The organism is Rhodococcus sp. FW305-130 (genome assembly GCF_058788335.1).
This window is the reverse complement of record NZ_JBYTAP010000004.1, coordinates 230,256-287,926: the sequence shown is the minus strand read 5'-3', so window position 1 is coordinate 287,926 and position 57,671 is coordinate 230,256. Positions and strand designations below refer to the sequence as shown.

General features: G+C 62.9%; 54 protein-coding genes (1 of these 54 only partly in view). 29 read left to right on the top strand and 25 right to left on the bottom strand.

Annotated features, from left to right (window positions below):
• The first annotated feature begins 98 nt into the window (after nt 1–98).
• Nucleotides 99–722 carry a superoxide dismutase gene (locus AC3WQS_RS14445; RefSeq protein ID WP_003944189.1) on the top strand — a complete coding sequence of 208 codons (624 nt, stop codon included), beginning with the start codon at nt 99–101 and terminating at the stop codon, nt 720–722.
• On the opposite strand, the gene AC3WQS_RS14440 is transcribed toward AC3WQS_RS14445, so the two are convergent.
• From AC3WQS_RS14440 to AC3WQS_RS14425, 4 genes are all read right to left on the bottom strand, one after another.
• Nucleotides 723–2,069: a YhgE/Pip domain-containing protein gene (locus AC3WQS_RS14440; protein WP_021342413.1), complete on the bottom strand. Its 1,347-nt coding sequence runs from the start codon at nt 2,067–2,069 to the stop codon at nt 723–725. It abuts the gene before it with no gap.
• A 44-nt stretch (nt 2,070–2,113) separates the two neighbouring features.
• On the bottom strand, nt 2,114–3,262 hold the full coding sequence (locus tag AC3WQS_RS14435) for an AI-2E family transporter (RefSeq protein ID WP_020905730.1): 1,149 nt from the start codon (nt 3,260–3,262) through the stop codon (nt 2,114–2,116).
• A complete protein-coding gene (locus AC3WQS_RS14430) occupies nt 3,252–3,824 on the bottom strand; it encodes an HdeD family acid-resistance protein (protein WP_019746361.1) in 573 nt (190 codons plus the stop codon). The genes AC3WQS_RS14435 and AC3WQS_RS14430 overlap by 11 nt, the downstream gene beginning before the upstream one ends.
• 156 nt (nt 3,825–3,980) lie before the next feature.
• Nucleotides 3,981–5,330, bottom strand: a complete 1,350-nt coding sequence (locus AC3WQS_RS14425) for a DUF1254 domain-containing protein (RefSeq protein WP_021332695.1) — start codon at nt 5,328–5,330, stop codon at nt 3,981–3,983.
• Nucleotides 5,331–5,495: 165 nt separating this feature from the next.
• Between AC3WQS_RS14425 and AC3WQS_RS14420 the strand changes: the two genes are divergently transcribed.
• Nucleotides 5,496–6,023, top strand: coding sequence for a hypothetical protein (locus AC3WQS_RS14420; RefSeq protein ID WP_019746359.1), 528 nt, complete (start codon nt 5,496–5,498; stop codon nt 6,021–6,023).
• 292 nt (nt 6,024–6,315) lie between these two features.
• A complete protein-coding gene (locus tag AC3WQS_RS14415; RefSeq protein ID WP_019746358.1) occupies nt 6,316–7,029 on the top strand; it encodes a TMEM165/GDT1 family protein in 714 nt (237 codons plus the stop codon).
• A gap of 3 nt (nt 7,030–7,032) precedes the next feature.
• On the opposite strand, the gene AC3WQS_RS14410 is transcribed toward AC3WQS_RS14415, so the two are convergent.
• Entirely contained in the window at nt 7,033–8,052 is a 1,020-nt protein-coding gene (locus AC3WQS_RS14410; RefSeq protein ID WP_019746357.1) for an Lrp/AsnC family transcriptional regulator, read from the bottom strand.
• A gap of 99 nt (nt 8,053–8,151) precedes the next feature.
• Here AC3WQS_RS14410 and AC3WQS_RS14405 point away from each other — a divergent pair, with 99 nt between their 5' ends.
• The 3 genes from AC3WQS_RS14405 to AC3WQS_RS14395 are packed head-to-tail and all read left to right on the top strand — an operon-like array spanning nt 8,152 to nt 12,135.
• The gene (locus AC3WQS_RS14405; protein ID WP_020968083.1) at nt 8,152–9,360 is read left to right on the top strand and encodes an MFS transporter; all 1,209 of its coding nucleotides are present in this window, start codon (nt 8,152–8,154) and stop codon (nt 9,358–9,360) included.
• A gap of 27 nt (nt 9,361–9,387) precedes the next feature.
• The gene (locus AC3WQS_RS14400) at nt 9,388–10,650 is read left to right on the top strand and encodes an amidohydrolase (RefSeq protein ID WP_020905726.1); all 1,263 of its coding nucleotides are present in this window, start codon (nt 9,388–9,390) and stop codon (nt 10,648–10,650) included.
• 33 nt (nt 10,651–10,683) lie between these two features.
• Nucleotides 10,684–12,135, top strand: coding sequence for an amidase (locus AC3WQS_RS14395; RefSeq protein ID WP_492712070.1), 1,452 nt, complete (start codon nt 10,684–10,686; stop codon nt 12,133–12,135).
• Between the two features lie 12 nt (nt 12,136–12,147).
• Here the strand turns inward: AC3WQS_RS14395 and AC3WQS_RS14390 are convergent, their stop codons facing one another.
• Together AC3WQS_RS14390 and AC3WQS_RS14385 are read right to left on the bottom strand one after the other, a co-directional pair.
• Nucleotides 12,148–13,161 carry an ABC transporter substrate-binding protein gene (locus tag AC3WQS_RS14390; protein WP_019746353.1) on the bottom strand — a complete coding sequence of 338 codons (1,014 nt, stop codon included), beginning with the start codon at nt 13,159–13,161 and terminating at the stop codon, nt 12,148–12,150.
• On the bottom strand, nt 13,158–14,180 hold the full coding sequence (locus AC3WQS_RS14385; RefSeq protein WP_492712069.1) for an ABC transporter substrate-binding protein: 1,023 nt from the start codon (nt 14,178–14,180) through the stop codon (nt 13,158–13,160). The genes AC3WQS_RS14390 and AC3WQS_RS14385 overlap by 4 nt, the downstream gene beginning before the upstream one ends.
• Before the next feature lie 152 nt (nt 14,181–14,332).
• Between AC3WQS_RS14385 and AC3WQS_RS14380 the strand changes: the two genes are divergently transcribed.
• The 6 genes from AC3WQS_RS14380 (at nt 14,333) to AC3WQS_RS14355 (ending at nt 19,478) form a co-directional block, all read left to right on the top strand.
• Nucleotides 14,333–15,223, top strand: coding sequence for a helix-turn-helix domain-containing protein (locus tag AC3WQS_RS14380; protein ID WP_198538398.1), 891 nt, complete (start codon nt 14,333–14,335; stop codon nt 15,221–15,223).
• 53 nt (nt 15,224–15,276) lie between these two features.
• The gene (locus tag AC3WQS_RS14375) at nt 15,277–16,248 is read left to right on the top strand and encodes an ABC transporter substrate-binding protein (protein ID WP_069146689.1); all 972 of its coding nucleotides are present in this window, start codon (nt 15,277–15,279) and stop codon (nt 16,246–16,248) included.
• Nucleotides 16,249–16,302: 54 nt separating this feature from the next.
• On the top strand, nt 16,303–17,025 hold the full coding sequence (locus AC3WQS_RS14370; protein WP_084325536.1) for a FadR/GntR family transcriptional regulator: 723 nt from the start codon (nt 16,303–16,305) through the stop codon (nt 17,023–17,025).
• The gene (locus AC3WQS_RS14365; protein ID WP_019746348.1) at nt 17,022–17,672 is read left to right on the top strand and encodes a sterol desaturase family protein; all 651 of its coding nucleotides are present in this window, start codon (nt 17,022–17,024) and stop codon (nt 17,670–17,672) included. The genes AC3WQS_RS14370 and AC3WQS_RS14365 overlap by 4 nt, the downstream gene beginning before the upstream one ends.
• A gap of 144 nt (nt 17,673–17,816) precedes the next feature.
• Nucleotides 17,817–17,975 carry a hypothetical protein gene (locus AC3WQS_RS14360; RefSeq protein WP_020905720.1) on the top strand — a complete coding sequence of 53 codons (159 nt, stop codon included), beginning with the start codon at nt 17,817–17,819 and terminating at the stop codon, nt 17,973–17,975.
• A 90-nt stretch (nt 17,976–18,065) separates the two neighbouring features.
• Nucleotides 18,066–19,478, top strand: coding sequence for an amidase (locus AC3WQS_RS14355; protein WP_070796743.1), 1,413 nt, complete (start codon nt 18,066–18,068; stop codon nt 19,476–19,478).
• 19 nt (nt 19,479–19,497) lie between these two features.
• On the opposite strand, the gene AC3WQS_RS14350 is transcribed toward AC3WQS_RS14355, so the two are convergent.
• From AC3WQS_RS14350 to AC3WQS_RS14330, 5 genes are read right to left on the bottom strand one after another with little or no spacing between them, the layout of a single operon-like run.
• A complete protein-coding gene (locus AC3WQS_RS14350; RefSeq protein ID WP_084325539.1) occupies nt 19,498–21,696 on the bottom strand; it encodes an acyl-CoA dehydrogenase family protein in 2,199 nt (732 codons plus the stop codon).
• Between the two features lie 4 nt (nt 21,697–21,700).
• The gene (locus AC3WQS_RS14345) at nt 21,701–22,567 is read right to left on the bottom strand and encodes an SDR family oxidoreductase (RefSeq protein ID WP_007735961.1); all 867 of its coding nucleotides are present in this window, start codon (nt 22,565–22,567) and stop codon (nt 21,701–21,703) included.
• A gap of 41 nt (nt 22,568–22,608) precedes the next feature.
• On the bottom strand, nt 22,609–23,484 hold the full coding sequence (locus AC3WQS_RS14340; RefSeq protein WP_019746344.1) for a MaoC/PaaZ C-terminal domain-containing protein: 876 nt from the start codon (nt 23,482–23,484) through the stop codon (nt 22,609–22,611).
• Between the two features lie 7 nt (nt 23,485–23,491).
• Complete coding sequence (locus AC3WQS_RS14335) at nt 23,492–23,923, bottom strand: type II toxin-antitoxin system Rv0910 family toxin (protein ID WP_019746343.1); 432 nt, start codon at nt 23,921–23,923, stop codon at nt 23,492–23,494.
• A gap of 42 nt (nt 23,924–23,965) precedes the next feature.
• Entirely contained in the window at nt 23,966–25,156 is a 1,191-nt protein-coding gene (locus AC3WQS_RS14330; protein WP_064073614.1) for a lipid-transfer protein, read from the bottom strand.
• Between the two features lie 102 nt (nt 25,157–25,258).
• Here AC3WQS_RS14330 and AC3WQS_RS14325 point away from each other — a divergent pair, with 102 nt between their 5' ends.
• Both AC3WQS_RS14325 and AC3WQS_RS14320 read left to right on the top strand, forming a co-directional pair.
• The gene (locus AC3WQS_RS14325) at nt 25,259–25,942 is read left to right on the top strand and encodes a TetR/AcrR family transcriptional regulator (protein WP_020905717.1); all 684 of its coding nucleotides are present in this window, start codon (nt 25,259–25,261) and stop codon (nt 25,940–25,942) included.
• On the top strand, nt 25,939–26,490 hold the full coding sequence (locus AC3WQS_RS14320; RefSeq protein WP_492712064.1) for a GNAT family N-acetyltransferase: 552 nt from the start codon (nt 25,939–25,941) through the stop codon (nt 26,488–26,490). Before AC3WQS_RS14325 ends, AC3WQS_RS14320 begins: the two co-directional genes overlap by 4 nt.
• Here AC3WQS_RS14320 and AC3WQS_RS14315 read toward each other — a convergent pair.
• The 3 genes from AC3WQS_RS14315 to AC3WQS_RS14305 are packed head-to-tail and all read right to left on the bottom strand — an operon-like array spanning nt 26,468 to nt 29,194.
• A complete protein-coding gene (locus AC3WQS_RS14315) occupies nt 26,468–27,925 on the bottom strand; it encodes an HNH endonuclease signature motif containing protein (RefSeq protein ID WP_492712062.1) in 1,458 nt (485 codons plus the stop codon). The genes AC3WQS_RS14320 and AC3WQS_RS14315 overlap by 23 nt on opposite strands.
• Before the next feature lie 35 nt (nt 27,926–27,960).
• Nucleotides 27,961–28,611: a DUF6308 family protein gene (locus tag AC3WQS_RS14310; RefSeq protein ID WP_084325541.1), complete on the bottom strand. Its 651-nt coding sequence runs from the start codon at nt 28,609–28,611 to the stop codon at nt 27,961–27,963.
• The gene (locus tag AC3WQS_RS14305; protein ID WP_020968068.1) at nt 28,604–29,194 is read right to left on the bottom strand and encodes a hypothetical protein; all 591 of its coding nucleotides are present in this window, start codon (nt 29,192–29,194) and stop codon (nt 28,604–28,606) included. The genes AC3WQS_RS14310 and AC3WQS_RS14305 overlap by 8 nt, the downstream gene beginning before the upstream one ends.
• Before the next feature lie 158 nt (nt 29,195–29,352).
• On the opposite strand from AC3WQS_RS14305, the gene AC3WQS_RS14300 reads away from it, so the two are divergent.
• A complete protein-coding gene (locus tag AC3WQS_RS14300; protein WP_020905712.1) occupies nt 29,353–30,120 on the top strand; it encodes an SDR family NAD(P)-dependent oxidoreductase in 768 nt (255 codons plus the stop codon).
• A gap of 55 nt (nt 30,121–30,175) precedes the next feature.
• Here AC3WQS_RS14300 and AC3WQS_RS14295 read toward each other — a convergent pair whose 3' ends face one another.
• On the bottom strand, nt 30,176–32,503 hold the full coding sequence (locus tag AC3WQS_RS14295; RefSeq protein ID WP_492712061.1) for a putative bifunctional diguanylate cyclase/phosphodiesterase: 2,328 nt from the start codon (nt 32,501–32,503) through the stop codon (nt 30,176–30,178).
• Between the two features lie 138 nt (nt 32,504–32,641).
• Entirely contained in the window at nt 32,642–34,198 is a 1,557-nt protein-coding gene (locus AC3WQS_RS14290; RefSeq protein WP_031330991.1) for a TM0106 family RecB-like putative nuclease, read from the bottom strand.
• 124 nt (nt 34,199–34,322) lie between these two features.
• On the opposite strand from AC3WQS_RS14290, the gene AC3WQS_RS14285 reads away from it, so the two are divergent.
• From AC3WQS_RS14285 to cysC, 8 genes are all read left to right on the top strand, one after another.
• Nucleotides 34,323–34,976: a DUF6474 family protein gene (locus AC3WQS_RS14285; protein ID WP_003944178.1), complete on the top strand. Its 654-nt coding sequence runs from the start codon at nt 34,323–34,325 to the stop codon at nt 34,974–34,976.
• A gap of 14 nt (nt 34,977–34,990) precedes the next feature.
• The gene (locus AC3WQS_RS14280) at nt 34,991–35,506 is read left to right on the top strand and encodes a hypothetical protein (RefSeq protein ID WP_019746333.1); all 516 of its coding nucleotides are present in this window, start codon (nt 34,991–34,993) and stop codon (nt 35,504–35,506) included.
• Between the two features lie 52 nt (nt 35,507–35,558).
• Nucleotides 35,559–36,227, top strand: coding sequence for a YcnI family copper-binding membrane protein (locus AC3WQS_RS14275; RefSeq protein ID WP_020905708.1), 669 nt, complete (start codon nt 35,559–35,561; stop codon nt 36,225–36,227).
• A complete protein-coding gene (locus AC3WQS_RS14270) occupies nt 36,227–36,745 on the top strand; it encodes a copper resistance CopC family protein (RefSeq protein ID WP_020905707.1) in 519 nt (172 codons plus the stop codon). Before AC3WQS_RS14275 ends, AC3WQS_RS14270 begins: the two co-directional genes overlap by 1 nt.
• A 4-nt stretch (nt 36,746–36,749) precedes the next feature.
• Entirely contained in the window at nt 36,750–37,691 is a 942-nt protein-coding gene (locus tag AC3WQS_RS14265; RefSeq protein ID WP_019746330.1) for a copper resistance D family protein, read from the top strand.
• Nucleotides 37,692–37,813: 122 nt separating this feature from the next.
• Entirely contained in the window at nt 37,814–38,623 is an 810-nt protein-coding gene (gene stf0 / locus AC3WQS_RS14260) for a trehalose 2-sulfotransferase (protein ID WP_019746329.1), read from the top strand.
• Entirely contained in the window at nt 38,620–39,534 is a 915-nt protein-coding gene (gene cysD / locus AC3WQS_RS14255; RefSeq protein ID WP_019746328.1) for a sulfate adenylyltransferase subunit CysD, read from the top strand. Before stf0 ends, cysD begins: the two co-directional genes overlap by 4 nt.
• The gene (gene cysC / locus AC3WQS_RS14250) at nt 39,534–41,414 is read left to right on the top strand and encodes an adenylyl-sulfate kinase (protein ID WP_021342384.1); all 1,881 of its coding nucleotides are present in this window, start codon (nt 39,534–39,536) and stop codon (nt 41,412–41,414) included. Before cysD ends, cysC begins: the two co-directional genes overlap by 1 nt.
• Here cysC and AC3WQS_RS14245 read toward each other — a convergent pair.
• The 4 genes from AC3WQS_RS14245 to AC3WQS_RS14230 are packed head-to-tail and all read right to left on the bottom strand — an operon-like array spanning nt 41,411 to nt 48,390.
• Nucleotides 41,411–42,781, bottom strand: coding sequence for a sulfatase family protein (locus AC3WQS_RS14245; RefSeq protein WP_492712057.1), 1,371 nt, complete (start codon nt 42,779–42,781; stop codon nt 41,411–41,413). The genes cysC and AC3WQS_RS14245 overlap by 4 nt on opposite strands.
• Before the next feature lie 56 nt (nt 42,782–42,837).
• The gene (locus tag AC3WQS_RS14240; RefSeq protein WP_492712056.1) at nt 42,838–46,035 is read right to left on the bottom strand and encodes a carboxyl transferase domain-containing protein; all 3,198 of its coding nucleotides are present in this window, start codon (nt 46,033–46,035) and stop codon (nt 42,838–42,840) included.
• The gene (locus tag AC3WQS_RS14235) at nt 46,032–47,729 is read right to left on the bottom strand and encodes an AMP-binding protein (protein WP_492712055.1); all 1,698 of its coding nucleotides are present in this window, start codon (nt 47,727–47,729) and stop codon (nt 46,032–46,034) included. The genes AC3WQS_RS14240 and AC3WQS_RS14235 overlap by 4 nt, the downstream gene beginning before the upstream one ends.
• Before the next feature lie 25 nt (nt 47,730–47,754).
• Nucleotides 47,755–48,390, bottom strand: coding sequence for a TetR/AcrR family transcriptional regulator (locus AC3WQS_RS14230; protein WP_019746323.1), 636 nt, complete (start codon nt 48,388–48,390; stop codon nt 47,755–47,757).
• 149 nt (nt 48,391–48,539) lie between these two features.
• Here AC3WQS_RS14230 and AC3WQS_RS14225 point away from each other — a divergent pair, with 149 nt between their 5' ends.
• Together AC3WQS_RS14225 and AC3WQS_RS14220 are read left to right on the top strand one after the other, a co-directional pair.
• Nucleotides 48,540–49,916: a M20/M25/M40 family metallo-hydrolase gene (locus AC3WQS_RS14225; protein WP_492712054.1), complete on the top strand. Its 1,377-nt coding sequence runs from the start codon at nt 48,540–48,542 to the stop codon at nt 49,914–49,916.
• Nucleotides 49,913–51,475: a YfcC family protein gene (locus AC3WQS_RS14220; RefSeq protein ID WP_492712053.1), complete on the top strand. Its 1,563-nt coding sequence runs from the start codon at nt 49,913–49,915 to the stop codon at nt 51,473–51,475. The genes AC3WQS_RS14225 and AC3WQS_RS14220 overlap by 4 nt, the downstream gene beginning before the upstream one ends.
• Nucleotide 51,476: 1 nt before the next feature.
• Here the strand turns inward: AC3WQS_RS14220 and AC3WQS_RS14215 are convergent, their stop codons facing one another.
• The gene (locus AC3WQS_RS14215) at nt 51,477–52,064 is read right to left on the bottom strand and encodes a DinB family protein (RefSeq protein ID WP_019746321.1); all 588 of its coding nucleotides are present in this window, start codon (nt 52,062–52,064) and stop codon (nt 51,477–51,479) included.
• Between the two features lie 18 nt (nt 52,065–52,082).
• Here AC3WQS_RS14215 and AC3WQS_RS14210 point away from each other — a divergent pair, with 18 nt between their 5' ends.
• The 4 genes from AC3WQS_RS14210 (at nt 52,083) to AC3WQS_RS14195 (ending at nt 55,791) form a co-directional block, all read left to right on the top strand.
• Nucleotides 52,083–53,330 (top strand): hypothetical protein, encoded by a 1,248-nt coding sequence (locus AC3WQS_RS14210; RefSeq protein WP_047889354.1) that lies wholly within the window; start codon nt 52,083–52,085, stop codon nt 53,328–53,330.
• Nucleotides 53,331–53,398: 68 nt separating this feature from the next.
• Nucleotides 53,399–55,045: an MFS transporter gene (locus AC3WQS_RS14205; protein ID WP_053062044.1), complete on the top strand. Its 1,647-nt coding sequence runs from the start codon at nt 53,399–53,401 to the stop codon at nt 55,043–55,045.
• Between the two features lie 3 nt (nt 55,046–55,048).
• Nucleotides 55,049–55,501, top strand: a complete 453-nt coding sequence (locus AC3WQS_RS14200) for a DUF6325 family protein (protein WP_047889353.1) — start codon at nt 55,049–55,051, stop codon at nt 55,499–55,501.
• Nucleotides 55,498–55,791: an SHOCT domain-containing protein gene (locus AC3WQS_RS14195; RefSeq protein ID WP_019746316.1), complete on the top strand. Its 294-nt coding sequence runs from the start codon at nt 55,498–55,500 to the stop codon at nt 55,789–55,791. The genes AC3WQS_RS14200 and AC3WQS_RS14195 overlap by 4 nt, the downstream gene beginning before the upstream one ends.
• Before the next feature lies 1 nt (nt 55,792).
• Here AC3WQS_RS14195 and AC3WQS_RS14190 read toward each other — a convergent pair whose 3' ends face one another.
• The 3 genes in view from AC3WQS_RS14190 to AC3WQS_RS14180 are tightly spaced (at most 4 nt apart) and all read right to left on the bottom strand, a layout consistent with a single transcriptional unit that may run on beyond the window.
• Nucleotides 55,793–56,479 carry a SagB family peptide dehydrogenase gene (locus tag AC3WQS_RS14190; RefSeq protein ID WP_492712052.1) on the bottom strand — a complete coding sequence of 229 codons (687 nt, stop codon included), beginning with the start codon at nt 56,477–56,479 and terminating at the stop codon, nt 55,793–55,795.
• A 4-nt stretch (nt 56,480–56,483) separates the two neighbouring features.
• Nucleotides 56,484–57,464, bottom strand: coding sequence for an ABC transporter substrate-binding protein (locus tag AC3WQS_RS14185; RefSeq protein WP_492712051.1), 981 nt, complete (start codon nt 57,462–57,464; stop codon nt 56,484–56,486).
• Nucleotides 57,461–57,671, bottom strand: partial view of an ABC transporter ATP-binding protein gene (locus AC3WQS_RS14180; RefSeq protein WP_020905693.1) — the end only. The gene runs 584 nt beyond the window's last position; only the last 211 of its 795 coding nucleotides appear in the window; its start codon lies beyond the right edge, outside the window; it ends in the stop codon at nt 57,461–57,463. Before AC3WQS_RS14180 ends, AC3WQS_RS14185 begins: the two co-directional genes overlap by 4 nt.

Here is a 57,671-nt window from a genome sequence, read left to right as displayed (position 1 = left end):
AGAATGATTTGCACATACGCGAGTGACGTCACGCCGTGACCGGTGATCGACGCACTCTAAAGCACCAGGGCTCACCAGCCCGCAAAGAAGGGACCCTCGTGTCTGTTTACACGCTGCCGGAACTCCCCTACGACTACGCAGCCCTCGAGCCGCACATCTCGGGCAAGATCATGGAGCTGCATCACGACAAGCACCACGCGGCTTACGTTGCCGGCGCCAACGCTGCACTCGAGAAGCTGGCCGAGGCTCGTGAGAACGACACCATCGCAGCGCAGGCCAACCTGCTCGAGAAGAACCTGGCGTTCCACCTCGGTGGCCACACCAACCACACCGTTTTCTGGAACAACCTCAGCGCTGACGGTGGCGACAAGCCCGAAGGCGAGCTCGCCGCAGCGATCGACGACAACTTCGGTTCGTTCGATCTCTTCCGCGCTCACTTCTCCGCGAACGCCAACGCCATCCAGGGCTCCGGCTGGTCCATCCTCGCGTGGGACTCGATCGGACAGCGTCTGATCATCGTCCAGCTCTACGATCAGCAGGGCAACATCTCCATCGGCCTCACGCCGCTGCTGCTCCTCGACATGTGGGAGCACGCTTTCTACCTCGACTACCAGAACGTCAAGGGCGACTACGTCAAGGCATTCTGGAACATCGTCAACTGGAACGACGTTTCGGCTCGCTTCGACCGTGCACGTACCCAGACCGCAGGTCTGATCGTCTAGTCACAGCTCTTCTTGCGAACGGCGGCGCCTCACCAGGGGCGCCGCCGTTCGCGTCAGCAGAGCGCCACCGAGCAGGACCGTCGTGGCTCCGAAGACCAATGCCAGTGTGCGAGTTCCGGAGTCACCACTGTTCGCGCTGGTCTGATTCACGGCCACCGGATCCGACAGCACCGAGGTCAACTGAACCTGCTGCGGAGTGGTCATCGCCGGAATACCGGATTTTGCGCCGTCGAGGCCCGTGACCAATGACTTGGCGATCCCTTGCAGCGTCGTGAATCCCTGGGTGATCTGGTCGGTCACGTCGCCGAGCATCTGCGGTGCCTGATCGGCGATGGGGATGAGTCCGTCGTTCAATTGTCCGGCAGCACTGCTCAGTTGATCGCTCGCGCCTTGCAGCTGCCCGACAGCGGTGCGGACTAGATCACCGAGCTCCGTATCGGGTCCGACCGAGCCACCCAACAGTGCCGGAACGGTGCCCAATTGCGCATTCAGCGCACCGAGATCCGAACTCACACCGGCCAGTTGCGCTGTCACGTCGGGCGGGATCGGAAGGCCGTTCAACGCAGTTTGCAACGTGTCGATCCGTGTCTTCAATTCCGCGGTCGACGACGACGCCTCCCCCAGCGTCAGGCCCAGTGAGTCAGCGCGCGTGGCCAGCTCTTCCGCCGACCCCGACGCCTGATCGACCACGCCGGATACCTGGTCCGCCACGCTCATCAACTCCAACGCTCCCGAGCGTGCGGTCTCGAGATACGGCAGCAGAGTGCCTGCGCCTGCCTTCACCTGATCGATGGACTTTCCGGCCTCATTGGTGCCGGCGACCAGAATCTGTGCGGTGGTGAGGTTTTGATCGATCGAGCGCCTGGCGGCCGAAGTCTGAGCCAGCAAACCCTTGATTCCGTCCGCGCCGACCTGCGCCGATACGGCCCGAGTCAACTCGGCGGACTTCTCCGAGTCCGAGCCATTCACCGCCAGTTCGACACTGGCTTGGCGGGGATCAGTGCCGAACATCGACGCGACGGTTTCGCTGAAGTCTTCCGGCACCGTCAACGTCGCGAAGTAGTTCCCGCCGGGGTTGTCGACCACCTGGAAGTCGAAGTCTTCGTTCTTGCCCAACGTGTCCACCAGGGTGTCGCCGGCCCGAAGTTCCTTGCCGTCGAGCGTGGTTCCCGCGTCGGCGTTCACGATCGCGACGGTGTTCGAGGAATCGGCACCGCCCGCGAAGATCACGAACCCGATCCCCGCCACCGCAGCCGCGACAATCGCGGCCACACCACCCACTGCCAGCCGTCGACCGAGGCGTGACGGCTGGCGGTGGGAGTTCTCGGTGGTGTTCTCGGCGCTCATGGGCGAGACGATAAAGCAACAACTTGTAGAAACACTGAGAAGTTCTAGGTGGGCGCCGGGGTCGGTTTCGCTTCTTCTTTCGGGTCTTCATCCGGTTCGGTTCGAGGACCACTGATCAGGATGTCCGCCCAGCGTGTGGCCGGGTCGATGTCGAGCAGGACGGCCTTCACCAGCAACGAGAGCGGAATCGCCAGCAATGCTCCGAGTGCTCCGAGAACCCACGCCCAGAAGACAAGCGAGAGGAAGGTCATCGTCACCGACAGCCCCACGGCGTCGCCGACGAACTTGGGTTGGATGATGGACTGGATCACGAAGTTGATAACGGAGTAGACGACGATCACCCACAGCATCAGCCACGGCCCGCCCTGCAGGAGTCCCAGGAGCGCCGGTGGGATGACGCCGATGACAAACCCGATGTTGGGGATGTAGTTGGTGATGAAGGACAGCAACGCCCACAGGACGGGCAGCTGAATGCCCATCAGCCACAGCGCGCCACCGTCGAGTACCGCCACGATGAGGCCGAAGACCGTCGAGACGACCAGGTATTTGCGAGTGCCGGCGGCAAAGGTGGAGAGCGCGTAGGAGATTTCGGGACGTTGCTCCGACAGCACATTCAACCGTGAGCGGATACTCATGCCGTCGAAAGCCATGAACAGCAACAGCGCGAGGATGAACACCAGATCCGACAGAATGCCGAGCAGACCCTCCAGCCCGCTTTCGAGTACGCCCACGACCTTCGTGAGATCGATACTGCTGAGTGTGCTTTGGATCTGTTCGGTGCTGACTCCGAAGTCGGCCAACTTGTCGCGGCCCTCGTTGAGGAGGTTGGTCATCTCCTCGGAGTATTGAGGCAGGATTGTCGCCAACTGGGCCGTCGACACGATCAACGACGCCGCCAACCCGAGCAGAATCAGGTACACGGTGACCAGTGAGCCGAGCATCCCGACCCACTTGGGCCATCCTCGTCGCTGTGACCAATCCTGAATGGGCTGAACGGCAATCGTCAGCACGAGCGCCAGGAATACCGGTCCGAGGATGCCGCCGAACACCTTCATTCCGCCGACGGCAACCACGGTGGCCGCGAGACCGAGCAGGACGATCAGACCGCGCGGGATCGACCAGTTCGCACTACCGGAAAGCGTGGGGATCGGAGCGGGAGCCGCGGCGGCCGGCTTGCCCTTCTTAGAGAACACCGGCTTCCTTTGCCCGGCTTCTGATCTGGAATGCGCCCACGATCATGAAGAGGCCGAACAAGATTGCGTACCAACCCAACAACCAGATGAGGCTGATGATGCCTTCGCCTGGTGCGATCAGAAGGATGATGCCGAAGATGACCGCGAGCACCGACGCGGCGAGCAGCCATCCCCAACTGGATCCGGGCAGCGCTTTCATCTTGAAGGCGCCGACAATTCCGAAGATTCCGAACATGATGGCGTAGAAGGCAATTATGTACAGAAGTACCAGCGCCGTGATGCCTGGCCAGACCAGCGCGACGATACCGGCTCCCACCGAAACGACGCCGGTGAACACCCACCATCCCCACGAACTCAGGTGTTCGCGGTCCCGGATGGCTCGAACGAGCGTGATCAAGCCGTCGACAATGGAGTAGATACCGAACAGGAAAACCAAGGCCACCACGGTAATTCCCGGCCACACGAGCGCAATGATTCCGAAGATCACGCCGAAGATTCCGCGGATCAGGATCATCCACCAGATCTCTTTGCCGTACTGCACGAACGGGTTCTGCGTGACCATCAGTAGCCTCCGAAGCAAGCGGGTGTCTCTGACCGATTCAACAGCTCTTCAAACAGGGCAATACCGACAGATCGTATGGCTATCGTGACCTTTCCGCCCATCGAAACGCGCGGCTGATACCGAGTTGTGCTCTTCGGGTACGAAGCGAGGGGACTTTCAGCCTGCTTCCCGAATGCTTGCTTCCCGAATACCGGGCGCGGTCCACGATCCCGAAAGCACTGCAGCCTTCGGCCAGTACAGGCGCAGAAAGACGTTGAAGTCACCGGACGGAGCGGGCAACCAGTTCCGCTCCTTCTCGCCACCAGGCGACTCGTGCTGGAGATAGATGTCCAACGAGCCGTCGTCGGCGAACACCAGATCACTTCGATCGCCGATGGCATATCGATCGATCGGGTTGTCCACGAAGTACTGCCGCTCGTTCATCATCGTGAGCGACCAAAATCCCTCGACCGGCGGGAGCTCGTCCTTCTCGAAATGAAGTACGTACTTCTTCTCACCGGTCAGAGGCTTACCGTCGACGTCCGTCGTAGCGTGCGGGTACACGGCATCTGCGTCGAGGTTGGCCCCGAAACCGAGCCAGACGATCAGAGCCCGCTGAGCGTAATGAGTCCCGTAATGCCCCAAGCCGCGGTGCATCGTCCAGCCGTTCTTCGGATTGCCTTCCGCCTCCTTGGCGATCTCGCTCAGCACGTCCATTCCGGTCCGCGCAGCTCGGTCGAGAGCATCACGCACCTCTTGCGGGCGCGACTTCCAGGGCAGCGACGAGCCGATTCCGATGTCGGACAGCTGTTTCATCATCTCGGTATCCTCCGGACGCGGAGGATTGTCGTCGAGAAGTGCGTCGAGCGTGGTGAAGAAGGTCTCGCCGTCCATTGCGGCCACCTGGTCCACCGGCGGTGTGCGCGTGTCGACAGCAGAGTTCACCGGAACTTCTCCGGGCGTGTAGTCCTGCGGATCACCTGTCCACTCCGACAGTGGTGTGAGTCGCGTCCGGTCCTGCAGGCTGTGCACTTCGGCCAGGTCTGTTCCCCCTGACGTCGCGTAGCGGGCGACTATCCAATTCATCGCCGTCGGCGACCGCAGCAGCGTCAAACCCTTGGGCACGTTGCCTTTCCAATTCGGTCCGGCCACCAGGTACGGTCCCCCGGTGCGTCCTACCGTCCGAGATCCCGGCACCGTGAAGACGTCGCTCCACGCGTCGAGGATGGGGACCAGCCAGTACCGGGTGCCGAAGTCCGGCAGCGAGAGCACCTGCGGTTCCGTCGAGACGTCCAGCCACCCCGACGAGTAAAGAGTGTCCGCGTTCGGCGAGACGACATCGGTGAAGCTCGCATCGGGCGTCGTACGCGCATAAGCGAACTGGTTGAGCGGGGCTTTCATCGCCACCGGGGTCGGCGTCGCCGTCATGACGTCACGCGATACCGCCGCAATCAACAGGGGATACCCGAAGATCCACGCCTGCGTTGCCAGGTCTTCGAGCCGAGAACGGTTCTTCGACAGAGTCATGCCTGCGCATACCACCGCTCTCACCAGCGCAAACCTGGCTGGCACTCTCCCTGTCTTGTGTGCCAGTACCGAATAGGTGCATATTTCGATTACCCAACGAGGTGTGCCGGACCGACGCATGCGCGTCAGACCGAGATTTGCCCCAGCACCGAGGGAGGAACAGAAATGAACAGAAACGAAGCAATAGGCATTTCTCCGTTCCAAGCCGCTGGGTCTTTGCAGGGTTTCGTCATTTCCGGCCGTTGGCCGGACACCACCCAGGAGTGGGCGCAGCTTCTCGCCCTGGCTGTCCGAGTGGCCTCGATGCCGGGATTGTTGCCGACGACGACGGTCTTCGGAGTGCGTGAGGACGTTCCCGAGGATCCGCAACCCGGCACCGTCGGTCTGGTGGTTGCCGAAGGTCCGGTGCTCGGCGATTTTGCACTGACACCCGGCCGTTTCTCCGACCATCAGCCGCCGGCACTGATCATGCTGCACCCGCCGTCGGAAACTACCCCCAGCCTGCCGGAATGCGAGGGAAGCGCGTCGGGGTGCGTACTACTGCCAGGACTTCCCTACCTGGGCTTGGAGCATCGTGCGGCCTGGGTGGAGGCAGAGCCGGACGGCACGGTCGTCTCCATGATCAGCCGCGTCGGCATCGATTTGATCAGCGATCCCGACACCGCTGTTTTGGCCATGCTCCTCGCTTCGTGACGGCCGCGGTAAGCGATAAGTTCGGACTCCCAAACTTGCTGTGCGCTTTGCCAATTCGAGCCGATCGCGCTAACGTGGGTAGCAACGAAGGGGAGTAGCCCCCAATCGCCTGTGTCGACATACTGGTTCGACGCGTTCCGCCTGGTGCGGATCGCGAAGCACCCGGCCTGGCGAACCGAAGGTCCTGTGGCCTCGGTGGGCGAGACCTTCGGCCGGACAAGCGCACTATGCGCCTGCCCAGGCCGGAGGCTCGCATTTTTCCTCCGACCTACACCGACCGGAGGAGTAAACCTTGCTTGCCGCAATACTTTTGAGTTTCGGCGTCATTTTCGTCGCTGAACTCGGCGACAAGTCGCAACTGATGGCAATGACGTTTGCCTTGCGATATCGCTGGTGGGTCGTCCTCGGCGGAATCACCGTCGCCACCACCCTTGTTCACCTTGTCTCGGTCGCCGTCGGCCACTACCTGGGCGTCGCACTCCCCACCGCTGCAATCTCCATCGTCGGCGGTATCGCGTTCCTGATCTTCGGCCTCTGGACCCTGCGCGGTGACGATCTCACCGACGACGAGCAGAACAAGGCCGGTCGCGTCACGCGATCCGCCTTCATCGCCGTCGCGTCGGCCTTCTTCCTGGCAGAACTCGGCGACAAGACCATGCTCGCCACCATCACCCTTGCGACCGACAACGACTGGATCGGCGTCTGGATCGGGTCGACGGTAGGCATGGTGGCGGCCGACGCTCTCGCCATCATCGTCGGCTCGGTACTGGGCAAGCACCTCCCGGACGGATTCATCAAGATCGGCGCCGCGGTGCTGTTCTTCGTCTTCGGTGTCTGGCTGCTGCTCGAGGGCATCTTCCCCGACTCGTCGGCCGGCATCATCGGCGGTGGCGTTGTCCTGGCAGTGTCCGTGCTGGGTGCGCTGGCTCGGATGATCTGGAAGCGCTCCCGTGCGACCGACTCCGATACACACCTCGTCGACGACAATCGGACGCCGATCGACTGACGCTCAACGAATAACGTCGCCGGCGCCCCAAATTGCGACCGGGACATGACCTTCCGCCACTCCGCTCGGTCCGAGTAGCTGCCCGAACCGCTTCATCGGGTACAGCGAGACACGTCGATCGAGGATCCGCACACTACCGATTCGGCGGAGTCGATCCTCGACGACAAGACTCTGCGCGAGGCTGCTCAGCCACACGCTGATCAACATGTTCGCTGTTCCGGTAGTCGCCACCAACAATCTGATCTCCGGCCAACTCGACACAAGATTGCCGAGTTCGTCGGTGGAACCGTCCACAGCGACATCGAAGATCACTTCGAACGGTGAACCGACAGCCTGTTGCGAGACATCGCAGCGGAAAATCAACTGTCGCGATGCAGTCAACTGGGCCAAGCGCCGTCGAATCGCAGTCTCGTTCGTTCCACAAATCGCGGCGAGACGCGCATAGCTGGCACGTCCGTCACGGCCGAGCGCCTCCAACAGGGCACCGTCGGACTCACGGAACACTGTCGGATCTGCCGGCGCCGCAGCGGTTGCCAGCTGAGCGCGACCTGCTTGCCCCAGAGCGCCCGGCTCCCAACTGAAGCCGTCTCGGTACACCTTCACCCCGACCCGGCTTCTGATCGACAAGATTCCAGGATCGGCAGCAAGGTGCTCACACACCAAGGCGTCCAAACTCTTCTGGTCGGCGGCCACAACTCCGACGAAGTACTCGTACTCACCTTCCGTCCTGGCCAACAGATAAGCGCAGGCCAGCTCACGTAACCGCTCCCCCACGTCGGCAACCGCATCCTGAGTGGTCCTGATCAGGAGATAGCCGAATATGTGGGTTCGACCGATTGCGACCGCGTTGACCCACGAATGACCGTTCGAGACGAGGCGACGCCACCGGCGGGCGATCGTCGTCGAATCCATGTCGAGTACCGAGGACAACTGCGTCCACGACGCGCGGGGGTTGAGTTGGAGTGCATTGATGATCTCCAGATCAGATTCCGCGATCACAAATGCGTCGGATTCCGGCTTCATCTGCCAAGTATTGCTGGATTACTGCATTCTGACCGGTGATCCCTGCCTGTTTGCCAAAGATATGTGAATCACTTCACAGGTTCACCACTTGGAGGCCCAGTGCTTCGCTCCACCAAAGTCACGGTCGCGCTGCTGTTCGTCGCCTACGCGATCGACTACATAGACCGGCTGGCGATCAACCTCGCCCTCCCTTTGCTCGGTGAGGAGTTCGATCTCGACTACTCCCAGCGTGGATTGATCATCTCCACGTTCTTCATTGCATACACACTGGCCCAACTGCCTGGTGGACTGCTCGCCGATCGATACGGCGCAGTCCGGATGGCTCTGATCGGGTTGGTGGCGTGGAGTGTCTTCACCGGCCTCACCGCCCTTGCGTGGTCGTTCGGGACGCTTCTGGTTGTTCGCTTTCTCTTCGGTCTCGCACAGGGCGTGTTTCCGGCAGCCGCAGTAAAGCTGGTTGCCGAACGCAGCATCCCGGAGCAACGTGCCACCGCAACCGGATGGATGAACAGTTCCAACGCCGTCGGTACGCTTCTCGCCATTGTCGTTGCGGCAGCGCTTCTCCCGTTGATCGGCTGGCGTGGGATGTTTCTGGCCGTCGCGGCGCTCGGCGTACTCTCGCTCGTCAGCATCAAGTTGTGGCTCCCGCCCGCACTTCCGGCGGAGATCGACCACGGTCCGGATTCCTCCTGGGACAACATGCGCACCGTACTTCGCTCCCGCGCGATGTGGCTCTTCGCCTTGATGTTCTTCGGCTACGACTTCGTGATCTGGGGGATGTCGTCCTGGGTTCCGTCCTACCTCCATGACGAACGTGGAATCGCCCTCTCGAGTGCGAGCCTCCTTCTCATCCCGGCAACCGTGGTGGCCGCCGTGACCACCGTCATCGGCGGCCGAATCTCGGATCGACTGGCAGGCAACAGCCGCATCGTCGTAGTGCCGTCCATGCTCGCGTGCATCGTGATGCTCGTTTCAGTTCCTTTCGCCTCCAACACGGCCTTGTTCGTCGTTCTCGTCACCCTCGGATCTGCCGCTGCCTCTTTCGCTTTCATGCCGTGTTTTGCACTCCCACTTCGTAGCCTGCCTTCTTCGGTGGTCGGAGCCGCCTCGTCGATGATCATTTTCGGCGGCATGGTCGCCGGGATTGTCGCGCCGCTGGTGTTCGGATTCATCGTGGACCATCTCTCCTGGTCAGCGGCATTCGTATCGCTCGCGCTCGGGCCCGTCGTGGCGATCATCGCGGTAATGGCAGCACCGCAGACCCGAGAAAAGATGCTGAACCTGGTGCAACTGAAGACCGCCAACTGATCATCACCAACCGAAAGAAGATCGACCATGAACCAACTGCTTTCGAATCTTGAATTCGGAGACCCGTCGCGGTTGCGAACCGTCGAGCCGCACTGGTTCGATCTGTACCGGGACCTGCACGCACACCCCGAGTTGTCCGGCAACGAAACTCGCACTGCCGCACTTGTTGCCGAAGAGCTTCGGCGGATCGGCGGCTGGGACGTCACGATCGGAGTCGGCGGCACGGGTGTCGTCGGTGTTCTCCAAGGGAGCAGCGGGCCGGTGATCCTGCTACGCGCCGACATGGACGCGTTGCCGGTCGCAGAAGACACCGGGTTGTCATACGCCTCCAAGACGGATGGCGTCATGCATGCGTGTGGCCACGACGTCCACGTCACCGCGCTACTTGCCACGTGCGCAGCACTTTCCGCGGATCCGACGTCGATCACCGGCACTGTTGTCGCGGTCTTCCAGCCTGCCGAGGAGACCGGGTCCGGCGCGCGTGCGATGGTCGACGACGGAATCTTCGACCGCTTCCCGCGACCGGACCTCTGCCTGGGACAACACGTGGGCCCGACTCCGGCTGGGATGCTGGTCAGCAAACCCGACATCTTGATGGCAGCATCCGACACGATTCGAGTGGTTTTTCACGGCCGTGGTGGACATGCGTCATCGCCGTACGCGTGCATCGACCCCTTGTTGATGGCAGCATCTTTCGCGCTGCGCATTCAAAGTCTGGTCGCTCATGAAGCGGCAACCCCGACAGCACCGGTGCTCACGGTGGGAGCATTGCACGCCGGCACAGCTGCGAACATCATTGCCGACGACGCCGAACTACTACTCAGTCTGCGAACTTTCAGTGCATCGTCGCGAGAACACATGCTCGAATCTGTAGGCCGGATCGCTCGCGCAGAAGCGGACGGAGCAGGCGCCGCCGAAGCGCCGGACGTTCATGCGTACAACGGCTTTCCGGCCACGGTCAATACTCCGGACGCAACGTCCACGGTGATGACCGACCTACGCCGGGCAGGATTGGGAATGCACACCCTGCCGCAACCGCTTTCAGGCAGTGAGGACTTCGGAGTCTTCGGCACTGCTGCCCAATGCCCCTCCGTATTCTGGCATTTCGGCGGGACGGCGCTTCGGAGTTTCGACGAAAGGGCTCTCGCCGCACTCGCCGAGGGACGGATTCCTCCCGGCACACCCTCGAATCACTCACCGCGCTTCGCGCCGGATCCGGCCGCGGCACTACCCGAAGGTGTCACGGCTATGACTGCGGCCGCACTGGGCGCCCTTGCGCGAAGCGCGTGATTCCTACACATACTTCTCCAGGGAGATAACGCCATGTCGGACGACCTGCATTACCTCAGCGCCACCGAAGCTATTGCACACTTTCGCACGCGAGAATTGTCTCCGGTCGAGCTGCTACAAGCAGTCGTCGACCGAACCCAGAAGTTCGAACCTCGCATCAATGCCTTCACCGAAGAGATGTTCGAGGAGGCACTGACCGGCGCTCGGGAAGCTGAGAGCCGATATCTCGGCCACGGACCCGATCCGCGGCCGCTGGAGGGAATTCCGGTAGCTGCCAAGGAAAAACACGCTATTGCCGGAAAGTCTCTGACCGAAGGTTCGCTGGCGGCACGCGGAAACATCGCCCGCGAGAACGCACCGGTGATCGATCGAGTTCTGGCAGCAGGCGGCTTGATTCACGCACGCACCACGACGCCGGAGTTCTGTGTTGCGGCGTTCACGCACTCTCCACTGTGGGGCGTGACTCGCAATCCCTGGAACCTCGATTACAGTCCCGGCGGTTCATCCGGAGGCGCGGGCGCCGCCCTCGCTGCCGGAACTACCACTCTGGCAACAGCATCCGATATCGGCGGGTCGACGCGGGGCCCGGCAGGCTTCACCGGCACCGTCGGGCTCAAAGCGTCGTACGGCCGCATTCCCGGGGTCGCCCCGCTGTCCATGGATTCCTACCGTGGCGACGGTCCGATGGCCCGAACTGTCGACGACGCAATTCTTTTGGCCAACGTTCTGATCGGGCCGGATCCGCGTGACCATTCTTCGCTGAGGCCGGCGATCACGCTGCCACACGAGTACCCGTCGGTCGAGGGAATGCGCATTGCCCTGTGCGTGCGGCTCGGCGACTTCGCGATCGAGCCTGACATCGAGGCGAACACCCGGGCTCTCGCACAGTCGTTGGTCGATGCCGGCGCGATCGTCGAGGAGATCGAGTTGCCGTGGACTCGTGATTCGATGGCAGCAGCGGTGAAAGTCCATTTCGGAACGATCATGGGTGCATCCGTCGCGGAAGTTGCTCGCGTCCACGGTGATCTTCTTGCCGACTACACGCTCGACAACGTCGCGATCACGTCGAAGGGCGCTGCGGAAATGTCATTTCTGGACGGCCTTCGCAAAGAAACCCAGATGCAACGAGAGCTCGCCGAGGCGATGGCTCCATTCGATGCGCTGATCTGCCCGACTTCGGGCACCATCGCCTTCCCGGCAGGCGAGTCTTTGCTCGACGGCCTCACGGTTGCGGGCCAGCACGTGAACACCACCGCCGAAGCACTTCTCACGTTGCCGTTCAACGTCGCCAATCGGTGCCCCGTACTAGCGGTGCCCAGTGGACACGCACACAACGGCGTTCCCACGGGCGTCCAGATCGTCGGCCATACGTACGACGAACCGACCGTGTTCCGGATCGGCAAAGCACTGGAGAAGATCCGCCCGTGGGCATACACCGACCAGCATCAACCGAGGCTGGACGTGGTGGCGCCGGCTTCCTCTTGATTGCTGAGGAGATCAGAGCTTGGCTCTGATCTCCTCAGCAATCGGCTGGAACTGCTCGAGGAACGTCAGGGCCCAACCGAACGACGCGACGCCCTCGTAGTCGAACGAGTACACCTGATCGTTCTTGACGGCGCGCAGACGCTGGAAGATGGTGTCGTTCGCCAACTTCTCGTTGATGGGGCCCTTGCCACTGTTGGTGATGATGACGTCGGCTTCGTCGAGTAGCTCCAACTGCTCCTTCGGGAACCACTCGTTGCTGCCGGCAGGAATTGCGAGTGAGCGGTCGTTGAACTGGAACCCGGCCTCGCTGATGACCGTCGTCTGATACTTGGTCGGCGAGTACAGCGAGAAACCACTCTCCTCGAAGTACGTGGTGTAGACGACCTTCACCTTGCTCAACACGTCAGCATTGTCGCTGCGGAACTTCGCGATCCGCGCCTCGTACCGGTCTGCCAACTCTTGAACCTTCGCACTCTGGTTGAGTGCGTCCGCGACCCCGAGGGCGCGCTCCTTCCACGCGTACTGGCCGTCTTCGGCAAAAACTGCGGTCGGTGCAATCGACCGGATCTGCTCGTAAAGATCCGGGTTGTTCTCCGAAAGGAGGTTGGTCATCACGATCAAGTCGGGAGACAAAGCCGCTATCGCCTCGGCGTTGGGCTCGTACCAGCGTCCCACCTTCGGAAGAGACCGCAGGGCAGACGCATACGGTTCCGGGACACCGTCGGCGTTCTCGTAGTCCACCGGCAATCCGACGGGCGTGAATCCGGCGTCGAACATCGCGGGGCCCGTGTAGTAATCGGCGCTGACCACTCGCTGCGGGTTGGTGGGAACCTCCACCTGCCCCAGGGCCGTGTTGATGGTGCGCATCGAGCCCTCGGCCGATTCACTGGAGCTGGTTCCACAGGCCGTGAGCAATCCGATCCCCGCCAAGGCACCAGCCCCGAGGAAACCGCGTCGGGTAAGTGCTGCGGTGATGCGAGCGAACTCGGCATCGGTATCAGCGGTAGGCAAGAGAAGTGATGTCATGAAAGTGCCTCCAAGGCGCCGGTTTCGAGTTCATTGAGCCAGTTGATTGCCGTGCCGTAGTCGGTGACCTGAGTGCTGATTCCGAACGAGCGCCCGGATGCGACCGCGGGAATGCGGTTCCACAGCGGGCTGGCGAAGACGGATTTCATTCCTGCAGAATCAGTTCCGTTCGGCTGCTTCGGGTAGATGACGACGGTGACGTCCCGCAGCATTTCGAGTTGTTCGAGCGGGAAGGCTTCGAACCCGGTCGATGGGCGCAGATCCGGGATGAATTCGCCGCGGGTCACGTTCAGGTCGGCGAGCATCGCGCCGGTCACTCCGGTTGGATACAGGATGGAGAAGAGCCCTTCCGAACCACCGATAGCAACCTGGGCCCAACGATTGTCGCCAAGCTGCGCGGCGTAATCGGTGCGGATACGCTCCTGCATCGCCGTGTATTTCTCACAGTTCGACGTCAATGCCGAGCCTTTGTTGACCGCGTCCGCGACGCCTTCCGACACCGAACGCCAGTCAGACCGGTTCGTACCCGAATAGACCGCTGTCGGAGCAATTTTCGAGAGCTCGCGGAACATGTCCTCGTCGATCTCGTACGCATCACCGACGATGAGATCGGGCGCGGCAGCCACGACGGCTTCGCGGTTGACTTCGAGGAAAACCCCCACCGTAGACAAGCCTTCGATGAACTTCTGCTGTGTCGGGGTGAACTGGTCGATGTACGCGCTGTAGTCGAGCGTCGCCACGGGTTGGGCGCCGACGGCTTGCAACTGCCACGGGGTGTTGTAGGAGACGGCGACGATGCGCTGCGGATCGACGGGAACGTCCACGGATCCGTAGTGCGTCTGCACAGTCCGAGTTGTGCCGTCCGGTCCGTCACCGCCCTCCCCACTACTGCATCCGGCAAGCGCGAGCATGGACAGTGCGGCGGCACTTCCGCCGAGAAAGCCGCGACGAGTCAAGGCAGCAATGATGCGAGCGAACTCTGCATCGGTATCTGGCGTCGGTAACAGGAGTGGTGTCATGGGTTTCCTGACGGTATCCGAATTAGGGCTACCTAAAATTACTCTCACCTGCACTGTTACGGTGAAGCGTCATGGCCAACCACTGTTTCGATCGAGCCATCGATACGCGCACCCCCTCGGTCGACGGCCGGAAGCCGGTACGTTCTTGGTTCGTGACGCCTTCGCGACAGGACTTCCCCGGCATCATGTTGTGGGGAGCGCCGACCCTGGAACCGTCGACGTGGAACGAGCCGGTGTCCACCCCGAACCGGATCGTCGCGGAGCCGTGGTCCGTCAGCACCATCCGGTTCAAGAGCACGGCAACTGGCGTCTGGGATTTCCATACCCACCGCGAACATGAACTGCTGTGGTCGGCAGGTGGGACCGTCACCCTCGAAGCGTCCGAACACCTCTGGATGGTTCCGCCGATGCTCGGCATCTGGATTCCTGCCGGCACTGCGCACCGTGTCCGCTCCGACGACGGCGCCGTCATCTTCGCGACGTACCTGACGCCGGATCGAATCGACACCGATTGGGACTCGATAGTCGGCATACCCATGACCGGTGCACTTCGGGAGGTGTTGTTACACAACGAGAACAACGCCATGCCCGACCTGAAGCGACTACGGCTACAGCAGGTGGCAATCGACCTCATCCATCCCGTTCAGGCCGCGAGTCTCGACATTCCGTTGCCGAGAACGCCTGACCTTCTTTCGATTGCCCAGCAGATCATCGCCGATCCGGCGGACGACCGCACCACTTCCGACTGGGCTCGCACCATCGGCGTGAGTGGCCGGACCTTGATGCGTCGCTTCCAGGCCGACACCGGCACGACGCTCACTCAATGGCGAATTCTGGTGCGCGTCCGCGTTGCATTGATCGAGATTGCCGCAGGCAAACCTGTCGTCGCCGTGGCCCGCGGCCTCGGGTATGCCAACCCTGGAACGTTCATCGACCTGTTCAGGCAGGTCATCGGCCACACCCCCGCCGCGTACTTCCGCTCGTTCTCACCTGTCATGAAACCGCATCAGAATGGCACCAAACCCGCACGGGTGACACGTTAGCGTTGTTAGGCAAGGCAAACCATGTTGCCCGAACACGTTGGAGAACACCACAGATGCACCACCGCCGCCGTTTTGCCAGGTCTATCGCGCTCGCGGTCGGCGCGATCCTGATCGGCACGCTCGCCTCGTGCAGCTCGTCCGACGACCAGCCCTCGCCTTCGGCCGAGACCATCGACTACAGCTTCGCGGGGTACTCCGCCCAGATACCTGCCGACCCGCAGCGAGTGGTTGTCATCGACTCCCGGACGTCCCTCGAGTTCGCACTTCTCGCCGATTACCCGATCGTCGCCCTCGATTACGACGAGTCGAGCCATCTCGCATCCAAGGTCCCGGCCGATGCGGGGCATCTGGGCGGCAATCTCAGTAAGGAGGACGTGCTGAGCTACAACCCGGACCTGATCCTCATCTCCGTCGGCTGGTACGAGAGCTACAAGTCACAGAACCTCACTTTCGAGGACATCGCACCGGTTCTGGTGATCCAGGACGGCAGCTCGCCCGACAAGGAGACCGAATCACTCGGCGGGCCTCTGGGATTCATGGGCGAGCAACTGGCACTACTGGGCAAGACCGCCGCCGCCTCGGCAGCACAGGCGCGGTACGAAGCCGCTCTCGCCACTGCCCGCGACGACGTCGGTTCCGTCGCGCAGACCAAGACGATCGCCTTCGTATCGCTGATCGAGGACAAGTTCTTCGTGTTCAACACCCCGAACAACCTGACCGTCGACGTAGCGTCGTCACTCGGTTACACGATTTTGTCCAACGACGCGATCACCGCCGCCCAGTCGGCCGCTATCGGCGGCTACAGCGCCGAATTCGGTTGGGAGAATGCGGATGTGCTCGCCGACGCCGATGTCGTCGTCGCCCAGAATCTCGACTCCTGGACGGGCAACCCCGCGTGGGATCGTGTTCCAGCCGTGGCCGCCGGCAATGTTGCACCGCTCGACTACGACGACAAGGTGGGATTCGCACTCACCTACACGGACTTCCTGAACAAGTTGGCGGACACCACTCGCAACCTGCAGTGACGCTAACTGGTCATACCACTTGACCTCTCACCAGTTAGCGTTTACGGTCGGTACATGTTCCAACCCGTTGCACGTACCTCCGCTTCCGGCGCAGTGTTCGACCAGATTTCAGTGAAAGTGCTGGCCGGAGAGTTGGCCGCGGGTGAGGCGCTACCCAGCGAGCGCAAGCTCGCCGAGGCATTCGGTGTCTCGCGGCCCGCAGTCCGCGAGGCAATTCAGAAGCTCGCCCAGGCCGGGCTCGTCGAGGTCCGCCAGGGCGAGTCCACGTCCGTGCGAGATTTTCGACGCCAGGCCGGACCCGAGCTTCTCCCCCAGTTGTTGGTTCGAGACGGCGTCCCCGACCTGACCGTGGTGCGCAGCGTCCTGGAAACTCGCGAGTTGATGGGACCGCAGATCGCGGTGCTGGCCGCCCGTCGCATCTCCGCGGAATCTGCCCGAGAACTCGACACGGCCGTGGATCAACTAGGCGCCACCGAAGATCCGGTAGAGCTGCAAGACCACGCTCTGGCGTTCTGGGACGTCGTCGTCGACAGCGCAGATTCCATTGCCTTCCGTTTGATCTTCAACAGCCTGCGCGCTGCATACGAACCGGCCATGACTGCACTTGCCTCCGTCATGGTCGCCGAAGTCGGCCAGACCGACCTGTATCGAAAACTGGCCTCCGCCATCACTTCACACGACGAGTCAACTGCCGAGGCGTCAGCCGCACAGCTCCTTCACACCGGCACGACGGCAATCGGCGATGCTCTCACCTTCCTGGAAGGACTCAAACCATGAGCAAGCCTCTCACTCTGGCCGACGCAGCACGGACGTTCCGCAAGTCACCGACGCCGTGGATGATCGGCACCATGTTGGTGGTCGCTGCGGCAGCGCGCTTCACGCTGGGCAACTGGCAGATCACCGACGCCCTTGTTCCGCTCGTGATGCTTGCCGCATTCCCCTTCGTGGAGTGGATTATTCACGTCTTCGTTCTCCATTGGAAGCCGCGGACCATTGCTGGCGTCACCCTCGATTCACGCCTGGCGCGCAGCCATCGGGAGCACCATTTCGCCCCGCGAACCATCTCACTCATCTTCATTCCGTGGCAGACGCTCCTGATCGTGATTCCCGTCCTGACTGCCGTCGCACTCCTGGCGTTTCCCCGTGTCGAACTCGGTCTGACCTTCCTGACCTGTATTTCCGTACTCGGCCTCGGCTACGAGTGGACTCATTTCCTCATCCACAGTGACTACAAGCCGAAAACTGCTCTCTACCGGTCGGTTTGGCGCAACCATCGCAACCATCACTTCAAGAACGAGCACTACTGGTTCACCGTCACCACCGCGGGAACGGCCGATCGCGTACTGGGCACGTACCCCGATCCAAAATCCGTCGAGACGTCCCCGACAGCCAAGAATCTGCACGGCACCGCGTCGAAGCTGTGAAGAAACGCCGATTCCTGGCCCCTAGCTGGCAATGAACTTGAACTTGACTGTGTATCAGTGATTTTCGTTGAAACCCACCCGAACCGTGCTTAGTGTCGATGGAGTCAGAAGTTCGAAAAACGCTGTAACCGAAGGACGCAACACATGTTCAACGATGTATTCAACAACGTCATCCACCCGATGGTCACGAACTTCCAGCAGTTGGGTCCCCAGCAGTTCATTCCTCAGCAGTTCATCCCTCAGGGCCTGTTCCAGCAGGCACCGCAGGCAGCAGAGCAGGCTGTGACGATCTTCGGTAGCTGATACCGCAATCCACAGATAGCGCCACTCAGGGGTCGTCCGTCCAATATGCTGGACGGACGACCTGAGTGCCTCCGCCTGACAAGGATCCCCATGAGCCCCAACACCCCCGTCCACGCATTCACCGATGACGCCCTGGGCGATCTCGACGCCACCGGCGTCGCCGCCCGGATCGAATCAGGCGAGGTGACCGCACGGGAAGTCATGGAGGCGTCGATCGCGCGCGCCGAGGCAGTGCAGGGGCGATTGAACGGTCTGGCCTGCACAGATTTCGATCGCGCCCTTGCCAGGAGCAACCGGCCGGCCGCGGGCATCTTCGCCGGTGTGCCCACCGCGATCAAGGACAACACCGACAGCGCCGGCCTTCCCACCCAGCAGGGCAGCACCGCCTTCACAGCAGTCCCCGCCAAGGCTGACAGCGATTTCGCGAAGCAGTTCCTCTCCACCGGGGCCATTTCGATCGGCAAGACCCGACTGCCCGAGTTCGGATTCAGTGCGTCCACCGAGTACATGACGGAAGAACCCGTGCACAACCCGTGGAACCCGGCCTACTCGTCGGGCGCTTCCTCGGGTGGCGCTGCCGCACTGGTTGCTGCCGGAGTCCTCCCGATCGCGCACGCCAACGACGGTGGTGGATCGATTCGTATTCCCGCTGCTGCCTGCGGACTGGTCGGACTCAAACCCACTCGCGGCCGTACCATCGCCGATCCGGCCGACAAGTCGATGCCGATCCGGCTGATCTCTCAGGGCGCCGTCACCCGCACGGTTCGCGACACCGCACGATGGATGTCAGCGGCCGAAAGTTACTACCGCAATCCACGACTCGCACCGGTTCGTCTGATCGAAGGACCCAGCTCAACCCGCCTGCGCGTCGGCGTGATCACCGATTCCGTGACGGTCACCAAGACCGACGACGAGACACGCAAGTCCGTCGAAGCTACGGCTGAACTCCTTGCCGGCCTTGGCCATCACGTCGAGGACGCGGCATTGCCCGTCGGACCGGAATTCATCGACGACTTCAGCATCTACTGGGGCTTTTTGTCGTTTGCCATCTCCACCGGTGGCAAACAGATGCTCGGGCCCGACTTCGACAAGTCCGGCACCGACAATCTCACCAAGGGCCTGTACACGCTGTACCGGAAGAACCTGGTGAAGACGCCGCGCGTGCTCTACCGCCTGCGACGGCTCCAGCAGCAGTACAGCGCCATGTTCTTGAAGTACGACGTCGTGCTCTCGCCGGCTCTGGGGCACACCACCCCCGAGCTCGGATACCTCTCTCCCGCTCAGCCTTTCGAGGAGCTTTTCGACAAGTTGATCGCGTACACGTCGTTCACACCGCTCAACAACATCTCCGGTGGTCCCGCGATTTCGCTACCGATGCACCAGACCAGCAACGGTTTGCCGTTGGCTTCGCATTTCTCCGCCGATCTCGGCGACGAGCGCACACTCCTCGAATTGGCCTTCGAACTGGAAGAGGCTCAGCCCTGGAGAAGAATCCAGGACTGAGCCTCACCGGTAAATACCCTCAGTCTCGCGGCAATCCGAGCATGCGCTCACCGATCACGTTGAGTTGCACCTCGGTTGTGCCGCCGTAGATGGTGGTGGCACGGCCCGAAATGAGCTGCTCCATCGCCTTGTCGCTTGGCTGACCTGGGATGCTGACCGCTCCGGCAGCACCCAGTTCGGCGACGACGAACTCGGCGATCGACTGGCTGATCTTCATCGCCAACAGCTTGCCGACGCTCGACGTCGTACTCACGTCGATCCCCGAAAGTTGCTTGAGCACAACGCGGGAGCCGATGAGGTCGATCGCCTGACTCTCGGCAACCAGCTCGCCGACGCGGTAGCGCCCGATCGGGCTCAGGTCTGCTGACTTCGCGAACTTCAGTAGATCGGAGTCCGAGGCGTACGCCTCCATCTTCTGGCTCAGTGCGACGCGCTCGCCGGCCAGCGTCGTACGTGCGACGTTCCAGCCGTCGTTGACCTCGCCGACCACGTTCTCGTCGGGGATGAACACGTCGTCGAGGAACACCTCGTTGAACAACGCCGAACCCGTCATCTCACGCAGCGGGCGGACGGTGATGCCCGGTGTCGACATATCGAGCACGAAGTAGGTGATGCCCTGATGCTTCGGCTTGGTGGCGTCCGTACGGGCGATCAGCATTGCCCAGTCGGAGAACTGCGCAACCGTGGTCCAGATCTTCTGACCGGTGATCTTCCAACCGCCGTCGACCTTTTCGGCCTTCGTGGACAATGACGCGAGGTCGGAACCAGCACCGGGCTCACTGAAGAGCTGGCACCACACAAGCTCACCCTGCAGGGTCGGTATTGCCAATTCCTGCTTCTGCTTGTCCGAACCATGCGCTACGACGGCCTGCACGGCCCACGTGCCCATCAGGAGCTGCGGCATCGAGATACCCGCAGCCTTGATCTCCTGGGAGATGACGATCTGCTCGAGCGGAGCGGCGCTGCGCCCGTACGGCTTCGGCAGGTGAGGCTGAACCCAGCCGCCGTCGCCGAGCGCGATCAGCTGGTCGTCCTCGTCGAGCTCGACCAACTTGGCAAGCTCGCCCGCAATGTCGCCGCGGATCTCCTCTGCCTCGGGCGGCAGTTCGAGAACCGAAGCCCGGCTGACACCGTCAAGTGCCTGCTGCGCAACACGGTTGGCACGATCCTCGCGGGTGCCGAGAATGCCGCGGATCGAGAGCGCGCGGCGATAGTACAGGTGGGCGTCGTGCTCCCACGTGAATCCGATGCCGCCGTGGACCTGCACACAATCCTGCGCTACCTGCACTGCGGCGTCCGGCACGATCACTGCGGCGATATCGGCGGCAAAATCTGCCGTGTCGTCGCCCTTGTCCAATGCGCTTGCCGCATCCCACACAACTGCGCGTGCCTGCTCGAGCGCAATGCCCATCTGCGCGCACTTGTGCTTGACGCCCTGGAACTGACCGATCGGTCGCCCGAACTGCACACGGGTCTTGGCGTACTCCGACGCGGTGGAAACACACCAGGACATGACGCCGACGTCTTCGGCACCGAGAACCACTGCGGCAATGGACCGTACCCGCGCCTCGGTGAGACCGTCGAGTATCCGTTCGGCGCTGATCTGAACATTGTCAGCTTCGATCCGCGCACTGCCGCGCAGCACGTCGATGCTGTCCTGCACGGTGATCGCGACTGCGCTGCTCTCGAGCACCGCGTAGCGAACACCCTCGGGCAACTGGATCGGGACCAGCAGCACGTCGGCATGTTCACCACCGAGCACACCGTCGAGTGCGCCCGTGATCTTGTATCCGCCGTCCGACGACTCGGCCGTCAACGGTGCACCCAAGGCGACTGCTGCCGTACGACTTCCGTCGATCAGACCCGGCAGGAACTCGGGTCCCGCCTTGGAATCAGCGGCGCCGAGAACGGCGCTTGCCAGTACTGTCGGAACAAACGGGCCGGGAGAGACAGTGCGGCCCATTGCTTCCAATGCCACCGCCAAGGTCAGCAGACCGGCGCCGTGACCACCCTGTTCTTCCGGAACCGCGAGCCCGAGAAGGTCTTGCCCGACCAAAGCCGTCCAGAACTCGGGGAACTTGTCCTCGGTCCTCGACTCCACCGCCGCGCGCACCTGCTCGGTGGTGATGGTGCGCTCGGCGAATGACCGCACCGAATCTGCGAGTGCGGTGTGCTCCTCACTCAGCCCGAGGCCGAGTTCGTATGCGTTGCGTGCCATGCGCTTACAGACGTTCGGCGAGGTCGGCGGTGGTCCAGGGACCCTCGCTCTCGATGGTGTTCACACCGTGCCAGCCGGCGAGTTCCGTGATGGCCCCACCCTGAACGGCATACACCTTGCCGGTCAGCTTGCAGTCCGCTGCCGCAAGATAGGCCACCAACGGGGAGATGTTGGACGGCGCAAACGCGTCGAACTCACCCTCGGGGACCTCGGCGGCGAACAACGCGCCCATACCGGGTGTCGCCAGCGTCAGTCGAGTACGCGCGATCGGCGCAATAGCGTTGACGCGCACACCGTATCGATCGAGCTCGTCTGCGGCCACCAGAGTCAGGGCTGCGATGCCCGCCTTGGCGGCGCCGTAGTTGCCCTGGCCCGCGTTGGGCATGAAGGTACCCGAAGCCGAAGCGGTGTTGATGACCGAAGCGTTGACGGTCTCGCCTGCCTTGCTCTGGTCCTTCCAGTACGCGGCAGCGTGGTGCAGCGTCGCTGCGTGACCCTTGAGGTGCACGGCAATGACTGCATCCCACTGGCTCTCGTCCATGCCGGCAATGAAGGCGTCACGGAGAATGCCCGCGTTGTTGACCAGTACGTCGAGTCGGCCGAACTCGCTGACGGCCTGCTTGACGAGGCCCTCGGCGCCGTCCCAGGTGGCGATGTTGTCGGTGTTGGCAACGGCCTTACCGCCTGCAGCGACGATCTCGTCGACTACCTGCTGCGCCGGGCCGGCATCTGCGCCCGATCCGTCGTTTGCGCCGCCGAGATCGTTGACCACGACGCTCGCACCCTCACGAGCGAAGAGCAGCGCATGCTCACGGCCGATGCCGCGTCCTGCTCCGGTGATGATCGCTACGCGACCGTCGAGACTTCCCATCAGTTCAGATTCCCATCAGTTCAGTTGTCGGACATGAAGACTCATTTGTCGGCGATGACCGCGAGGCCGTCCTTGATGACGAGGTCACCGACCGCGCTGGTTTCGTACGAGTACGACGTGGCTCCGTCTGCCGAACCCGACTTGTAGAACACCGTCTCGATGTCCTGGGTCGGGAGTACGGGCTTCGCGAATCGCACTGCGAGACGGCGCAACCGCTCGGTCTCTCCGCCCGCCAGTTCGGTCAGGGCTCCCCACGACGTGAACGCCATCGTGCACAGTCCGTGGTTGATGATTCCGGGGAGACCGGACATCCGAGCGATCTCCTCGTCGAGGTGGATCGGCATCGGATCGCCGGAAGCCGGTGAGTACCGGAATGTCTGGTCCTCGTCGATATGCTGGTTCACCACCGCTGCGGGACTACCAGCGCGAAGAGCGTCGTCGAATCGGTGTTCGGGAGCCTTCTCACCCAGGCCTGGGCCTGCGTCGACCTTGCGGAAGAAGGCCGTCATCCACTGCTCGTTGACCAATTCACCCTTGTCGGTTTTGGTTTCGACGTAGATGACGACGGTGGAGCCGTTGTCCCGGCCCTCGAATCCGATGGGCTTGGCGCGAGCGACCAGATGGTCACCGGGGTAGATCGGACGGTGGAACAGGAAGTCCTGCTCACCGTGAACGAGCTTCATCAGCAGTTCGACCGGCGCCACCGACAGCGCAGCGGGTGCCATCGACATGAAGACGGGTACCACCGCGAAGACCGGTGGAGCGATCTCGCCCTTCAGGTGTCGCTCGATGGGATCGTTGGTGGCAGCCGCGTATTCAGCGATGCGCTCGGCTGTCACCTCGAAGTGCTCCGGATCGGTCCATACGTCCAGCCCGGACGTATCGAATTCGACCGCGTTGGTCTTCGGTGTCGTCATTGAGCCGTTACCCGACCAGCTCGGCGAACTTGGCCAGCGAGGCCTCGAGATCAGCCTTGGCGTTCTTGGCTACTGCCTTGCCGATCGGCCCGACGATCATGGTGCCCTTGAAGCTGGCGTCGACGGTTGCCTTCGAACCGGCACCGTCGGCCTCGACCGAGAGAACGAATTCGACGGTGACGCCGGCCATTCCGGTACCGGCAATCTTGACCATCTTCGGAACCTCGACCTCTTCGACGGTCCACTCGATCTTGTTTGCCATACCCATCACGGAGACGACCTCGGTGAACTTGGCGCCCAACGCAACCTGGGTGGGGAGTTCACTCTTCCAGCCCTGGTGAATGGTGAGCCACTCTTCCCAGCGAGACAGGTCGGAGAGCGCATCCCAGGTCTTCTCGGGGGATGCGGGCAGTACAGCGGAGACGGAAACGGAAGCCATGATGAAACTCCTAGTGGGTAGCTGGCGGGTTGTGGGTGTGATTCAGCGTGCGTAGGGCTTGTATGCGGTCACGACAACTGCGCCGCCGAGTCCGATGTTGTGCTGGAGCGCGACCTTCGCGCCGTCGACCTGACGCTTGTCGGCGGTTCCGCGGAGCTGCCAGGTGAGTTCGGCGCACTGGGCAAGGCCGGTTGCGCCGAGGGGGTGACCCTTGGAGATGAGGCCGCCGGACGGGTTGACCACCCAGCGTCCGCCGTAGGTGGTGTCGTCGGCGTCGACGAGCTTGCCGCCGTCACCTTCTGCGCACAGTCCGAGCGCCTCGTAGGTCAGCAACTCGTTGGTGGAGAAGCAGTCGTGGAGTTCGATGACGTCGACGTCGTCGGCGGTGATCCCGGCCTGCGCGTACACCTTCTCAGCGGCCTTACGGGTCATGTCCGCGCCGACGAGACTGATCGCGCTTTTGTCCTCGAAGGTGCTGTTCATGTCGGTGACCATGGCCTGCCCGACGATCTCGATCGCCTGAGCAGTGAGCCCGTGCTTCTCGACGAATGCTTCGCTGGCGATGATCGCCGCGCCGGATCCGTCCGAGGTAGGCGAGCACTGGAGCTTGGTGAGCGGGCCGTGGATCTGGCGTGCTTCGAGGATCTGCTCGAGGGTGTACTCGTCCTGGAACTGGGCATACGGGTTGTTCAGTGAGTGCTTGTGGTTCTTGACGGCGATCTTCGCGAACTGCTCTGCAGTGGTCCCGAAGCGTTCCATGTGCTCGACGCCCGCGGCGCCGAACATGTACGGAGCGGGCGGCATCGCGAACTCCTGCAGCTCGGCGAGAGCGAGGAGGTGCCGCATGAGTGGCTGTTCACGGTCGTCGTAGGTGGATCCGAGGGACCCGGACTGCATCTTCTCGAAGCCCAGCGCCAGTGCGCAGTCGGCCTGACCGCTCTTGACTGCCTGCGTGGCGAGGTAGAGCGCGGTCGATCCCGTCGAACAGTTGTTGTTGACGTTGACGATGGGGATGCCCGTCAGACCCAGCTCGTAGACAGCCCGCTGACCTGCGGTGGACTCGCCGTAGACGTAGCCGACGTATGCCTGCTCGACCTCGGTGTAGTCGATACCCGCGTCTTCGAGCGCCTTGGTACCCGACTCGCGTGCCATGTCGGGGTAGTCCCACTCGCGGGCTCCCGGCTTCTCGAACTTCGTCATGCCGACGCCGACGACAAAAACCCTGTTACTCATTGCCACTCCTGAAGAGAACGGTATCTGTGTGTGACACGCTGTCCCACCAAAGTATGTGAGACATCTTGTCCAGTCAATGGCGGGGTGAGTATCGTTCGATTTATGACAAAAACAGCCGAGTCGGCGCAGCCCGACGGGCGCAGCACTCGCTGGAACGATCACAAGGAGCAGCGCAAAGCGCGGATCCTCGACGCAGCACTCGATGCAGTCAACGAAGGTGGCGCCGACGTCGGCGTCCAGCAGATCGCCGAGCGCGCCGACGTCCCACGTTCCGTTGTCTACCGGATTTTCAAGGATCGAGCCGACCTCGACGAGCAGCTGCGAGTTCGCATCCTCGAGATGATGATGACCGACCTGACACCCACCCTCACGCCGCAGGGTACGGTCGGCGAGGCTATCTCACGGGCAGTCGAGACCTACCTCCAGTGGATTGTGAAATACCCACGACTGCACCACTTTTTAGGCAAGGGCTCGCCGAGCACGCGGGCCACCGGTTCGAAAGTGGTGACCGGAACCAAGACGGCCATCGCCGTGCAATTGGGGAACCTGTTGGGTGCGATCCTCGCCAGCCGCGGCAAATCGTCGAAGATGGCGGAGCCCTTGGCTTTCGGCGTCATCGGATTGGTCGACGTCAGCGTCAACCGTTGGCTCAGCCAGCCGGGTTCCGATGTGACCAGTGCGGAATTGGCCGAGTTCCTCGGGCGCTCCATCTGGCAGGTTCTGGACGGCAATCTTCGGAGCATCGGCGTCGACATAACTCTGTCGACTCCGATCGCCGACCTGTGACAGTTACCGAACTACCCTGGGCACTCGACGGACGTGGACTTCAACTGATCCGGGTTCCACCACTCGCCCTCCACGCACTGGGTGAAGACAACGCCACTCTCGCAATGGAACTCGAACCCAACCTCCTGACCGCGTATCTCCTCGGCGAAGAATGCCAGGGCTTGTGGTGCTACCGGAGCAAGCAGATATCCGGGAACCCACTCGACAGCGCGTGGATCACCCGCATCGCCGTCGATGCCCGCACCTCGACGCCGGTGGGGTTGGCCGGATTCCACGGTCGCCCCGATGCGCGCGGGATGGTGGAGATCGGATATCGCATCGACCCGGCATTCCGGCGACTGGGCTACGCACGAACTGCCCTCGAGATACTTCTCGACGTCGCGAGTCGCCAATCCGAAGTGCATATCGTTCGAGCGACCATCAGCCCGGACAACATCGCATCGCGAAATCTGATCAGCCAGTACGGTTTCAACGAAGTCGGTGAGCAGTGGGACGAAGAAGACGGTCTGGAGACCATCTTCGAAATCAGTGCCTCTCCGGAACCGTGACAGCCGTCAACCCGCTGGTGCTGTCGGCCCAGTGAATGGCACGGTCCTCCAGCATCACTGGTGTCCACAACCTGTAGGTCTTCACCTGATGGTGATGACGACACAGGCATTGGAGGCTGCTCGCAATGGTCCACCCACCGCGTCTCGGATCGGAAGGATCGAACTCGGCGATGTGGTCGAGTTGGCACCTGTTCGCGGGCACCGAACAACCAGGGAACCGGCAGTGACCGTCGACGGCCCGCACCCATGCGGCCAGAGCCGCTCCCGGAGCATAGGTCAGCGCGCCGGGAGGTGGATCAGGTTGGGCGCCATGCCCATCCGATCTTCGAACTATGTCCGGGGCTCGCGCGACCAACCGTTGCATCGCCCGAATCCGATCTCCGCAGCCTTTCGGTTCGCGACTCAGGCGATCACGTCGGGTGACAAGCGGCAGGACAGTCGGAGCATGTTGCCGACGCGGTCGATTCCCGGCGGCCTGAGAGCGAAAGTCGACAAACAGTGCCTGCCAAGTGGAATCGGCGGCAAGCTCGCGAGCAAAGTCGGGATCGATTGGCCCGTACCCGTCGATACTCGCGGGATCTGACGTCAACCCGAGGAGCGTCGCCAGATCGCACACGATGTGCAGCAACGGCTTCCGACGTGAGGGCGCAGTTGATCGACCTGATGGGGATGCTGCCTCGCACGTTTCGCTGCCACACTGGCAAGTCAGCCCGTTCTCACCGTGCAGGAGAGCAACCAGCGCGTCGGCCCGGCGCGTCGAGGCATTTCGTGGATCGTGGTTGCAGACGCTTCCGGCGGCCTCGTTGATCAGGCCAAGCGCTTCGACAGCCTCGTTCGCGCTGAGTGTTGCCTGCAACTGGGCGAGTCCGTGACGGTCTGCACGCGTGCGAACATCGCGGTGTTCCAGCATTTTCCGGCGACGTTCGGCGGCAGCGTCCGGATCGTAGGCAAAGAGCTGACGTTCAATGTCGCGCTCCAGTTGCCCGGGCGGAAGACGGTGCGCCGAGGCAAGTACCCGGCGCTCGAGTGCTGCGATCGCCTCGGGGTCGACCCCGGTGAGTCCGTCGACAATCTTGCGCACGCGCGCATAGTCCAGCTCGCCGGCAGCAAATGCGGCCTTGGTGAGCGGAAGGAACTCGCGCAAGGCGTCACCGATCTCGATGTGAACTTCGGCTGTGCGCCGCGAACACGTGAGCATGACCGCGATCTCGTTGCACGCGATCCGCCACGCCTTGTCGACATCACCGGACACGTCGAGTTCCGCATTGAATCTCGACTCCGACAACATGGATGCACCGAGCACCTTCTGTGCGGCCAGCATGTTCTCGCTCTGCGCCGTTGCAAAGAGCATGTCCGGCAGCACGAGTGGATCGACGACAGGACGGCCGTCATCTACGACTGCCCCCACACCGCCCGTCGATCCATTATCGAACATACATTCGACACTAGACCTGCCCACCGACAAGAAAGCTAGAGTGCCGGTTTGTATCCCTTACCCTGCATCCAGGCGAGCACATCCAGCACCCGGATCGCCGGAATGGCATCGTCCAGTCCGGCCCGAACTCGCAAGTCGAGCAATCGCACGTGTAATTCTCCGTCGTGCAAGGCCTCTCGTACCGGTTCCACATGGGCAGCCTTCGTTCCCAACTCCCGCCCGATGACGTCGTCGTAGATCGGGTAGAGCCGCGGACGCTTGCGTGCGATCAGTTTGGACGCCATGGTTCGCCCGACGCCGTGAATCTCTCGAAGCGCCGTCTCCAACCGCCACACCGGAGATTCCGGAGTGAAGGGATCGGGTTCGTTCGACAGATCGCGATCGGGGCCCACGTCGGCCAGGAGTCGGTTCAGTTCGGCATTGTTCTCCCCGAGTAGGAAGAAGGCCCCTTGCGCCGGAACCTGAACCGACAGAAGCGTCACCGCAACAAGATCTTCCGCGGTAAAGATGTTCGCATCACGATCGCGGTTGCCACTGGGATCCCAGGAATCCCACAGCGCACCGGTACGGAGATAGCCCGTCTTTCGGAGCGGCCTCGTGAAGTATTCCTGCAGCACGTCGACCGCGCCGGCATCGTCCCCGTCTCGCAGCACACGCGGGAGGCGGATGGGCAACTGATCAACCATGGTCGAGCGACCTTTCCAGTACATATTTGGCGAACCCGGAGTTGTGATATTGCCGAAATGGGCCCTTGCCCTTGGCAACAAGATGCTCCGCGAGTGGACGTACCGTCGTCACATCGACAGGCAGTAGGGCGAACTGTTCCAACGCATCCGAGTCCTCGAGACTGCAGTCGATCACGGTCCCGTCGCCGTCGGCGGACGCCAACTCGGTGCGTCTGATGGCGACCAGATCGTGCTTGGCATCGAGTTCTTCGATGCTGCAGCCGGTTCGCGATTCCAGTGCCGAACTGGATACGTACACGGACATGACGTGCTCGATCGGCTTACCGCCGACCAGATGGCACTCGACGCTCAGAATCTCCATCGGACCGATGTTGAGTGTGAACAAGCGATGGCGCTCCGCCGATCGATTTGTCGACGGCAGGCAACTGATCGTCCACTGTTCGATCTCGACGGCGGCCGGAGCGTCGAACGCGTAGGAGAGAACCTCGGCAATCAGCTCGGCAAGATCTTCGAAGAGCGGGTCGCGCTGCAACCGCTCGAAATTCTCGACAGAAGCGGCGGGACGCACAGGCGCCTTGCTCACGCAGGTCCCCTCTCGTCCGGTGCTTTGCTCTCAGACCTCGCGTCCAAGGTACCCAGCCCTACGCGGGTCTCGCGCGTTCGCCCTCACATACACCCTCGCGTTATGGTTCTCGACACGCACCACCGCCTTACCGATCGCTAACTCGAGGAGCACACGAAGTGGAAATCAAGGGAACCGCAGCACTGGTCACCGGAGCGGCATCAGGCCTCGGCGCCGCAACAGCCAAGCGCCTCGCCGACGCCGGCGCTACCGTCTTCGGCCTGGATCTGCCCGCGTCGATCGAGCGCGCAGGCGACAACGTCCCCGCCGGCGTCACCCTCATCCCCACCGACGTGACCAGCGGCGAAGACGTCGAAGCAGCGATCAACCAGATCGTCGAGTCGGGCTCCCCGCTGCGTATCGTCGTCAACTGTGCCGGTGTCGGCTGGGCCGGACGCATCCTGTCCAAGAAGGGTCCGCACGACCTCGAGCTGTTCCGCACGGTCATCACCGTCAACCTGCTCGGCACCTTCAACGTCATGCGCCTCGCGGCCGACGCCATCTCCAAGACCGAGGCCGTCGACGAGTCCGGCCAGCGTGGCGTCGTCATCAACACCGCTTCCGTTGCTGCCTTCGAAGGACAGATCGGCCAGATCGCGTACTCCGCTTCCAAGGGCGGCGTGCACGGCATGACTGTTCCGGCTGCCCGTGACCTCGCGCAGTTCGGCATCCGCGTCAACACCATCGCCCCCGGCATCATCGACACCCCGATGCTCGCAGGCGTCACCGACGAGTACCGCAAGGGCCTGGAGGCCGGCGTTCCGTTCCCGTCCCGCCTGGGCCAGCCGTCCGAGTACGCGCAGCTCGCGCAGATGATCGTCGAGCACGACTACCTCAACGGCGAGACCATCCGCATGGACGGCGCTCTCCGCATGGCGCCGCGCTAACTTCCCTGCTGTGCGCCTTTATTAACCGCCCGCGGTTAATAAAGGCCCACGGTTGTCAGAACGAATGAAAATACCCACCGCTGGATTGGGCAGTTGCGCTGAGGTACTCGGCCACTTCCGTCGCCGGCATCGGTCGGCTGACGTAGTAACCCTGAACCAATTCGCAACCGGCGGTACGCAAGAGACTCAATTGGTCGGCCGTCTCCACGCCTTCCGCCAATGACTGCATACCGAGCGCCTTCGCCACCTCGACCACCGAAGTGACAACTGCCGAATCACCCTCGCTCAGTTCGGTGATGAACGACCGGTCGATCTTGAGAATGTCCAACGGCAGTTTCTTCAAACTCTCGAAAGACGAATAGCCGGTTCCGAAGTCGTCCAGGGCAATCGCAATTCCGGTGGCACGCAGGCGATCCAGCTCGGCGACGGCAAGCTCCTCTACCGCTCCCGTCTCTGTGATTTCCAGCTGAAGCCGTTTGCTGGACAGACCGGATGCCTCCAGCGCATCGTTGACTGCTGATCCGAAGCCGGACGACATCAGTTGCACCGGAGAGACGTTCACCGTCACATAGGTGTCATCGGGCCAGGTCGTCGCTTCGGCGCAGGCCATGTGTAAAACCTGAAGCCCCAGCGGGACAATCAAACCCGTCTCTTCCGCGACATCGATGAAAATGCGCGGCGCAAGCACTCCCCGCACCGGATGGTTCCAGCGCAGCAGTGCCTCGAAACCCTCGACGCGGCCGGTGTCCGCACGAACCTGCGGTTGGTAGTACAGCTCGAACTGCCGAGACTCGATCGCGAGCCCAAGCTCTTGCAGGGCCGATGCTCGTTCCCTGGCCCGCGCGCGCAGCACCGGCGAGTATCTTCCGACCCGGTTCTTGCCGGCGGATTTTGCGGCATACAGCGCCAGGTCGGCGGACATGACAAGCGTGTCCGCGTCTTCGGAATCTGCCGGTGAGCTGGCATAACCGATCGATGCACGAACCTCGATGCGATTCCCCCGCACGAAAAACGGCTCACGCAGTGCGCCCAGATAGCGAGCAAACACCTCGCCGCCGTCCCCTGTTCCCCGCAGGACGACGCCGAATTCGTCGCCCCCGATTCGCGCACACATGGCGCCACTGACCACTCGATTGAGCCGTGCAGCAACGGAAATCAACAATTTGTCACCGACGGGGTGTCCTAACGTGTCGTTCACCGACTTGAAATTGTCCAGGTCGAGGATGCCGACAAGAACCTGCTCGCCGGTCCGGACAGCGCCGAGCGCGTCGGACAGCTCCGTGCCGAACGTCCGGCGATTCGGGAGCCCGGTCAGTCCGTCGGTTGCAGCGAGCCACAGAATTCGCCGCTCGTAGTTGTACTTCTCGGTGATGTCCGAGCCCACGCCTCGCCAACCAACGAACTCCATGGCCTCGGAAAGCCTGGGATGACCCGACAGCGACCACCATCGGTCGACGCCGCCGACACGAACGGGAATGACGACCTCTCGAAACGGCATGAGGCGGTCGAGGTGATCTCCGATGACGTGGACCGCGGCTCGTCCACTCTTCGTCGAACCGACGTCGAGCCAATCCAACAATCCGCGCAGCGACAGGGTTCGCAGGTCGGAGACAGAGACTCCCGAGATCTGCGACAGCCGAGCGGAGGTGTGCGACAACGTCCCGGTGGTGTCGACTTCCCACAGCCAGTCGCGTGACCCGCCCTCGAAATCGTCGAGAAGCAAACTGACCATCTGGCGCTCGGCAGCAGCCTCGAACTCGGCAAGACAACGACTTCGGAACGACGCCCACAGATAGACAACGCCGACGCACAGAATACTGATGTAGACAACGAGTTGAAACGAAAGGACGAAGTACTCGGCCGTCGCCCCGGCAAGCATGACGAATAACAATCCCAGGCCGTGCACCAGAATCCAGGCCAAACCCAGCGACCGAACAGTCGACAGCGCAACTGCACCGGCACCCACCACACCGGCGATGGTCGCGATCAGAACCAGCTTTCGTGAACCGTCTATCACCGGAAGCATCTCGGCCGCGAGGATCGTGTACAAAACACCCAGCAGTACCACTTCGAGCATGAGTGCCCAGTAGTCGTACCGGGTCGTGTGCTTGGGCGAATACCTCTCTCCCTGAATGGCCCTCGGCAGCCACACACGCACCGAATTGAGGATGACTGCGAGCGCTGCCGCTCCCCAGATCAGGCGGAACTCTTCGTGTGCCGGCGGCACGACATAGGCCAACAAAGCGCACGCACTGAAGAAATTCGCGACGTTGGCCAGCGGAGCTACCGTTGTCACTTGACGGACCTGGCGAGAGAAGAGGTCGCGCCGCTCGACGTCAGACAGTTCGGCGTCGCTCGCACTCGAAGTCAGCCTGCTCAGCATGCAACACCCTCCATCGTGGAGCCGACCAGATGAAGGTAGCGCGGATGCGGGCTCGGGACACACGATGACGAGAAACTACGAATTGAAACACACTGTTAAATAGGATGTTTCAGACAATAGCGACAGAACGGATCGGCGCTACAACTCGGAAGCCAGCGGAATTTCCTTCTCCGCGCGGTCCGTCATCCACTCACGTAGGACCTTGGTGGCAATGACGTCGTCCTCGTTGTACTGCAGGATCCGCGTCCGTTGCGTCTCGTCCGGCTCACCGTCGTAGCCGACCGCCTCGCGGTACCACGCCATCGACGCTTCACCACCGGCTTCGGCGTCACGCCAGTTGAACCCGGCGACGGGGGCAATCTTCTTGAGCCCCTTGCCGTTCGGGCAGATGAACTGATCGCTCACCGCTTGATAGATGTCGACCCACTGCGGACTGTCGATGAACTCACGAATCTCGTCCTTGCTCGGAATCCCGGGCTCGCCGGCAAACCTGCGCGCCGAGTCCAACAACCACTTGTCCTCGGCCGAACGCGAATAGCAGTACGCAGCAAAGGTTTTACCCGAAGCAGCGGCTGCGGCACGCTCCGCCATCAGCCAGCCCCAGAACTCCGCGAACGACCGCGCCTCGTCACGCGTCGGCAGCGGATCCCACGTCGCAAATCCTCGATACATCGAGAAGCCACCGACATTGAGCAGCGTTCCCCACAGGTAGGCGCCGTGCTCCTGATAGCTCTCCATGTCGACGTCGATCTCAATGTCCGCCCGAGTCACCGAGATCTTCTCGAACCGCCGCACCAACGGAGCATCTGCCAACCACGCCTTGGCGATCACGACTGCGTCGTCGAAATTTCCGTGCGGCCAATCCTCGAGCGGCTCACCGTCCCAGGCGGCCAGCTGATCTATCGTGTTGCAGCCGACGTCGCGCAGAAGCTCAGCTCGCGATCCGACAGCCACCAGGCTGACATCGCGGTTGCGAACCAACTCCTGCTTGCATTCGGTCCACCACGGGCACGACTTGCACTCGCTCACCTGTGACGGAGACGTCAGCACCTCACCGCGGGCAACAGCGATACGGTCGGCGAAACGCTCGTCGTAATCGTCGAGAATCGCACTGAGGTCGTGGACGAGGACGCAGTCTCCGTTGTATCCGATCGCGCCTGCCGTGAGCGACGGGCTCGCCAGCCCACGACGCTCGAGCATCCGATAGACCTGCGCGACGCGCATCTGATCGCGGACCTGGCTGCGGACCTTGCGCTTGGGATCGACCGCGGGCTCCCATTCGAGGAGCCCCGAGGTGATCGCGCCCTGGCCGGGATCGGTCACCTTGTGATTGACGACAATGACGGGGATGTACCCGCCGCCCTCGTCGTCACGGACGAGCATTTCGCAGCGGCCCTTGCGTCCGGTGTCGCGCTCGACGGGCAAGACCGCGCCCCAGATCCGGTCCGCGCCGGCCTCACAGGCAGCAAGAGTGTCACGAGCCTGAGCCGACGCCGATTGATCGGGGTTGATCTTCACCCAACGCTCGGGAGCAGCACCGATCACCAGTTCGGCGATCTCCGCGCGCTTCGCGATCGCGGCATCCTGGCGCTGCTTGACGCCGGTGTCGACGGGTTCCGAAGCCGATTTCCCGGGAAACAACCCGTCCAGACGCACCCGATGACGGCATCGGGTCAACGCCCCCGAATCGATGATCGGGAGCTGGGGCGCGGGGTTGTTAACGGAACACACGATGACGAAGATTATGTGCTCCCCTAGGCTGAAGCCGAAGCGCAGGTACCTGGCAACACACAAACACCTGGAAACGGGGTCCTTTTCGATGGGGTTGTTCAAGAAGCGAAAGTCTCGTGCCACCCGCAAGGCGGAGGCAAAGGCTCTCAAGCACAAGGCTGAGGTCGAGGCGAAGCTCAACGCCAAGAGCCAGCGTAAGCGCGACAAGGTCGAGACCAAGTCGCTCAAGAAGCTGGAGAAAGCCGAGATCGAGTCACAGCACAAGATCGAAAAGGCGCAGATCGCGACCCTGAAGGCGCAGGAGAAAGCCGCTGCGAATCAGGGCCTGACTGTCGCCAAGGTGCGTAAGTACCTTGGTGTGGCACGTCTGCTTGCCCCCGTTCTCCTGCCGATCGCCTACCGCGCTGCCACGGCTGTGCGCGCCCAGCTCGACACCACGCGTGCACAGAAGATGGGCATCGCCGTCGACCAGCTCGGTGACTACACCGGTCACGGCGCGAAGTTGAGCGCTCGTATCGCCGGCGCCGAGAGCTCGGTCACCGAGATCCTCAGCCGCAAGCCCGACGATGCGGAGACGCAGCGTTTTGCCGCCGCCATCCGTGAGCGCCTCGGCGATCTCAGCACGGCAGTTCGCGCTGCCGAGCAGATGCCGCAGGCTCGCCGTAAGGCAGCTCACCAGGCAATTTCTTCCGAACTCGACGGCGTCGAAGCAGATCTGCTCGCACGTCTCGGCGTGCGCTAGACCTGAGAACGCCAGTGAGAGCAGCCGAGCAGACCGCGACCCTCCGGGGGATATCTGTCGGTTCCGCTTCGGCTGCTCTCGCTGTCGCCGCGCATGGAATCGGCGGAGGCGAGCTGCCACAGTCGTCGTCGCTGACCCTGCTGCTCGCCGTCTGCGCAACCGTCGGCGCCGTGACGGCCACCCTTCCCGCCCTCTCCCGGGGGCCCGCTGCCCTGATCGTGGCTCTTGGCCTGGGTCAGCTTGCCGCCCACACCACCATGACGCTCTCCGAGCACGCTCATTCGCCCGCTCCGGGATTGGTGATGCTCGGTGCTCACGCCGGTGCCACCGTCGCCTGTGCGGTCGCGGTCCTGGCCGCCGAGCGCCTCTACCGCGTTGTCACCCACGCTCTCCACGTCGTCCTGGCGTCCTTGGCTCCCGCCGCCGTCACTTCCCGCGGCCACACCGTCTCGACCGGAATCCATCACGGACCCGTCGACGCCCTTCTTCGCGCCAGCATCTCGCGGCGCGGTCCTCCCGCCCTGGTCTGAAGATTCGTAGAACTCCCCACCCCTTCACCAGACCAAGAGGACACTTCCCGACATGAAGAACACCCTGATTTCGCGTGCGGTTGTCACGACCGTCGCTACCGGCAGCGCTGTGCTGCTGGCCGCCGGAATTGCTTCAGCACACGTCAGCGTCGTCGCACCAGGAGCTACGCAGGGCGGATACTCCGTTCTCACGTTCCGCGTGCCCACCGAATCCGACACCGCTTCGACCACCAAGCTGACGGTGGCCCTCCCCGACCTCAAGTCGGCACGCACCGAACCGATGCCCGGTTGGACCGCCGTCGTCGAGAAGGACCCCACCTCGCTGGTCGCGAAGTCCGTGACGTGGACGGCCGACCCCGGCGTCGGAATCGCCCCCGGCCAGTTCCAGCAGTTCGTTCTTTCCGCCGGCCCGCTGCCGGAGCAGGAAGAGGTCGAGTTCAAGGCCGTGCAGACGTACAGCGACGGCAACGTCGTCAACTGGGATCAGGAAGAACTTGCCGACGGCAGCGAGCCGGACAAGCCCGCGCCGACGCTGACTCTCGCCGCATCCACCGGCGATGCTCACGGAGCGCCTGCTGCCGATAACACTGCCGAGACGTCCGCTGCTTCCGAATCTTCTTCGTCAGACAACACCGCGCGCTGGCTCGGCGGCGTCGGCCTGGTGCTCGGCGCCTTGGGCGCTGCACTCGGCCTCGGCGCACTGGTCAGGAGCAAGCGCTGATGAGTACCCGGATCAAGGTCATCGCCGTCGGCATGCTCGCGATGCTGGCCACGATGCTCGGAATGGGCACGGCCAGTGCGCACTCCGCGGTTGTCGGCTCCAACCCGGAAAACGGCGCGTCCATTCAGGTTGCGCCTGACAAGGTTTCGGTCACGTTCAACGAGGCTCTGCAGGCGCAGTTCGCGGCACTGACGGTCACGGGCCCGGACGGCAACCTCTGGACCAAGAGCGATCCGTCCGTCGAAGGACCCACTGTCAGTGCAGACCTCGGCGATCTCGGGCCGACCGGCGTCTACACCATCGCGTACCGAGTCACTTCCGCCGACGGTCACCCCGTCAACGGAACCCTGACCTTCACCCTCACCGAGGCGGGGTCGGGCACTCCCGGCGCTGCCGCCGCGTCGAGTACGGGTGAGTCGGAGTCCGGCAGCATGCCGGTGTGGATCTTCATCGTCGCCGGCGTCGTCGTGTTCGGCGGTGCGCTGTTCTTCGTGCTGCGTAAGCCGAAGTCGAGCTGATCGCGTGACGGGTACGGCAAACAGGTGGTGGTTGCTGTTTGCCGTACCCACAGCTCTGCTGGGAGTCCTCATCGCCTGGGGCCTCGCGAGTCCGTCGGGACCCGAATCGTCGAGCACTGTCCGCGTTCTCGCGATCGGATGCGGCTCGTTGACGCTCGGCATCGCGACGCTTGCCTGGATGGGCCGCAGTGAACGCCGTCCGGCAACAACCCCCGCGATCATGTGGACTCAGCTCACCGCGGCGGCAGCGGTTTGGCTCGTCGCCGAGATCACGCTCCTCGTGCTCAATGCCGCAGCCGCAGACGGCGCCCCGGTCACCTCACTGACCATCGGGCACTTCGGCGCATTCGTCTCCGAGGTCAACGTCGGCCGCGTCGGTGTCGCGATCATCGCGTGCGCGTTTGCCGTGGTCTGTTACGGCATCTACGGGTTCACCAATCCCGAGACGGTGCCGGTCGCACCGGCATTGGTCGTCTCCGCGTTGGCGCTCGCTGCCCGCCCGATCACCGGGCACATGGCGCAGCAGAGCTTCGGATCGATCCTCGACGCCGTTCACGTCCTCGCTGCGGCCTTGTGGTTCGGCGTGCTCGCCGCACTCGCGCTTGCCGTACCGTCGCGCGGTGCCTGGGCGATCTGGTTGCCCAGGTACTCCGCCCTCGCCTGGCGATGTGTCCTCGCGTTGGTCGTCACCGGTATCGTCAACGCCGTCGTGCGACTCGACTCGCTCTCCGCCTTCTACGACACCGCTTACGGCCGGGTGATCCTCGCCAAGATCGTGGCGATCGCAATGCTCGTCGCACTGGGATGGTGGTGGCGCCGGACATGGGTGGTCGCAAGTGCTGCACACCGCATGAGTTCGGACGGATCCCTGCGCCGCGCCATCGGTGAAGTTGTCTTCATGGCCATCGCATTCGGGCTCGCCGCGGCCCTTGCGACAACTGCGTAAGACGTGCCTCAGCACAAGATTTCGTGACCCGCACATTTAACGTTTCACGTCGAGATTTAACCTCTACGTGAGTTTATTTTCCCAGCTTGCGGCGGTTTCCGGCCACCCTTAGCGTTGCTCGCATGACGGAGGCCCAACGCTCGTTTCTCGTCTGCGCTTCGCAGCGCAGTGGCAGTACTTTGCTGGTCGAATCCCTGCGAGCAACAGGGGTCGCGGGTGAGCCGGAAGAGTTCTTCCAGTACCTCCCCGAGACCTCGCGTTCGCCGCAACCGAGGCAGTGGTTCGAAGACGTCACGGACGAGTCCGTCTTGGGTCTGCTCGCCCCGTTCCACCCGGGTACGCCGGACACCCGCACCTCCGAGCAGTGGCGCACACAACTTCTCGAACTCGGCCGAACACCCAACGGAGTCTGGGGCGGCAAGCTGATGTGGAATCAGACACCGCTCCTGCTCGATCGCGCAGCCGGATTGCCGTGGCGCAGTGGGACAGATCTACGTTCCGCACTCCACGACACTCTCGATCACGACCTGCAGTTCATCCACGTCTATCGAGAAGATGTTGTCGCTCAGGCTGTATCGATGTGGCGAGCCGTGCAGACGCAGGTCTGGCGCGACGACGCGACCCCACCGAATCTCTCGGACGGTGCGCAGTACAACGCGCTCGGAATCGCACACCTGGTGACGATTCTCGGTGAGCAGGAACGACAGTGGAAGCGCTGGTTCGAGGAAGAGGACATCTCCCCCATCGAGATCGGGTTCCGCGATCTCACCGAAGACCCGCAGTCCGTGGTCGCAAAAACCCTCATTTCCCTCGGTCTCGACGGACAACTGGCCCCACCACCGCCGCTGCGTCGTCAGAGCGACGGACGCTCCCGCGAATGGGTGCAGCGTTATCGCATCGACGCCGAACAGAACGGATACCCCGTCACATGAGCACCGTCACCGATGTTGTCGACGAACTCCGAGTTCTCGAATCCGAAGCGGTTCACATCATTCGAGAGGTGGTGGCAGAACTCGAAAGACCGGTACTGCTCTTCTCAGCCGGCAAGGACTCGATAGTCCTGCTTCGACTCGCCGAGAAGGCGTTTCGACCCTCCCCACTCCCTTTCCCGGTCCTTCACGTCGACACCGGTCACAATTTCGAGGAAGTCATCGAATTTCGCGACCGCCGAATCAAGGAGGGCGGGCACACACTTCTGGTTGCTTCCGTTCAGGATTCGATCGACCAGGGTCGAGTGCAGGAGTCGACCGAGACCAGCGGATCGCGAAACCGCCTGCAGACCAGAACTCTGCTCGACGCTCTCGAAGGCGGGCGATTCGACGCCGCATTCGGCGGCGCCCGCCGGGACGAGGAACGCGCGCGAGCCAAGGAACGAGTCCTGAGCTTCCGTGACGAGTTCGGCCAGTGGGACCCTCGGGCGCAACGGGCCGAACCATGGTCGCTCTACAACGGTCGGATCAGACGCGGAGAGTCCGTTCGTGTCTTCCCGCTGAGCAACTGGACAGAACTCGACATCTGGCGCTACATAGCCCAGGAGGAACTGGAACTGCCGCCCATCTATTTCGCGCACGAACGGCGGGTATTCGAGCGCGACGGAATGCTCCTCGCTGCTTCGGAATTCAGCACCGACGCCGAGAACGCCGCGGCAACGACCGAGTGGGTGCGATATCGAACCGTCGGCGATCTGACCATCACCGGCGCCGTTCGATCGCACGCCACCACCATCGACGACGTCGTCACCGAGATCTCGGCCGCGACGGTTTCCGAACGAGGCGAGACTCGCGCAGACGACCGAACCTCGGTCGCCGCGATGGAAGACCGAAAGCGTGAGGGCTACTTCTGATGACCACCACCATCACTCGCCAACTCCTGCGGCTGGCCACGGCGGGTAGCGTCGACGACGGCAAGAGCACGCTGATCGGCCGACTGTTGCACGACACCGACAGCCTGCCAACCGATCACCTCGATTCCGTGACCGACGAGCACGGTGTCGCCGACCTGGCTGCACTCTCCGACGGATTGCGCGCCGAGCGCGAACAGGGCATCACGATCGACGTCGCGTACCGATTCTTCTCCACTCCGACCAGAAGTTACGTACTCGCCGACACCCCGGGACACGAGCGCTACACGCGCAACATGTTCACCGGCGCGTCCAACGCCCACGTAGCGGTCCTGCTGGTCGACGCGAGAACCGGCGTGCTGCGTCAGACGCGTCGACACGCCAGAATCGCAGCGCTACTTGGTGTTCCGAACCTTGTGGCCGTGGTGAACAAGATCGATCTGGTGGGCTTCGACGAAGCGAGATTCGCGCAGGTACAGGAAGAATTGCGGGTATTGGCACGCCAGCTCGGGCGAGGCGACGTACTTGCCATCCCCGTCTCCGCGAAAGCCGGCGACAATGTCGTGACCCGCTCGGAGAACACCGAGTGGTACAACGGGCCGACACTTCTCGAATATCTCGAAGGCGTCGAACTCCATGCGCCCGCGACCCACATCGAGGAACTTCGGCTTCCCGTGCAGTGGGTTTCGCGCCCCGATCCGCAGAATCGGCGCCGGTACACCGGCCGAATTTCGGCGGGCACACTGAGCGTCGGAGACGAGGTAGTGGTACTGCCGTCCGGATCGAAGAGCACCGTGATCAGCCTGGACACCCTCGACGACAACCGCAGTACTGCCGTTGCACCACTGTCGGTTTCGGTGGAACTGGCCGACGACATCGACGTCGGACGTGGCGACGTTCTAGTCAGCGGCGGTGCGCAGGCCCATTTGCCGGTTCTGGCCCGAGAACTCGAAGCCACGATCTGCTGGTTGTCGAACACTCCATTGCGAGCCGGCGATCGGATAGCGCTCAAACACACGTCCCGGACCGTGCGCGCGACGGTTCAAGAACTGCACACCCGACTCGACCCCGAGACGCTCGACGAGCAGGACAGCCCAGTCGAACTGGGGCTCAACGACATCGGAACGGTCACGCTCCGAACCAGTTCCGTGGTGGTCGCCGACACCTACGACCACAATCGGGACTCCGGCGCTTTCATTCTGATCGACGAGCAGAGCAACGACACCGTCGGCGCCGGCACCATTCTCGAGCCACGCGTTGTCGTTCCCGGTGAGCAGACCCGCAACGACATCAAGTGGCATCCGTCTTCACTCGAACGTCAGCGGCGGTGGGCGTCGACGACCCAGAAGGGCGCGACGATCTGGTTGACCGGCCTGCCTGCCTCCGGAAAATCCACCGTCGCCGTGGCTGTCGAACGTGCGCTGGTCGACGCGGGACGCACCGCGTATCTCCTGGACGGTGACAACGTCCGCCACGGTATCTCCGACGATCTCGGGTTCTCGCCGGGAGACCGGGCCGAGAACATCCGGCGCGTCGGGCATCTCACTCGGCTGTTCGCCGATGCCGGCGTCGTGGCCATCGCGTCGATGGTCTCACCGCTGCGTTCGGATCGAGCAATTGCGCGTGCTCTCAACGAAGCTGCCGGGCTCACCTTCCTCGAAGTTGCCGTCACCACTCCCGTCGAAGAATGCGAACGCCGAGATCCCAAGGGCCTGTACGCGCGTGCGCGGGCCGGTGAACTGAAGGGGCTCACCGGAATCGACGCACCGTACGAGACTCCGGAGGACCCGGACCTGGCTTTCGACACGACAGGCGCTGACATCAACGAACTGGTCGGGCGGGTCATCGCATTGTTGGAGGAGCGCGAAACCGGTAGGCCCTAGGGGTTTTCGGTGTCCGACTCGAGGTAACCGCGGTCCGCACTGTAGGCGGACCGCACGTTGGGTCGGACACCGATCTTCTCGAGGTACGCCGCCATGCGATGCACCGCCATCGCGCTTCCCAATGCCTCGTCCGGGAGACGATCATCCGTTTCGGCGCGCCACGTGTGAAGCTGCGAGGACAATTCCGCCTGTATTGCCGAGACTTCCGGTCGATCGATCAGATTGATCTTCTCGTCGGGGTCGGCACGGAGGTCGTACAGCTCCCGGGGTGCGCGTACCGCCAGATGCTCGGTGCCGAGCGCCTTTCCGGAAAGACTGTCCTCGATGTCGAGCGGTAGATCCAGAGCGGGGCGGACGGCGTAGTTCTCGATGTAGCTGTAGTCCTTGGTGCGCACCGCGCGAATGGGATCGAAACTGTCGTGAAAGGTCTTCTCCGTGAACAAGGCGGTTCGGACAGGTTCGGACGGCTCGGTTCCACGATCGACGAGGGCATCGGCGTGCGAGCGCCCTTCCACCTCGGTGGGGACATCGATACCGAGGAGATCGAGAATGGTCGGAACAAGATCCACACCGCTGAACAGTGTCTCGTATTCCTTTCCGCCACTGCGATACCGAGCCGGAGGCCGAGCGATCAACGCAATCCCGGTGCCCGGTGCGTAGAGCGTCGACTTGGCACGTGGGAACGCGGCGCCGTGATCGGTGAGGAAGAAGACCCACGTGTTCTCGTCGAGCCCCTCTTCCTCGAGCGTCCCGAGCAGATCACCCACCGCGGCGTCGGCTACCTCTACGCTGCCGTGGAATTCGGCCAGGTCCTCGCGTACCTGCGGCACGTCGGGAAGATATCCGGGCACCTCCAGCGCTGCGGTGTCCGCCGGGGTATAGCGATCGGCCGGGTACGGCCGATGCGTTTCGAAGAACCCCGTGGTGAGAAGGAAAGGCTCGGGCGGGAAGCGTCGTAGCCAGTTCTGGGCACGCGGAACCACGTAGTCGCAGAACGAGTTCGTGACGTCGTACTCGTGATAGCCAAGTCGCTTCGGGTACGCAGTCTCGTGCTGCATGCCGAAGAGCGAGGTGTACCAACCGTTGTCGGAGAGGATCTGCGGAAGCGTCTGCACCTCAGCGTGGTACTCCCAGCCGTGGTGCGCCAACCCGATCAGACCGTTGTTGTGCGGATACCTGCCCGAGAAGAGAGAACCGCGCGAAGGTGAGCACAGCGGCGCCGTCGCGTGTGCGTCGGTGAACCGGATGCCCTCTGCCGCCAGCCAGTCCAGGTTGGGGCTGTTGACCCCGGCGACACCGTAACTCGCGAGGTGTCGGCCCAGGTCGTGCCAATGAATGATCAGGACGTTATCTCGCGCAGCCGACACGTGGGCAAGGCTAGTTGCCCTGCCCACGTGCGGCAACAGCTCGAATCAGCAGGATCTCAACTGTTTCTGCCGAGCTGCCTGATCCAGGCGCGGGTGTCGGCCGGGTCGATGACGTCGTCCAGTTCGAACGTGGTCGCCGCCATCAGCGCCTTGCCCTGTGCGTAGGCCAGTTCCACGAACTGACCGAACAGAGTTTCCCGAGCCACCGGATCTTCGACGGATTCGAGTTCCGTGCGGAAACCGAGACGCACAGCACCTTCCAGACCCATCGGCCCGATCTCGCCCGTCGGCCACGCGACCGTGAACTCGGGGGCGTGGAAGGAACCACCGGCCATTGCCATGGCGCCCAACCCGTAACCCTTGCGCAGGATGATCGTTCCGAACGGCACGGTGAGGCGAGCACCGGCAACGAAGAACCTGCCGAACCTTCGAACCGTCGCCTCCTCCTCCGAATCCGGGCCCACCATGAATCCCGGTGTGTCGCACAGCGTCACCAGAGGGATGCGGTGCGCTTCGAGCAGTTCCAGGAAATCCGAAGCCTTGTCCGAGGCTTCCGCGTCGATCGCTCCGCCGAGATGCTCGCTGCTGTTCGCCAGCACACCGTACGGAACTCCTTCGACACGAACGAGTGCGGTGACTACACCGCGTCCGTAGTCTCGACGCAGTTCCAGGACGCTGTCGACGTCCGCGATTGCGTCGATCGCTCCACGAACGTCGTACGAGCGCAGGCGATTCTCCGGCACCACATGCCGCGAGAGCCGCGGATCCGGAGCCGTCCACTCTCCGCTCGCACCCTGGAAGTAGCCGAGGTACTGCTTGGCCAGCGCCACCGCATGAGCGTCGTCGTCAGCCACCAGGTGTACGACGCCGTTACGGCGCTGCACGTCGATGGGGCCGATGTCCTCGGGGCGGAAGTTTCCGAGCCCGCCGCCCTCGACCATGGCAGGGCCTCCCATGCCGATGTTGGCGTCAGGCGTCGCGATCAGTACGTCGCAGGCACCGGCCAGGGCCGCGTTGCCCGCGAAACAGCGCCCGGACACGACAGCGACCATGGGTACGCGGCCGCTCAGCGCCGCCATGGCACGGAAGGTCCCCAGTTCCAGGCCCGCCCCTGCGCCCGCGTCGGTGTCACCGGGGCGACCGCCGCCGCCTTCCGCGAACAGCACTACCGGAACTCGCTTGCGATCGGCGATCTCGAGCAGGCGGTCGGTCTTGGCGTGATTGCGCATGCCCTGGGTACCGGCGAGCACCGAGTAGTCGTACGAGATCACGACGCTCTCGCCGCCGCTGATGGTCGCCACTCCGCCGATCAACCCGTCGGCAGGAGTGTTGGCGATCAGGTCTTCCTCGCTGCGTCGACTGCGCTGCGCCGCCAGCGCGAGAGCGCCGTACTCGACCAGGCTGTCGTCGTCGACCAGGTCGTAGACGTTCTCGCGAGCAGTCCGGCGTCCCAGCTTGTGACGCTTCGCCACGGCTGCGGGCCGGGCCGGGTCCAGGGTCACCTCGTGGCGAGCGATGATCTCCGCGAGATCGGGACGCACGTCGTCGAGGTCCACCTCGTCGACCTCGGCGAGCTTCGATCCCGCGCTTGCACTACGGACGACGAGCAACGGTTCGCCCGCGCCCACCGACCTGCCCGGTGACGACAGGACCCGGACCACTTCGAGATCACCGGGCGCCGAGAGAACATGCTGCATCTTCATCGCCTCGAGGACGGCAACCTGGCCACCCGCATGGACGCCGTCACCGACTGCCGCGAGTTCGACGACGATGCCCGCCATCTGTGCACGGACCACATCCTCGTCAGGTGCCACGTCCACGTTCGAGGAGGGCGTTTGTGGGCCCACTTCGGGGACGAGGTCCGCCAATCGAGAACCCAACCAGTCGACGTCGACCAGACCGTCGCGGAAGTCCTTGTCGGACAGTATTGCCTGCAGAAATTCGAGGTTGGTCGCCACACCGTCGATGGCGAACTCACTCAGAGCAGCAATCGACTTACGCACCGCGGCAGGGAAATCCGATCGACGCGTGTGGGTGACGACCTTCGCCAGCAGCGAATCGTAACGCGCACTCGGCGAGAGCCCGACCATACCGAAGGTATCCACGCGCACGCCGGGCCCGCCCGGAGGACTGAAGTTGTCGAGCGTGCCGGAGGACGGTAGCGCATTGCCGTCCGGCGTCATGGTTTCCATGTTGACGCGCGCCTGTATCGCGATCCCCGACGCCGACGCCACGGATCCGACTGTCTCCGAAACCTTCTCGACAGCAGTGATTCCGGTTGGCAGGTCCAGGTCCTCGAACGGAACTCCGTCCGCGATAGCGAGTTGCACGGCGACGAGGTCGATTCCGGTGACCTCTTCGGTCACCGTGTGCTCCACCTGAATTCGGGGATTGACTTCGAGGAAGACGAATCCGCGTTCCTCGACCAGGAACTCGACCGTCGCGATGCCTCGGTAGCCGACCTCGGCGCACAGCCTTGCGGCCGCAGCGTGAAGACGCTCGCGCAGGGCCCCCGACAGCCCCTGCGCGGGCGCAACCTCGATCAACTTCTGATGCCGACGTTGGACGCTGCAATCACGGTCACCCAGAGCGAGCGCGTGGGTTCCGCCTTGCCCCGGCGCCGCCACGATCTGCACTTCGATGTGCCGAGCGTGCTCACTGAGTACCTCGGCGAACAGTGCCGAACTGCCGAATCCCGACTGGGCTTCGGCCGCACACACACGGTACGCGTCGTCGAGCGCTTTCGGGTCGCGCACCGCGCGCATGCCGCGGCCACCGCCGCCGCTGAGCGCCTTGATCATGATGCCGCGGGAGTTGCGCTCGAAGAATTCACGCACCTCGTCGAGGTCGGCGTTCGCCGATGTCGACGGCAGGACCGGTACGCCGGAGTCGACCGCCGCAGTGCGGGCGCTGGCCTTGTCGCCGAAAGTCCGGAGAACCTGGGCGTCCGGGCCGACGAAGACGATGCCCGCCTCGGTACACGCCTGCGCGAATTCGGCATTCTCACTGAGGAATCCGTAGCCCGGGTGCACGTGCGTGGCGCCCGTTTCGGCCGCGATCGTCAGCAGTGCGCTCTGATCCAGGTACGCGGATGCGCCCGACGCTCCGAGCGGCACCGACTCCGTGGCCGCCGCGACGTGCGGACTGGACGCGTCGTCCGCGGCGTACACCGACACCGTTTCGATCCCGAGTTCACGGGCAGTTCGAATGATCCGCAGCGCGATTTCGCCGCGGTTCGCAATCAGCAGTCTCACTTGTCCCCCTGAGTGCGCTCGAACAGATCGCCCTTGCGCACCTTTCCTGTTGCAGTCATCGGAAGCGCCTCGAGCACTTCCACTTCGGGCACCTTGTACGTAGCCATGTTCTCCTTGGCCCACGAGACGATCTCATCGGCCGCGGTGTCGGAACCCTCGACCAGCTGGACAAACGCAAAAGCCACCTGCCCCTTGTCCGGGTCCGGTTTCGGTACCACCGCAGCCTTTTCGATCGCGGGATGCAGCATCAGCAGCGCTTCCACCTCGGAGGGAAAGACACTCATGCCGTTGGTCTTGATCATTTCCTTGTTTCGCGCCAGGTAGTGCAAACCACCACGCTCACTGAACTTTCCGACATCGCCGGTCTGCAACCAGCCGTCACGGATGGCGTCGGCGGTGGCAGCCTCGTTGCGGTAGTACGCGGAAAGGATCGACGGACTGCGCACGATGATCTGTCCGTGCTCACCGACGGGAACCGGCCTGCCGTCGTGATCGACGATCAGAACGTCGGTACCGGGCACCGGAATTCCGCAGAACACCGGCTCGCTTTTCAGGTCGTAGTCGCCGTCCTGGAAACCGAGAGTGATCGTGTCCGCGGTGTGGGTTTCGGTCATTCCGTAGCTCGCTTCACGCAGAACACCGCCGGTAGCCTCGCGCCACCGCTGGCGCGTGGCCGGATCGAGTTTGAGAACAAACGAGACTGCCATGGCGTTCTGGAGTGTCGAGAGATTTCGCTCCGAAAACCCTGATGTGTCCATCAGTTCGACGTAATTGTCGACGGTTCCGACCAGCGAAGTCACACCGTAGGTCTCGACCGCGTCGAGCGTGGTCTCCGCATCCCAACGATTCAGCAGGACAACGGTTCCGCCGTTGACGAGCGGAACCAGAATGCCGAAGTCCTCACCCGCGATCCAGAAGATCGGCAGAAACACCAGGGATACCGGCGGATTGGCGCCCACCTGGTCACCACCGGCAAGCGTCGCGGTGGCCGCGGTGTAAACCATGTGGCGCTGAGTGTGCTCACAGCCCTTGGGCATTCCCGTCGTTCCGCCCGTGTAGTTCAGGGCGGCGAGGGAATCGAGTTCGGTGGCAACGGGAGTCGCCCGCTCACTGGTGATGATCGACTGCCAGTCGCTCAGGCGCGGATCGTCGACCTCGAAGGGCAGTTCGACGGTGGGGATCGCAGTCAGCATGTCCGATACTGCGGTCTTCGCGACGTGTTCGAGTGAAGTCTGTGAGCGAACCTTCTTCACCAGCTTCGAGAAAGTGTTCTGCGTCAGTAGGACCTTGACGCCGGCATCGTTGAGTTCGTGAATCAATTCGTGTTCACGGAAGAGCGGATTGATGGGCACGTGAACCGCACCGACCTTGAGAATGCCGAGCATCGCGATGTGGAACTGCGGGCAGTTGACCAGGTGAACGCCGACACGATCACCTCGTTCGACTCCGAGTGAAAGTAGCCATCCGGCAAAACGATCCGAAAGCTCGTCGTACTCGGCGTACGTGATGACGCGGCCGTAAAAGACGATTGCGGGAGTATCCGGCCGCTCGAGCGCCCAATGCCGCAAGTAGTCGACAAGTCCCCCGCCTTCGAGCGGATACTCGACGGAGCGGGGAATCCCAGCGGGCCAATGCGCCTGCTGCAGCGCAGTGATTTCCGCCAGAGCCGCTTCGAGCACGTCTTGTTCTGCCACCGATCACTCCATTCGTAAAAGAAATCTATTTCGACTCTTCGAACCCGATCAACCGTTCGGACATCGTCGTCATATCTGCAATGAACTGGTTCTGCTCTTCGACACTCGCCTTACTCAGTCGTGCTCCACCGGCCATCTGTGCGTCCGAGATCATCTGAACGAGCACCGGGGGCGAAACGCAGGGATCTACATCGTGAACCTGTCGAATACGTTCGACGAAGCGTACGTAGCGGCTCACGAGCTTTTCGCGAACTGCTGACCAACTGCGCTCGACCTCGGAATCCACCCGCGCCCGGTGCTCGATCACCGCGAGCAGGTCCCCGTAGGTGTACACGGCCGTGATGAACGCCGACGTGGTCGTTCTGAGAACTTCGCGTAGATCCTCGGCCGCTGGCCCCTCCATGTGCTGGGCGTCGAGAAACCGTCGGCACATCATTTCGGCGACGGCACGAAAGACCTCGTCCTTCGACGAGAAGTACGCGTAGAAGGTCGCTCGGGACACATCGGCCCTGGTGGTGATGGTCTCGACGGTCACGGCGTCGTATCCGAGTTCGCCGAAACAGAGGGCAGCGGTGTCGAGCAGGCCCGCCCGACGTGGACCGTCCCCGAGCTTGCGGGCTGTCCGCGCTCGCTCCTGCGTTTCGCTGGTGGTCACCGTCACAGTGTGTGTTGACGTTGACGTCAATGTCAAGAATCGCGGGACCGACACCTCACTTCGGCCTTTTGTTCGGGTCACCCTTTCACGGCACATATATCGGGTGTAAGACTCTGCTCTAATGTTTTCCGCCTTTCCCAGAAGGAGTCAGTTCCGTGCCGGAAGAATTCGCGTCACCCTCGTATTCCACAATCAAGGAAACAGTGGCGGGTTTGATGCCGGCACTGGAGTCGGAACTCGTCGAACTTGTTCGTATCCCGTCGATAGCAACCGAGGGTTTCCCCAGCGAACCCCTGTTCGGGGCTCACGACCTGATCGTTTCTCTACTGGAGAAGGCCGGAGTCACGAAGATAGAGAAACTCGAAATAACAGGTAAAACTGCGCCCGTCATCATCGCAACAGTTCCCGGCCCAGAGGGAGCCCCGACCGTACTGATGTATTCGCATTACGACGTCGTTCCTGCCGACGACGTCGAACTCTGGGAATCTCCCCCTTTCGAACCGACCAAGCGTGACGGCGCGATATACGGCCGCGGCACTGCAGATTCGAAGGCAAATGTCATCGGCATGATCGGCGCACTTCGCGTATTCGACGGAAAGCCGCCGGTGACCGTCAAGCTCGTCATCGAGGGCCAGGAAGAATTCGGCAGCCCCTTCGACAACTATCCGCCGGAGGCCCCCGAATTGTTTGCGGCCGACGCAATGGTCATCGCCGATGTCGGCAGTGTTCGCCCCGGCTCACCGACCTTGACCGTCGCATTGCGCGGATCTGCCCAGGTGATCGTCGAACTGACCACTCTCGGCGCCGACAAGCACAACGGCCTTTACGGCGGCGCTGCACCCGACGCCCGCCTCGCGCTCATCCGCGCACTGGCGTCCCTGCATGACGATAACGGTGACGTGGCGGTCGACGGCCTCCTCCGCGAACCGTGGACCGGCAGTTCGTACACCGAGGAAGAGTTCCGCACCCTCGCCGAGATCCGCGACGGGCTCCCACTGCTCGGAACGGGCGGCATCGGCGAACGCATCTGGTCGGGCCCGGCAATCACCGTGACCGGTATCGACGCTCCCCCGGTGGACGGCGCCGTCAATGCTGTCGCCAGCACTGCCCGCGCTGTGGTCAATCTGCGCGTGCACCCACGCCAGCCGGCAGCGGACGCGCAAGCTGCGCTGATACGGCATCTGGAAGCCCTGCGCCCCTTCGGTTTACAACTGACAGTCACCGCAGGAGAAACCGGCGACGGATTCGCGGCAGCCGAAGGCGGACCGGCCTTCGACGCGGCACTGTCGGCGCTCTCGCAGTCGTGGGGTGAGCCGGCCGGGCTGATGGCAGGCGGCGGCTCGATCCCCCTCGTCATGGCCTTGGATACAGCAGTGCCGACCGCCGAGAAGTTGTTGTTCGGCGCCACCGACGGCTACGCGAACATCCACGGCCCCAACGAACGCGTCCTGCTCGACGAGCTCGAGAAGGCCGTCGTCGCCAAGGCACTGTTCTTCCAGGAATACGCACACACCTTCGAGGGGAAGAAATGAGCACCGAGACCGACACGGGATCCGCACCTACTCCGGCCAAGAAGAAGTTCGAGTTTCCCGGTGCGGTCACGATGCTCGCGATCGTCACCGTCCTGGTCTGGGTTGCAGCACTGTTCATTCCGGCCGGACGCTTCGGCGTCGACGTGGACGGCTCACCCGTTCCCGGCAGCTTCGAGACCGTCACGTCTCCGCTCTCGTTCTGGGAACGAATCCAGCAACTGATCCTCTCTCCCGTGAACGGCCTGTACGGCGTACAGGATTCGATCACCGGGTTCGTCGACACCGACAACATCGGACGGCTCTTCGGTTCGGTCGGCGTAGTCCTCTTCATCATGGCGCTCGGCGCCTTCATCTCCGTCAGTTTTGCCACACGCAGCCTGGAAACCGCTGTCTCCCAACTTGCTACCAAGCTCAGCGACAAGGGCTGGCTGCTCATCACCGTCATCATGGTGCTGTTTTCACTGCTCGGTTCGACGATGGGCTTCTCGGTCGAGACCTTCGGCTTCTACGCCTTGCTCATACCGCTGATGACGGCACTGGGCTATGACCGCATGGTCGCGGCCACCATGATCATCCTCGGCGCACTGGTCGGAAACATGGCGTCGACGGTCAACCCGTTCTCGATCGGCGTCGCCTCCGGCGAAGCAGGTGTCTCCATCGGTGACGGCATCGTGCTGCGCGTGATCCTGTGGATCGTATTGACCGCATTGGCAGTGGTATTCGTTCTCCGCTACGCCGCAAAGGTGAAGAAAGATCCGTCCAAGTCGCTTGTCGGTTTCGACATCGAGGACGACGAAGACGAGGAACCGGCCGAGCCGGTGGACATCGACGGCAAGCTCACCGGAACTCAGAAGCTGGTACTGCTCATCACCGGACTCACCTTCGGACTGATGATCTTCTCCGTCATCCCCTGGTCGAGCATCTTCGGCGCCACCACCGGACCCGCCGAGTACGACGCGTACCACGTCACGGCAACCGAGCCCTACTGGTTCGAGTTGAACTGGTGGTTCCCACAATTGGCGATGTTGTTCATCCTCGCCGCCGTTCTCGTCGGCATAGTCGCGAAGATGGGTGAGAAGAAGATCGTCTCCCTGATCACGCGTGGAGCCGGCGACATGGTCGGCCCGGCGATCGTCATCCTGCTCGCTCGCGGCGTCTCGGTGATCATGACCAACACCGAAACCCTCGACACCATCCTCAACGCGATGGAGCAATTGGTCAGCGGCGCTTCGGCCGGAGTCTTCGCCATTCTCGTGATGCTCGTCAACATCCCGTTGGCGTTCCTGATCCCGTCCAGTTCCGGTCACGCCACCCTGGCGATGCCGCTGCTCGCCCCGCTGGGCGACTTCGCCGGAGTCAGCCGCGCACTCGTCATCACCGCCTTCCAGATGGGCCACGGCCTCATGCTGATGGTCGCCCCGACCAACGTCGTCGTTGTCGGCGGGCTGGCCATGGCGAAGGTCGGCTACGACAAGTTCCTGCGCTTCGTCTGGCCACTGCTGCTGATCAACTTCGTGATCGTTGTCGTGGTGATCGGCGCGGCAGCGGTATTCGAGTAGTTCAGGCGTGGTGGGCCTCGCGTGCCGCCGTCTCCAGACGGTCGTTGTACTCGGCCCACCACGCCTCATCACCGGGAGCCAGATTGTTGTCGCCCGCCTTCATCCCCGCGGCGCCGTCGATCAGCTCCCGCACGATGTCCGCGTGGCCGGCGTGCCGATGGATCTCGGTGACAACGTGAACGAGTATCCGGTGCAATGTGACGTCGCGACGATCCTCCGGCCAGTGCTTCACGAAGCCGGGGGCGTCCAGATCGTGCTGCTCGATCGTGGCGTCAGCGAAAGCCCAGGTGCGGCGATAGGTTTCGACGATGTCGGCACTGGACTCATCGGCGCGGGCCCACATGTCGACGTTGAGTTCCTCCGAACGCAACCACGCCGGTAGATCGGGAACCCGACGGCCGAACGTCGGACCGAAATACCCGAGCTCGACGCCGATCATGTGTTTGACCAGTCCCAACAAGTTGGTCCCTGTCCGGGTCATCGGACGCCGAATGTCATACTCCGACAGCCCGTCGAGCTTCCAGACGAGCGCGTCACGTGCTGCCTGCAGGTACCGCTGGAGATCTTCCTTTTCCGAGTTGGTGGTCATGAAACCAACCTAAACCGAGTGGAGCAGACATTGACAGCGGTGGAGGATCTGACCGAGGTTGCATCCCGGGCCGTCGCCGCCGAGCGTGACGCCCGGTCGGTGCGCTGGCACAACCCGGCAGCCGTCCGCAAGGCCGCCGCGTCCGTGCGTGATTCGCTCGACGACGAACGATCAGCGCTGAGCCGACCGTCGTACAGCGGGTTGTCGCCGTCGCCGCACATGGCTCGCCAACTCGAACTGATCACGACGTTGCAGCCGCCACTGCCCGCCGACGCCGGCATCAGCACCGCCGCGCAGGCCGAGGCCGACGCCGTTGCCGCCGTGACCACCGCACGGATAGCCTTGCGCGCCGCCCACCTTGCGGTTCTCGAAGCACGCGTCGCCGCGCTCGATGCCGGTGACACCGATATCGTCGCCGCCGCGATCCGCGGTTACGTCCCGCTGAACTCGGGCAACCCCGTCGTCCGGCACGTGCAGGATCTCGGCTCCCGGATCCGTGAGGAAGCACGGCACGTCGTGAGTGGCAAGCCTCGGTCGATCGCTTTTCGGCTGGGGCTGAGCCTCGGAATGGGCTTGGCATACCTGGCATTCATTCGCCTCTTCCATTGGGACGCCAAGGAAGATCGACTGCCTTACCTTGCGCTGTACGCACTCTCGGGTGTGGTCGGAAGCGTCGTGTGCACCAATGCGCTCAGCTTCGACGCCGGCCGCGTCCGCGCTGCTTTGTCCGGCGGAACCAGGCTCTGGCACGTCCTCGTCGCGAAGAATGCGATGATGCTGCTTCTCGTCGGCAGCGCCGGGTTCCTGCTCAGTGCCATCCTCGCGTGGCGCTCCGGAAGCAGTGCTGATCTGGTGAAGGCGTGCGGTCAGGTACTGACCATGATCCTGCTGTGGCTCGGCGTCGCCAACGTGATGTCCGTGGCCTTGCCGCTGCGGGCCGAACCGATGACGGCGAGGCGCCACGACGGCACGTGGAAGCAGTTCCTGCTGTCTTTCGTCATCTCGTACGGTGTCGGACTGATCGTCAATCTGATGCTCTACTGGCGAGTCTGGGCGAAGACGACGCTGCTCGAGCAGATGGGCGGTCCGTGGATTCCGGTCCTGTTGCTCCTCGCGAGCGCGGCCGCGACGTGGCTGTTGCTGACCGTCCTGGCCGTACTCCTGGCCGAGCAACCACGCTTCCGGCGAGGCTTGCAACGGGAGATGGTGGTCTACCGCGAAAAAACCAACCACCCGCAGGCGACCATTCAGCACAATTCCGGCTAATGTAACCGTGCGTGGCTGATCCGGGCACGTCGCGAGTACACGCAGTGTCGAGGAAGGCGTGACCCATCATGTCCGTAAAGCCTGGCGCAGCCGATACGTCGGCCGCCGTAACCACCGCCTCCTGGCTACCACTGATCGTGGTGGTCCTCACGCAGATTCAGGCGTCGTTCGCCGTCAATGCGCTGACCGTCTCGATGGCCGGAATCACCACCGATCTCGACACTCCTGCAACAAGTGTCGGCACCGCGATCACCGCGGGTACCTTTGCCATGGCTGCCTTCATTCTGCTGGGCGCCAAGATCGGCGCCCGCTACGGCACGCGTTTGGTCTTCCAGATTGCCGTCGCGATTCACGGTCTCGCGATGGCTGCGGTCGCTCTGAGCCAGAGCCCGGCAATGCTGTTCGTGGCGCAAGCCGCGTCCGGCGCCGTGATCGCTCTCATCGCCCCCGCGTTGACGGTTTTCATCGCCACGAACTTCAGTGGCGATCAGCAGGCAAAGGCCATCGGTTACCTGGCAGCAGCAATCCCAGCAGCCGGTGTGCTGGCACTACTCATCGCCGGTTCCTTCGCGACGACCATCGGGTGGCGTTACTCCTTCGCCCTCGTCGTGGCGCTCGCCGTGGTCAACCTGGTCCTGAGTTTCCGTGTCAAACCTGTTCCCCCGCAGAAGGACATCACCATCGATTGGGCCGGGGCCGCACTGGCTGCCGTTGCCGTCATCCTGCTCAGCTTCGGTTTCAGCGGCCTGAACTCGTGGGGCGTCATCCTGGCCACCGACGCTGCGCCGTTCTCGGTCATCGGTGTTTCACCCGCGGCCATCCTGATAGTCCTCGGCACCATCTGCGCGCAGGGATTCTTCCAGTGGACGCGAAGCCGCAAGGCGCAGAACAAGCCTCAGCTCTTCAACCTCGACGTCCTCAAGACCGGCGCCGAGCGCGCCACCACGATTTGCATGGCGACGATGATGTTCGTGGGAACCGCGGCCAACTTCCTCATTCCGCTGTACATGCAGATCATCCAGGGCCGCAGCAGCTTGCAGACGTCGTTCTCGATCATCCCGTACACACTCTCGATCTTCATCGCGAGCACCGTCGTCGCGCGCCTGTACAAGACGTACTCCCCGCGTCTGATCGCACGAGCCGGGTTCGTCGTTGTTGCCGCTGGACTCATCCTGTTGGCCTTCACCATTCGTGGTGACTGGCATCAGATCTTTGTTGTCATCGGCCTGATCACCCTCGGCCTCGGGCAGGGCGCCATCGTTGCGCTGGTGTTCAACACCCTCCTCACCGCAGCTCCCAAGGAACTGGCCGGTGACGTCGGCGCCTGGCGAGGACTGGTACACAACATGTCCGGCAGTGTCGGCATCGCGGTGGCCAGCGTGTTCGCCGTCGGAATCCTGGGTACCCTCGTCAGCTCGCAACTGATCGACAACCCCACCATCCCGGCATCGCTCAAGGTCGAGTCAGGGATCAATCTCGACCAGGTCAACTTCGTCCCCAACGATCAACTCGTCGTGACGCTCGAAAACACCTCCGCGACACAGGCACAGATCGACGAAGCCATCCGGATCAACACCGAAGCGCGCCTGCGCGCACTGCGAACCTCGCTCCTCGTACTCGCCGGGCTCTCTCTGCTCGCCATCATTCCGGCCGGGCGCATGCCCAACGAAGTACCTGCTCTGGAAGAACCGCAACCCACGAAGGGCAAGAAGTAACCGATGTCCAACCAAGACCAATTCGGTCCGATCGAATACGTTGCCGTCGAGTTTCCCGGCAGTGCACCGACCTCCGCGGGATTCGAGCAGCTGCTCGCTCTCGTGGACTCCGGAGTGATCCGCATCCTCGACCTCGAGTTCGTCACCAAAGCCGCCGACGGATCGGTATCCGTCGTACCGGCGTCCACCTTCGAACTCGTAGATTTCGATCTGGCGCAGTTCGACGGCGCTGCCTCCGGACTGCTCGACGTCGGCGACATCGCTGCCGTTGGTGACGAGTTGGCCGCCGGAAGTGTTGCCGCCGTACTCGTCTACGAGGAGCTGGCCATACTGCCGGTCATCGAGGCCTGGACCCGCAGCGGCGCAAAGGTTGTCACCGAAGGTCACCTGAGCTTGGACGAACTGGCTGCTGCACTGGACAACACCGCACCGGATACCACGGAGAAGGACGCATGAGTTTCTTGAGGCGAGCCGGCCGGGTAGCCGTCGCAAGCTCCATTCACGGCAATGTTCAGCGCCGTCAGCGGACCCGTTGGGCCGCCGAAGATCAGGCCCGCGCAGCGCAGGTCCAGCCGGTGCCGCCGATTCCCGATCTACCGCCCCTCCCGCCGCAGGCAGCTCCGGCAGAATCGGAAATGTCGATGGACGCGAAGCTCGAACAGCTCACCAAGCTGGGCGAACTCAAGAATGCCGGCGTATTGACGGAGGCCGAGTTCGAGACCCAGAAGGCGCGCATCCTCGGCTGAACTAGCTGGGCCGCCCGAGTGCAAAAGCCATGACGGGAAGCTGCGTCGTCGCGAGATTCAACAGAGATGCCACTCGCGCATCCGTGAATCCTGCGATGGCGCAGCCCACAAGTCCCATCGCCTCGGTCACAAGGTACAGATTCTGAACCAGCACACCGGCATCCACGTGCATCGTGCGGTAGTGCCGCATCGCGTACTTCTCGAGCGGCGCTTCCACGTTCGCGACGACAAACAGAAGAACCGGGAACACGTCGACGAACTCGGGCTGGAGAAGGCTCGCTCGAAGGTTTCCTTGTACGTCACCCGGCCGGACGGCCTCAGCACGGCCTTCCTGGATGTACCGGTACACCCCGGCGCCAAGCGAGTGTCCGGGATGGCTGACAACAAACGACAGCGTCAGTTCGCGCATCCCACCGGCCGTCGGGCTGCTGACCAGACTGTGGTGCAGCACATTTGACAGCTCGCCGATTCCCAAAGCAACTTGCGCTGGGTTGTAGTGGCTCCGTCGTGCCTGCAAGATGTCCGGAAAGTCCCGGGCCGGTAGTGGCGTCGGGGCCGGTAATTCAACGAACTCAGGCGTCACCGGCGGCAGTGCGGCCTCGTCGAACAGTAGCTCCGACGGAGCCACCGTCCGGTCCAGCGCAGCATGCAGCGATACGACGGCCTCGACCCGCTCGAGGGCGGTCAAGACCTCACGAACCCGGGTGCAGCAGACGAGATACCTCGGCAGCTCCGTCGATCGACACCAATTCACCGGCGAACCACGCCTCCGGAACGGCAAAGATCGCATTCGATGTCGCGGCGGGGGTTCCGGCAAATGCCGTCCGCGCAGCATCCAGGGTGGATTCCCGAGCCGACTCGGTGGAGTAGACGACGAGGACGGCCTTCGGCGACTTCGCGAGCACCGATTCCGTGGCTACCTGGCCGAAGTACTTTCCGTCGGGAAGGTCGTTCTCGAAAAGATTGCTTCCCCCGGCGGCCTCGAGCACACTGCTGTAGAGGCCCCTGGCCAGAGCATAGGACTGTCCCTCCGAAACCTGAACCATCACAGTGGGAACCGGCTCCTGCCCCGCGACAGATGCCTCGGTTGCTGCGAGGGACTTCTTGCCGTCGGCCAGGAGGGTTGCTGCCGCGTCACTTGTTTCGGTCAAGGCGCCGAGACCGTCGAGGTCGGACCAGACGTCGTCGATCCGCCCCTCGGTGACGGCCTTGTGGCAGTAGCCGCTGTTTACGAAGATCGGGATGCCGAGGTCACGCAATTCGTCCATGCTCTGCAGTCGGTCACCGTCGAACCAGTATTCCCCGTCGGAGACGATCAGATCCGGACGGGCGTCGAGCAATGCTTCTTTCGCGGGAACTCCGGTGCTCAGTACCGGCACGGCCGCGAACTGATCCGCGAGTTCGGGGCTGGGAGGAGAGAGATCGGTATTCGATTGTCCGACAATGCGGTCGGCGGCACCAAGTTGAATCAGAAGCTCTGTCATCGACGGATACAGCGAGACAATCCGCTCCGCCGTCTTGGGCAACGTGACCTCGCGGTCACAATTGGTGACGGAAATCTTCTCGGACGACGACGTCGCCGAATCCGCCGTGGAGTTTCCGCATGCGGTCAGTACTGCAGTGGCGGTAACGGCCGAGCACAACAGCGCGGCAGTACGTATCGAGGATTTCAAGACACTGCTTCTTTCGTGTGTAGGAGCGGAGGGGCGAACGAGAGCAAGGGACGCCCGGTCAAGGGGTGAGTGCCGAGATGCACCTGAACCCCGAAGACTTCGGACAGCAGGTCCTCGGTGAGGACCTCGGCCGTTGGTCCTGTCGCGACAACTACCCCGCCGGAGAGCAGACAGACGTAGTCGCAATACGCTGCGGCCAAAGCGAGT

Excerpts from the sequence above, each read along its gene's own strand:
- AC3WQS_RS14350 (WP_084325539.1), bottom strand. The coding sequence starts at position 21,696 with ATGGCACGCAACGCATACGAACTCGGCCTCGGGCTGAGTGAGGAGCAC.
- AC3WQS_RS14220 (WP_492712053.1), top strand. The coding sequence starts at position 49,913 with ATGAGCACCGAGACCGACACGGGATCCGCACCTACTCCGGCCAAGAAG.
- AC3WQS_RS14270 (WP_020905707.1), top strand. The coding sequence starts at position 36,227 with ATGAGTACCCGGATCAAGGTCATCGCCGTCGGCATGCTCGCGATGCTG.
- AC3WQS_RS14385 (WP_492712069.1), bottom strand. The coding sequence starts at position 14,180 with ATGACACCACTCCTGTTACCGACGCCAGATACCGATGCAGAGTTCGCT.
- AC3WQS_RS14335 (WP_019746343.1), bottom strand. The coding sequence starts at position 23,923 with ATGGCTTCCGTTTCCGTCTCCGCTGTACTGCCCGCATCCCCCGAGAAG.
- AC3WQS_RS14355 (WP_070796743.1), top strand. The coding sequence starts at position 18,066 with ATGAGCCCCAACACCCCCGTCCACGCATTCACCGATGACGCCCTGGGC.
- AC3WQS_RS14440 (WP_021342413.1), bottom strand. The coding sequence starts at position 2,069 with ATGAGCGCCGAGAACACCACCGAGAACTCCCACCGCCAGCCGTCACGC.
- AC3WQS_RS14325 (WP_020905717.1), top strand. The coding sequence starts at position 25,259 with ATGACAAAAACAGCCGAGTCGGCGCAGCCCGACGGGCGCAGCACTCGC.
- AC3WQS_RS14285 (WP_003944178.1), top strand. The coding sequence starts at position 34,323 with ATGGGGTTGTTCAAGAAGCGAAAGTCTCGTGCCACCCGCAAGGCGGAG.
- stf0 (WP_019746329.1), top strand. The coding sequence starts at position 37,814 with ATGACGGAGGCCCAACGCTCGTTTCTCGTCTGCGCTTCGCAGCGCAGT.
- AC3WQS_RS14215 (WP_019746321.1), bottom strand. The coding sequence starts at position 52,064 with ATGACCACCAACTCGGAAAAGGAAGATCTCCAGCGGTACCTGCAGGCA.
- AC3WQS_RS14200 (WP_047889353.1), top strand. The coding sequence starts at position 55,049 with ATGTCCAACCAAGACCAATTCGGTCCGATCGAATACGTTGCCGTCGAG.
- cysD (WP_019746328.1), top strand. The coding sequence starts at position 38,620 with ATGAGCACCGTCACCGATGTTGTCGACGAACTCCGAGTTCTCGAATCC.
- AC3WQS_RS14295 (WP_492712061.1), bottom strand. The coding sequence starts at position 32,503 with ATGCTGAGCAGGCTGACTTCGAGTGCGAGCGACGCCGAACTGTCTGAC.
- AC3WQS_RS14365 (WP_019746348.1), top strand. The coding sequence starts at position 17,022 with ATGAGCAAGCCTCTCACTCTGGCCGACGCAGCACGGACGTTCCGCAAG.
- AC3WQS_RS14400 (WP_020905726.1), top strand. The coding sequence starts at position 9,388 with ATGAACCAACTGCTTTCGAATCTTGAATTCGGAGACCCGTCGCGGTTG.
- AC3WQS_RS14340 (WP_019746344.1), bottom strand. The coding sequence starts at position 23,484 with ATGACGACACCGAAGACCAACGCGGTCGAATTCGATACGTCCGGGCTG.
- AC3WQS_RS14370 (WP_084325536.1), top strand. The coding sequence starts at position 16,303 with ATGTTCCAACCCGTTGCACGTACCTCCGCTTCCGGCGCAGTGTTCGAC.
- AC3WQS_RS14195 (WP_019746316.1), top strand. The coding sequence starts at position 55,498 with ATGAGTTTCTTGAGGCGAGCCGGCCGGGTAGCCGTCGCAAGCTCCATT.
- AC3WQS_RS14375 (WP_069146689.1), top strand. The coding sequence starts at position 15,277 with ATGCACCACCGCCGCCGTTTTGCCAGGTCTATCGCGCTCGCGGTCGGC.
- AC3WQS_RS14345 (WP_007735961.1), bottom strand. The coding sequence starts at position 22,567 with ATGGGAAGTCTCGACGGTCGCGTAGCGATCATCACCGGAGCAGGACGC.
- AC3WQS_RS14315 (WP_492712062.1), bottom strand. The coding sequence starts at position 27,925 with ATGTTCGATAATGGATCGACGGGCGGTGTGGGGGCAGTCGTAGATGAC.
- AC3WQS_RS14205 (WP_053062044.1), top strand. The coding sequence starts at position 53,399 with ATGTCCGTAAAGCCTGGCGCAGCCGATACGTCGGCCGCCGTAACCACC.
- AC3WQS_RS14410 (WP_019746357.1), bottom strand. The coding sequence starts at position 8,052 with ATGAAGCCGGAATCCGACGCATTTGTGATCGCGGAATCTGATCTGGAG.
- AC3WQS_RS14360 (WP_020905720.1), top strand. The coding sequence starts at position 17,817 with ATGTTCAACGATGTATTCAACAACGTCATCCACCCGATGGTCACGAAC.
- AC3WQS_RS14390 (WP_019746353.1), bottom strand. The coding sequence starts at position 13,161 with ATGACATCACTTCTCTTGCCTACCGCTGATACCGATGCCGAGTTCGCT.
- AC3WQS_RS14420 (WP_019746359.1), top strand. The coding sequence starts at position 5,496 with ATGAACAGAAACGAAGCAATAGGCATTTCTCCGTTCCAAGCCGCTGGG.
- AC3WQS_RS14330 (WP_064073614.1), bottom strand. The coding sequence starts at position 25,156 with ATGAGTAACAGGGTTTTTGTCGTCGGCGTCGGCATGACGAAGTTCGAG.
- AC3WQS_RS14430 (WP_019746361.1), bottom strand. The coding sequence starts at position 3,824 with ATGGTCACGCAGAACCCGTTCGTGCAGTACGGCAAAGAGATCTGGTGG.
- AC3WQS_RS14425 (WP_021332695.1), bottom strand. The coding sequence starts at position 5,330 with ATGACTCTGTCGAAGAACCGTTCTCGGCTCGAAGACCTGGCAACGCAG.
- cysC (WP_021342384.1), top strand. The coding sequence starts at position 39,534 with ATGACCACCACCATCACTCGCCAACTCCTGCGGCTGGCCACGGCGGGT.
- AC3WQS_RS14395 (WP_492712070.1), top strand. The coding sequence starts at position 10,684 with ATGTCGGACGACCTGCATTACCTCAGCGCCACCGAAGCTATTGCACAC.
- AC3WQS_RS14275 (WP_020905708.1), top strand. The coding sequence starts at position 35,559 with ATGAAGAACACCCTGATTTCGCGTGCGGTTGTCACGACCGTCGCTACC.
- AC3WQS_RS14310 (WP_084325541.1), bottom strand. The coding sequence starts at position 28,611 with ATGGTTGATCAGTTGCCCATCCGCCTCCCGCGTGTGCTGCGAGACGGG.